The sequence below is a fragment of the Vibrio sp. V30_P3S12P165 genome (genome assembly GCF_009904905.1).
Lineage (GTDB): Bacteria > Pseudomonadota > Gammaproteobacteria > Enterobacterales > Vibrionaceae > Vibrio > Vibrio fujianensis.
Genome location: NZ_WXWH01000005.1, coordinates 1 through 57,671, shown reverse-complemented (window position 1 = coordinate 57,671; position 57,671 = coordinate 1). Strand labels below are relative to the sequence as shown.

Here is a 57,671-nt window from a genome sequence, read left to right as displayed (position 1 = left end):
ATGAGCTGGCCATCTTCACGATGACCAACACCAGAGCTGAGATCTGAGAAATATTCAATATCACTTACCCGAGAGTAGTCGAGATCGAACTTCCATGCTTGTTGATAAATACCGCTATGTTTGTATTGGAAAGCCCAGCGATCGCCTTTTTCTGGGTAAAGGTTATCATCCGGTAAATACTCAGCTTTAATATCACCTTGTCCAAATGTGGTGAGATAACGAAATAGTGCATTCAATTGGGGGCCACGATTCTCCATATAGCGTACTGACGTTTCTAAGTCATAATCGGGCGCTAAGTTCCAATAAAAAGGAACATTGATCTCAAAGCCATCACGCGATCCGTATGAAAAACTCGGATAGAGGAAGCCGGTTTTTCGTGTGTCACCAATAGGAACGGTTAGGTAGGGTAAATAAAAAATAGGAATATTTTGCACTTCCAAGCGTGGATTATAAAAAGTCGCTCGCTCTTCATTTTGATCCACATCGATGCTCGATGCCCGCAGTCGCCAAGCATTATCGCCTTCAGGACACGAAGTAATCGAACCGTCATCAATTTCGTATATCGCTTTGCCTGTTTTGGCAATATAGGCAGCATGCCCTCTACCGGGCTGACATAAAAATTGATATTGGGTATTTTCCAATGTCATCTGATCGGTATTTAAATTATTGGTTGCACGATCAGAGGTCGCTTTGACTTGGCCATCACTAAATTTAACCTCACCTTCAGCAATCACAATATTGTCTTGCTGGTGTAAAGTTACGCTGTTGGCATGAATCTGCTTTTGCCCCTGAATCACCACGACGTTACCTGAATAGGTCGCTCGTTCACCATGAATTGCTTCTAGCTTATCCGCTTCGACATTGATAGGCTGTGCGCTCGGATTTTCCGATTCAGGTTGGTCAACTAAGCATTGATCGATAGTGAGCAGTTCCTGCACACTCTCATCCACCGTAGTGTCTGCTTGAGTTTGTGGCGCAAAGAGCGCGGCGCTAATGGAAGCGGCTAAAAATGTGCGGGAAAAACGTGACATCGAGTTGTACTATCCTGTTGAGCTTGTTTGATTCCGACTTTAGGAGTGATAAGTCAATAAAATGTTCCTTATCATAAAGGAATTTAACGCTCCCGGCACTATCAGACCACAGCACACCTAAAAAATTCATAGATTGAGAGCACATAAATGCATATTTTTGGCAAAATACTTGGCGCTTTCTTCGGCTTCCTGTTTGGAGGACCGTTTGGCGCAATCTTTGGCCTTTTTCTTGGCCATCAGTTTGATAAAGCTCGTCAGCGTAGCCAGAACCCATTTGGTGGTGGAAGCTTTAATACTTCAGGGCCCAGCCAATCGGAACGGCAAGAGGAGTTTTTTAAAGCTGCTTTTGCTGTTATGGGGCATGTCGCAAAAGCCAAAGGGCAGGTGACTCAACAAGAAATTCACCTTGCCAGTGTGATGATGGAGCGTATGAACTTGTATGGTGAACAGCGTCGCGCTGCACAAGAGGCGTTTCGTGAGGGGAAAAGTGCTGATTTCCCGCTGCAAGAAACCCTAGAGAATGTGCGATTTTTTACCGGGGGGCGTTTTGACTTATTACAATTCTTCCTTGAGCTTCAGATTTCAGCTGCCTTTGCTGATGGCTCATTACATCCTAGTGAGCGGCAGGTTCTGCACAAGGTTGCCCAAGGGCTTGGTTTTTCTTCAGATCAACTAGAGCGTCGTCTGCGTATGCAAGAAGCGGCTTTTCGTTTTCAATCTGGTGGTGGCTTTGGCGGTTTCGGTCGTGAACAAAACCATCATTCTGGCTCTCATCAATGGCAGCAAGCAACAAATCAAGATCGATTAGCTGATGCTTTTTCTGTTTTGGGTGTGAGTGAGGACGCGGATGCCAAAGAAATTAAGCGGGCTTATCGTAAGTTGATGAATGAACATCACCCTGACAAGTTGATGGCAAAAGGGTTACCGCCTGAAATGATGAATATGGCAAAAGAAAAATCACAAGAAATCCAACATGCTTATGATCTGATAAAAAAAGAGAAGGGGATCAAATAAGGTTTGATACTCTATTTTAGTGATAGGTTCAATTCTCGGTAGCCGGTGACCGAGAATTGATTATCGTCGATATTTAGCCGAAAACAAAAAAAGCCCAGTCATTGACTGGGCTTTAAAATTTGGCTCCTCCTGCTGGGCTCGAACCAGCGACCTGCGGATTAACAGTCCGTCGCTCTACCAACTGAGCTAAGGAGGAATAAATTTTAATGGTGCCGACTACCGGAATCGAACTGGTGACCTACTGATTACAAGTCAGTTGCTCTACCTACTGAGCTAAGTCGGCTTAATTAAACAAGGTAGTTACCCTATTTAATAAGATTTGGCTCCTCCTGCTGGGCTCGAACCAGCGACCTGCGGATTAACAGTCCGTCGCTCTACCAACTGAGCTAAGGAGGAACAAACTTTTAGATAAATGGTGCCGGCTGCCGGAGTCGAACTGGCGACCTACTGATTACAAGTCAGTTGCTCTACCAACTGAGCTAAGCCGGCGCATATTTATCTTTTCATGATATCGGTATTGCACCCATATTCATTTGAATAATGGTGCCTCGAGGCGGAATCGAACCACCGACACGAGGATTTTCAATCCTCTGCTCTACCGACTGAGCTATCGAGGCAACGGGGTGTATTAAACGAGTTTTCCGATTCTTCGTCAACAGTAAAATGCAAAAAAAAACTCGTTTGGTGATTTTCTATACTCAGTGGGCTGTTTTTATCCATTTTTAATCGGAATCGTTAGGGAAACGGGCCACTAAAGATAAGCAGAATGAAGCAAGAGGCAGCAAAATTTACCCAGCAAATAGAGAAAAGTCACCTAACGAGGCTTTTCTTTTTATCAGAAAGCTTAGTTTCTCTAACGTCATTATTGATGTTGATTTATTGAGCAAGCAGGAAAGTACATTAAGGCGATGATGGAAGCGTTGAGCAACGAAGGAATAAGCGATTGAGCGGGCGTCATAAAGAATAAAAAAAACAAAAGCCCAGTCAGTGACTGGGCTTTGAATAGTGGCTCCTCCTGCTGGGCTCGAACCAGCGACCTGCGGATTAACAGTCCGTCGCTCTACCAACTGAGCTAAGGAGGAACAGCTTTAATATGGTGCCTCGAGGCGGAATCGAACCACCGACACGAGGATTTTCAATCCTCTGCTCTACCGACTGAGCTATCGAGGCAATAAATGGTGCCGACTACCGGAATCGAACTGGTGACCTACTGATTACAAGTCAGTTGCTCTACCTACTGAGCTAAGTCGGCGCACTTAATTTATTGCTTGTTGCTACTGAAAACAGCACCAACAATAAAATTTGTGGTGCCCGGAGGCGGAATCGAACCACCGACACGAGGATTTTCAATCCTCTGCTCTACCGACTGAGCTATCCGGGCAACGGAGCGCTATTAAACGGATTTTCCTCTGCCACGTCAACTGGTTTTTAGAAAAAAACTGAAAAACCGCTTCAAGCGTCGCTATTTTAGGCAATTTTGTGGTTTTTCTTATTTCTTATGAAAATCTTGTTTATAGCGAGTGACTTTTTCAAGGTAGCGTCTTGCTTCTGCATTGGGATGTTTTTTAGTTAATGCCCAATAAACTTGATTGGGTTGTAAACGATTTAAATCATTCATTGCTCGTTGTCGATCTCGATGGAATGTTCGGAGTACCCCGCCAGCGCCTCCGTTGTAAGCAGAAATCATGCTGTATTCAAGAGAAAGGGGATGACGAACATCTTTCAAATAACGATTTTTAAGTAGGTAGAAGTAGGCTGTGCCGGTGTCAATATTATTTTCAGGGTTAAACAGATATTCTGGTGAAGGTTCTCCAGCACGATTTTTGACTAAATTAAATACGTCACGTCCTGCGGTTTTAGGTACAACCTGCATCAAACCATAGGCATTGGCCCAGCTGACCGCGTAAGGGTTAAAACTACTTTCGGTTTTAATGATCGCGTAGATCAAATCTTCTGGGATGTCGTATTTACGTGAAGCGCGACGAACAATATCGGCATATTGATAGCTGCGGATCTGCATTTGGTCTTCAACCATCGGAATTTCTACGTAATAGGATTTTTTAAAGTCGACTTGCTTGACTTTGAGATGATGCGCTATCAAGTAATCAGCAAAGCGGTTTGCGCGCCAGCGCCATTGGATCGGTTTTTTATCTTGATCGAGCACTTGTTGATATAAAAAAGGCTGGCCCTTTAATTCAATATTTTTGGAAGAAAAAAGATCGACACTGGCTGGATCGTCGGGTGTTAGTAGTGTGGTGATGATCGCTTGTTTTAAATGTTCTTTTGGATCAGTCGGTGAGATGGTTTCGACTAAAATTTTACCGTCACTAAAATTCACTTCGGTACGACTGAGGTAGTTATCTATGTATTTAACATAGTTGCTTTTTCCCGCAATCTTGATTGCGTTGTGTCCCCAACGTTTTTCGATATTACCAGAAAAGGAATGAATCAGTGCATCCAGTGCTGCGGTGTCTTTTTCAAATTGACCGGGTAATTGGGCAAGATTTTTCGCAAATCGATTGGTTGGTTCATAATTAATATCATAAATACGTTCGATAAACTCTCGGCTACAACCGACCAATACCAATAGCGTGGCCAGACAATAAAGACACTTTTTCATGCATTTCTCAGGTAAATATAGCGAGGAAATTAGGGCGATAGCCCAAATTTCCAACGGTGATCAATGAAGATTATGCTTCGCTTGGTGGGGTATAGCCTTCGATATGGACTTCTTTTCCTTCAAAGAGAAAGTTGACCATCTCTTGCTCAAGCAGTTTGCGATGTTCAGCATCCATCATATTTAATTTTTTTTCGTTGATGAGCATGGTTTGTTTGGTTTGCCATTGGGCCCAAGCTTCTTTAGAGATGTTATCGAAGATGCGTTTGCCCAATTCTCCTGGATAAAGCTGAAAATCCAGACCGTCAGCTTCTTTTTGTAAACGAGCACAAAATACCGTGCGACTCATAATTATTTCCTCTTGATGAATTATGAATGAATTTCAAACGGCAGGCCGCTGATTAACTGCTTAACGGGGGCAGCTAAACCGACTTCTTCCGGACGAGTTAAGTTATACCAAAGACCTTTGTTTCCTTCCATGATGATGTTGGGTTTATCGGTCAATTCTAATAGAACAGGGGTGATATCCAAATGGTAATGACTAAAAGTGTGTCGAAAGGCAATTAAGGTTTTTTGATGCTGGATTTGAGTATTGCTGATTCCACGCATTGCTAGAGTGTGTTTTATATCCATATCACTGTGTTGTGGAAAGCAAAATAATCCGCCCCAAATACCGATTTGTGGGCGTTGTTCAAGCCATACATCCCCTTGATGATAAAGAATAATGAAGCAAGTTTGTTTGGTCGGTTTGTCCGTTTTTGGTTTTTTCGCTGGGTAATCTAGTGGGTTACCTTGCTGTTTGGCGATACAGAATGACGCGACAGGACATAGTGTGCACTTAGGTTTGCTGCGAGTACAAATCATTGCCCCCATATCCATCATTGCTTGGTTATATTTATCAACATCCGTAGTTGGTGTATGTTGTTCTGCGTATTGCCATAGCTGATTTTCTACGTTTTTTTTACCTGGCCAGCCTTCAACAGCAAAGCAACGAGCTAAGGTTCGTTTTACATTACCATCTAAAATCGCGTGGGGTTTGTTAAAGACAGAGGAAAGTACCGCTGCTGCGGTGGAACGACCCACTCCCGGTAACGCATTCATCTGTTCAAGTTGGGTTGGGAAATGTCCATTATATTCTTCCACCACGATTTTAGCGGTTTTGTGCAGATTACGAGCTCTAGCGTAATAACCAAGCCCTGTCCAATAATGAAGCACTTCATCTTGTTCAGCCCGTGCTAATTCTTCTACGCTGGGGAAGCGAGTGATAAACTTTTGATAATAAGGAATTACGGTTGTTACTTGCGTCTGTTGAAGCATGATTTCCGATATCCAGACACTATAAGCGCTTTTGTTCTGTTGCCAGGGAAGGTCTTTACGACCGTAAGCGTTGTACCAAGTAATAATAGCCTTAGCAAATGGAGTCACAACTTACTCAATGATAATAAAATAATGGGACAAAATTGCACCATAGAATGGTATCAAAGTACAACCGATAAATTATAGGGTTATCAATTTGGCGATTAAGGATAGTGATTACTCCCCTCTTATTTTTATGAACTATGGTTATTCACGAACCATGGTTATTCAGGAACCATGGTTATTCACGAGTGAAGAATAACACTTGCACGACACGCAATTCTTTGGATAATCACACTCCCTTTCAGTCAAGATTAAAAAATAGACAGGCAATATCAATGAGTGAAGTCACCACGAACGAACGGAATGAAGACGGTAAAGTAATGCGTAGAATTCGCAGTTTTGTCCGTCGTGAAGGTCGGTTAACCAAAGGTCAAGAAGCCGCAATGAAAGCGTGTTGGCCAACCATGGGTATTGATTATCAGGATCAGCGGCTCGATTGGGTTGAGGTTTTTGGTAATGATCATCCTGTTGTATTGGAAATCGGTTTTGGGATGGGCGCTTCTTTGGTTGAAATGGCCAAAAATGCGCCAGAGAAAAACTTTATTGGTATTGAAGTACATAGCCCAGGTGTAGGGGCTTGTTTAGCGTCGGCTCGTGATGCCGGTGTAACTAATCTCCGTGTCATGTGTCATGATGCAGTAGAAGTTTTTGCTCATATGATTCCAGATAACAGTTTGGCGACCTTGCAGCTATTTTTCCCTGACCCTTGGCATAAAAAACGCCACCATAAACGTCGTATTGTTCAACTGGAATTTGCCGAGATGGTTCGTCAGAAATTATTGGTTGGTCAAGGCGTTTTCCATATGGCAACCGATTGGGAAAACTACGCAGAGCACATGATTGAAGTGATGAATCAGGCTCCGGGTTTTATTAACCTTGCTGAGAATGGTGATTATATCCCTCGTCCAGAAAGTCGTCCTTTAACCAAGTTTGAACAGCGTGGCCATCGATTGGGGCATGGCGTTTGGGACATTCAATACCAACGCATCAGTTAAGGCTGGACAAACTAGCAAGGTGCGAAAGATACTAGTTTCAGCACACAAGAACAGTAAAGCCAACATTGTGCTCATCATGGTGTTGGCTTTTTTAATCGCTCGATTCGACAATAATAATCAGTAAAGCTCAGATCATGAAACCGACAAAAGATATTTTGACGAATATTCTGGATGAAGTTCGTCCATTAATTGGTCAAGGAAAGGTGGCCAGTTATATACCTGCCCTAGCGCGGGTTGCGAGCCATAAATTAGCCATTGCGGTTTATACCAACCGAGGTGAAGTGATAAGCGCCGGGGATGCCGATGAAGGTTTTTCAATTCAATCGATTTCTAAAGTGTTGAGTCTCACCTTAGCGATGGGGCTTTATAAACCAGAAGAACTTTGGCTTCGCGTTGGTAAAGAGCCCTCAGGGCAAGCATTTAACTCTTTAATTCAGCTCGAAATGGAGCAGGGCATTCCGCGTAATCCTTTTATCAATGCCGGCGCGATTGTGATTGCAGATATGCTGCATAGTCGCTTATCGGCTCCTCGGCAACGGTTACTCGAATTTGTACGCCAACTCAGTGGTGAGCCACAAATTGTGTATGACAAAGTGGTGGCTGCATCAGAAATGCAACACAGCGATCGTAATGCGGCGATTGCCTACTTAATGCGTTCATTTGGTAATTTTGACAATGATGTTATTCCCGTACTGAACAATTATTTTCACGCTTGTGCACTGAAAATGAGTTGTATTGAACTGGCGAAAACGTTTAGTTATTTAGCGAATAAGGGCGTTTCTGTACAAACAGGGCAGCGTGTGATCAGCGCTACGCAAAGTAAACAATTAAATGCGTTACTGGCGACCTGTGGCCTTTATGATGAGGCGGGAGAATTTGCTTATCGAGTCGGCATGCCTGGCAAATCAGGCGTTGGTGGTGGAATTATTGCGATAGTCCCGGGAGAAATGACTATTGCGGTTTGGTCACCTGAACTTAATTCATCGGGGAACTCACTGACAGGCACTAAAGCGTTGGAATTATTGTCTGAGCGGATAGGGCGATCAATTTTCTAAGATCCTCACCAATAGTGAGGATCGAATGAGCGTTAATCATCGGTCATGAAGGCGGCGAGTAGATCGTTGAGGAAAAGTTTTCCTCGTTCAGTGATTTGCCAACCCAACGGGTTATCCTGCACATAGCCCATCTCGACCGCCCAGTGCATGGGTTTTGCAATTGCATCCAGAGCTAGCCCTGTACTATCAATAAAGGCTTGTTTTGGGCAGGCTTCAAGCAGACGAAAGCGATTCATAAAAAACTCAAAGGGTCTATCAACCATTTCAACCTCATGTTCGCTATCTAAATACGGTTTTACCATGTTTTGATAAGCGGCTAAATACCCTCGTGGGTGTTTAATTTTGGTGGTACGAATGATTCGTCCGTCGGCAAAGCTCACTTTGCCATGAGCACCGCAACCAATCCCTAAGTAATCACCAAACCGCCAGTAATTGAGGTTGTGTTGGCATTGATAATCTGGCTTGCTGTAGCCAGAGATTTCATACTGCACATAGCCGGCTTGGGTTAATTTTTGATGGCCAAGTTCAAAAATATCCCACAGTGCATCATCATCAGGTAACACGGGAGGCTGATAATGAAAAACGGTATTTGGCTCAATGGTGAGTTGATACCAAGAAAGGTGTGGCGGATCGAGTGCGATGGCTTGATCGAGATCCGCTAGCGCTTGTGCTAAGGTTTGATCCGGCAAACCATGCATCAAATCCAGATTAAAACTGGTTAAGCCAATCTTGTGTGCCAACTGAGCAGCGTTGATCGCTTCCTGCTTGCCATGAATTCGTCCAAGCCGCTTCAGCTTTTCTTCGGCAAAACTTTGTACACCAATGGAGATCCGAGTCACTCCCGCTTTCTTATACCCCGCAAAACGCTCGGCTTCTACCGTTCCCGGGTTGGCTTCCATGGTGATTTCAATGTCAGGTTGAAAGGGTAGGCGTTGCGCTATTCCTTTCAGCAATTGCGCAATTCCTTGTGCTGAAATTAAGCTGGGTGTGCCACCACCAATGAAAATGGAGTGTAGGAGACGTGGCGCATCATTAAGGCGATATTTTTCAATGTCAGTATCAAGATCTTCCAATAACGCTTGTAGATATTCCTGTTCAGGAATCTCTGCTTTTAAGGCATGAGAGTTAAAATCACAATAAGGGCATTTTTGGACGCACCAAGGAATGTGGACATAGAGGCTAAGAGCGGGAGGAGTAAGCATTATGTTCTCTTATTGGAGCGGATGTTCAGTGAGCAAGGTAAACAGTTGTTTGAGTGCTTGACCACGGTGAGAGAGTTGTTTTTTACGCATTGGCTCCAGTTGCGCTGAGGAGCACTGTTCTTCTGGCACCCAAAACAGAGGATCGTAGCCAAAGCCGTTACTACCTTGAGTTTGGGACAAGATAAGGCCTTCCCACTGACCATGGCAAACGATCGGTGTCGGATCATTAGCATGGCGCATCAAAACTAATACGCAATGGAAGCGAGCCGTTCTTTGCGCTGGTGGTACCGCTTTGAGAGCCTCAAGTAGTTTGGCGATGTTCTCTGCATCACTGGCATGCTCTCCGGCGTAGCGGGCAGAATAAATCCCTGGTGCTCCATTGAGATAGTCCACTTCTAAACCTGAGTCATCAGCAATGGCTGCAAGCCCGGTCTCTTTCGCGGCATGGCGAGCTTTGATGATCGCATTTTCAATAAAAGTGGTGCCTGTTTCGGCGACGTCTGAGACATTGAATTCACTTTGTGCGACAACGTCAAAGCCAAAATCGGCCAGTAAACCGGCCATTTCTCTAACTTTACCTTGGTTTCCCGTGGCTAATACTATTTTCTTCATACTTTTCTCGTGGAGAGGGTTGAGTTATGGCTGTACGTAAAACTTTTGCGTAAAACGCAGTTTTCCAGCGCCTTTATTTCCTGCTGAAACATCAATATCAAAGGTAAGATTTTCTTCATGGCTGATAGCAAACTCAGCAAGGTAGTAAATCGCTTGTCCTTCTTTGATGGTTCGAAATTGGAGTGGGCGCGTTTGACCGAGGAGGTTGCGAGCGTGTCCGGAAATTTGTGCCTCTACAGCAGGCTTTCCTAACGAGGCGTTGTCCAATACGCTGATATTTAAAATGGCTGAATAACCATTGCGCGTGAGCTGATAACTTTGTGCTACCTGTGGGGTTAAAAATGTCGAATTAAAGGCAGAGTAATGAACCTCAATATCTTTCATTCGGATCGATTGCTCTGCACTACTTGGTAGGGCAAAACAAGCGAGTAGTAGCGCATATAACCATTGACGCATGGGATCTCCTGATAAAAATGCCCCCCAAACGAGGGGTCAGAGTAACGCTTGGATCTCGACTGGAATGATACAAGGAGAGTGGATGCGTACCTGTTTATGGCGTCCCAATTCTCCTTTTTCTATCTCAATGGCTCCTTTGGCCACTTTGCACTGTTTGGCTAAATATTTGATTAAATGAGCATTGGCTTTACCATCGACCGGTGGTGCGGTGATGGCGAGTTTGAACTCATCGCCATGTAACCCGACCAGAGCATCTCGGCTTGCTTTTGGTTGAATATAGAGTTTCAAGCAGAGATCGGCTCCTTCACACCAAACGGCCTTCATTATAGTTGATACCAAAGAGGGCCGATAATATCGCCCATCAAAAAGTTAGCAAATTGTAATACAATAAACAGCACTAAGACGCTGAGGTCAAAACCACCCATCACCGGAATGATGCGACGAATCGGTGCCAGCATGGGTTCGGTTAATTGATGGAAAACATATTCGATAGGGCTGCGGCCTTGGCTGACCCAACTGAGGATCGCGCGAATCAATAGTACCCAAAACAGTAAGCCGCCAGCCGCTTTAATTAACGAAAGCAGTCCTAAGAATAAAAAGTAGGCATTAAAGCTGGCAGAAGAACCGTTTGAAGCGATAAAAATCAAGGCGAAAAATTTTACGACACATAGCACATAAGCAAACAGTATAGTAGCAAGATCAACGCTACCAATAGAAGGAATCAAACGTCGTAGTGGGCCGACAACCGGCTGTGTCGCTTTCACAATAAATTGTGAAAATGGATTATAGAAATCAGCCCGTGCAGCCTGTAACCAAATTCGCAAAATAACCACCATGATATAAATATCAAACAGGGTGGAGACTAAAAAACTCATTGCATTCATAAGATGCCCTTATTACAAATTTATCGATAGAGTACTGAAACCGTCATTCATTTAAAATAGTTTTTCCATCTCTTGTGCTCGTGTTACTGCGGCACGCATCGCTTTAGCCACAATGTCAGACAATTGATGCTCATTAAAAGTGCGGATCGCTTCCGCGGTGGTGCCACCTTTTGAGGTGACTTGCTCACGTAAAGTGGCAAGCTCAATCTCTGGGTTGGCCTGCACCATTTCCGCTGCCCCGAGTGCGGATTGTTGCACGAGCAGACGAGCCGTTTCTTGATCAAACCCTTGTGCGATTGCTTCCGCTTGCATCGCTTCCATAAAGAGGAAAAAGTAGGCAGGAGCACTGCCTGCAGCAGCAATCACATTATTAATTTCCCCTTCGTGTTTGACCCAACAGGTTTTTCCAACCGCCGACATCAGTTGACGGGTGAATAGTTTGTCCTGCTCTTGAGTGCCTTCCGCGGCAAATAAGCCAGCCATCCCGCGATTAACCAAAGAAGGCGTATTAGGCATCACTCGTACTAAAGCGGGCTGGCAAGCCAATAGTTGATTTAGCCGTGCCACCGATACCCCAGCAGCAATGGAGATCACCAACTTGTTTGAAAAGTCGATAGCTTGGAGCGGTTGACACACTTCTGCCATCAACTGAGGTTTGACCGCTAATACCACAACATCAGCTTGTTTAGCGGCAGCAAGATTATCACTGGTAGTCTGTACGGCATATTTTTCTTTCAGTGAGGTTAAATGTTCTTGCGAAGGGGCACTGGCAATGATGCGCTGTGGATTATAGCCGCTGGCGATTAAACCGGCGATAATCGCGTGTGCCATATTGCCAGCTCCGATAAAAGCGATGGTTCTCTGTTCCATGATTAATCTGTACCCTAATGTTTTATGCTGTGCGGTAATCTCGTTGGCCAAAAATAGCGGTTCCGATACGAACAATCGTACTGCCTGCCGCGATAGCGGCATCCATATCGCCGCTCATTCCCATTGATAATGTGTCAAGATGCGGATAGGTTTTGCCCAGTTGTGTTTTTAATTGCGCTAAACGCTGAAATGCGGCCAGTTGAGCGGAATAGTCTGCCACATTCTCCGGTATCGACATCAACCCTCTTAACGTGAGGTTAGGAAGATGAGAAATCAACTCCGCCAACGGGAGAAGTTCATTTTCAGAAATGCCTGATTTCGACATTTCACCGCTGGTATTCACTTGAATTAACACTTGTAGCGGGGGCTTATTGGCTGGGCGCTGCTCACTTAACCTTTGGGCTATTTTGGCCCGATCGATGGTGTGCATCCAATCGAAATGCTCAGCAATGAGCCGTGTTTTATTTGACTGTAGTGGGCCAATAAAGTGCCACTCCAATTTGAGTTCAGGGTGATGTTCGGCAAAATACTGGATCTTATTAACTCCTTCTTGCACATAGTTTTCACCAAATGCGATTTGCCCGGCTTGAGCCGCTTCGAGAATTGCCTCGACTGGTTTTGTTTTACTGACCGCTAAAAGTTGCACAGAGCTTGGAGAGCGTCCACACTTTTGTTGTGCGCTGTTAATCTGTGAGGTGATCAGTTGAAGATTTTGTTGAATACTACTCATAGCTCGACTTAACTTAAGGAAAATAAATGGATATTTCAGAGTTACTGGATTTTAGTGTAAAGCATAATGCTTCGGATCTACACCTTTCTGCAGGCGTTCCACCGATGGTTCGCATTGATGGGGAAGTAAGAAAGCTCGGTGTGCCTGCTTTGAACCACTCTGATGTGCATCGATTAATTTTTGAAATCATGAACGATGCTCAGCGTAGTGAATACGAAGAACGATTGGAAGTGGATTTTTCTTTTGAACTTCCTAATGTTGGTCGTTTTCGTGTCAATGCTTTTCATCAAGCTCGTGGCTGCTCTGCTGTTTTTCGAACCATTCCGACGGCGATTCCAACCCTGGATCAGCTCGATGCTCCTGAAATCTTCAAAAAAATTGCCAATTATGAAAAAGGGCTGGTCCTCGTCACCGGGCCAACCGGGTCAGGTAAATCAACCACGCTAGCGGCTATGGTTGATTATATCAATACTCATCACAATAAGCATATTTTAACAATTGAAGATCCGATTGAATTTGTCCACAGTAACCACAAATGTTTGGTGAACCAGCGTGAAGTGCATCGGGATACGCACAGTTTTAAAAATGCGCTGCGCAGTGCGTTACGTGAAGATCCTGATGTGATTTTGGTCGGTGAGTTACGTGATCAAGAGACCATTAGCTTAGCCTTAACCGCCGCAGAAACTGGCCATTTAGTTTTTGGCACGCTACACACCAGCTCAGCGGCAAAAACCATTGATCGAATCATCGATGTGTTCCCCGGTAGTGATAAAGATATGGTGCGCTCCATGCTATCAGAATCGATGCGAGCGGTGATTGCTCAGAAATTATTAAAGCGATTTGGTGGTGGACGTGTCGCTTGTCATGAAATTATGTTAGCGACGCCGGCTATCCGCAACTTGATCCGTGAAGATAAAGTGGCACAGATGTACTCCATTATTCAAACTGGCGCAGCACATGGGATGCAAACGATGGAGCAACATGCGAAGCAATTAATGGCTCAGGGCGTGGTTGAGCCTCAAGAAGTACAAAAAAAGATCGAATTAGAAATATCGACTTTTTAAGAGAGGCGAATGATGCAACTGGATACGATATTACAAGGCATGTTGACGCATAAGGCGTCCGATTTATACATCACGGTGGCCGCACCCATCATCTACCGAGTGAATGGTCAACTGCAAGCTGAGGGAGAACCATTAACCGAGTCACAAGTGAAAGCTCTGCTGGCTCGGATGATGGATCTGGATAAACAAAATGAATTGAGTGAAACGCGTGAAGCTAATTTTGCCATTGTACGCGACGATGGACGCTTTCGCGTGAGTGCTTTTTATCAACGAGAATTACCGGGTGCGGTGATTCGACGTATTGAAACCCATATCCCGACGTTTGATGAACTTAAATTGCCAGAGGTATTAAAAGATCTTGCGCTGGCGAAACGGGGGCTTGTCTTAGTTGTTGGGGCTACGGGGTCGGGTAAATCGACAACGATGGCTGCAATGACAGGGTATCGTAATGCACAAAGTAGTGGGCATATTTTGACCGTGGAAGATCCGATTGAATTTGTCCATCCCCATCAAGGTTGTATTGTTACCCAACGAGAAGTGGGCCTTGATACCCAAAGCTATGAAGTGGCACTGAAGAATTCACTTCGTCAAGCTCCAGATATGATTTTGATTGGTGAAATACGCACTCGTGAAACAATGGAATACGCGATGACATTCGCCGAAACAGGGCATTTATGCATGGCAACTTTACATGCGAATAATGCGAACCAAGCGTTAGAGCGAATTTTACATCTGGTGCCAAAAGAGCAAAAAGAGCAGTTTTTATTCGATTTATCGATGAATCTAAAAGGGGTGATTGGTCAGCAACTGATTCGAGATAAACAAGGGCAAGGGCGACACGGGGTATTTGAAGTGCTGCTCAATAGCCCGAGGGTGGCCGACATCATTCGCCGTGGTGAGTTGCATGAACTGAAACCTACCATGGCAAAATCAACAGAAATAGGAATGCAAACCTTTGACCAAGCGCTTTATCGTTTGGTGATGGATGAGCAAATCAGCGAACAAGATGCGCTACATAGTGCCGACTCAGGTAATGATTTAAGATTGATGCTCAAAACCCAGCGAGGGGAGAGTTATGCCTCTGGAGCACTGGATGATATTAAAATCGATATGGATTAAGTTTGTTTGCCGTCCCCAACCAATATTGGGGATGGCGCTTTTCTACGCTGACCACTGCCTCTCAAACCAACTTTCCAGAATAACCACAGCGGATTGGCAGTCGATATTGCCTTTACTTAATGCTTTGTAGCCGCCCCTAGAAAAGAGTTCAGAACGAGCTTCTTTGGTCGATAAGCGTTCATCATGCAGTTCTACCGGCAAACCAAAGCGCCCATGTAGGCGATTGGCAAATTTTTTTGCACGTGGGGTAATCGTTTCTAGTGCATTTCCTTGTAAGTCGGTGGGGAGCCCAACCACTAATAAATTGGGCTGCCACTCTTTGATTTGTTTGGCTATTTCATCCCAATTCGGAATGCCGTCGGTGGCTTTAAACGCTTTGAGTGGCGAAGCGGTTCCAGTAATTTCTTGACCAATAGCGCTGCCAATACTTTGGGTTCCATAGTCAAAGGCCATGATGGTGCGTGACATAATTAAATTCTCATAACAATATCGCCTTTAATTGTCATTAAAGGCGATACAAGGTTAGGCATGTCCAGATTGAGGAGACAATTGAATAGGGTCGATCCCCAGTTTTTTTATCGCCTTATGCCATTTTTCATGCACAGGCGTATCAAAAATCAAGTCGGCATCGGCTTCTATGGTCAGCCATGAATTTTCGGTCAACTCCTTCTCCAATTGGCCGGGAGACCAACCGGCATAACCAAGCGCAACGATATAACCATTTGGTTCAGCATCAGTACCTAACACGCTGAGGATATCTTTTGAGGTTGTTACCGAGATATCATCGGTCATTTGAATGGTCGATTCATAATGATCTTTGGGTTTATGTAACACAAAACCGCGATCTTCTGAGATAGGCCCACCGTTAAATACCGGTTTGTTGAGACTTTGATCCCGAGACTGGGGGTAAGCAGGTTCAATTTCCACCTGCTTTAACATACCGCTGACGGTAATATCGATAGGTGCGTTGATCATGAGCCCCATCGCGCCCTCTTCATTATGTTCGCAGAGATAAATGACACTGCGTTTGAAGTAAGGATCCTGCATGTTTGGCATAGCAACGAGAAAATGATTAGTTAGGTTCATCTAATCTTCAATCCTTTAGCGTTCAGGAGCCATGGGCTCCTACATGGATAAAGCTTTAATACGACGTTCGATGGCATCCATTAGTTTTCCGGTAATTGAAATGTCAAATGCGGTTTCAATTTCACGGATACAAGTTGGACTGGTGACGTTTATTTCAGTCAGTTTATCACCAATGACATCCAGACCGACAAAGATCAGCCCTTTTTCTTTCAAGATGGGAGCGACCGCTAAAGCGATGGCTTTATCGGTTTCACTTAATGGGCGAGCTTGACCTGTTCCTCCAGCGGCTAAGTTACCGCGAGTTTCACCTTTTGCGGGAATGCGTGCTAAGCAGTAAGGCATTGGTTCACCATCCACAACTAAGATTCGCTTATCGCCATTGCTAATATCGGGGACGAAGGTCTGTGCCATACAATAGTTTTGCCCGTGATTGGTCAGCGTTTCAATGATTACTGAGACGTTTGGATCGCCTTCTTTTACTCGAAAGATAGACGAACCGCCCATACCATCTAATGGTTTTAATATCACATCGCCATGTTGCTGGCGAAAGGCTTTAATCTTTTCTGCTTTACGGGTCACTATTGTGGTTGGTGTTAATTCTGGGAACCAAGCGGTAAAGAGTTTTTCATTACAGTCGCGCAGGCTTTGCGGCTTATTGACAATCAAGGTGCCTTCATCTTCTGCGCGTTCAAGAATATAGGTCGCATAAATATATTCTGTATCAAAAGGGGGATCTTTACGCATTAAAATCACATCAAGTTCAGCCAAGGCTAGGGGTTGTTGAGATTTAAACTCATACCAACCATTAGGATCTTGTTTGACTTCAACAATTTTGGTATCGGCCATAGCGACACCTTGATCTAAGTGTAAATCAGCCATTTCCATGTAGTGGATTTGATAACCACGGCGCTGGGCTTCTAACAGCATGGCAAAGCTGGAATCTTTTTTGATATTGATGGACGAAATCGGGTCCATGACGATACCGAGTTTAATCATTGGGAACTCCTTTAGCCAAGATCGCCGAAGCGAACTTGTAGGGCGGTAATAGCGGTGAGTGCTGCGGTTTCTGTTCTGAGCACTCGAGGTCCAAGCAGCGTTTCTGAAAAGTGATATTGTTCGGTCATGGTTATTTCTTGGGCCGATAAACCACCTTCTGGGCCAATCAACAAACGCACTTTATTGACGGGTGCTGGCAGGGTGTTAATTGAATATTGCGCTCTTGGATGTAAATTGAGTTTGAGGGCATCGCTTGGTTCTGCGCACCATGCTTCCAATGCCATAATGGGACGAATCACCGGAACACGATTTCGGCCGCACTGCTCACAGGCAGCAATGGCGATTTTTTGCCACTGTTGCAGTTTTTTCTCGAAACGTTTTTCGTCAAGTTTGACGCCACAGCGTTCAGATAACAGCGGCGTAATGGTATTGACTCCCAGCTCAACAGATTTTTGAATGGTAAATTCCATTTTATCCCCACGAGACACAACTTGCCCTAAGTGTAAGTTAAGCGGGGATTCCATGCTGTTTTCAAAGCGCTCAATGACGTCCACTAGCAGTTGCTTTTTGCCTACCTCTTGGATAACCGCTGGGAATTCAGCATCAGAGCCATCAAACAAACAGACCGCTTGACCGGGCTGCATACGCAACACACGACCAATGTGGTTGGCGGCATCATCACTTAGTGCAAGGGAGCCTAATTGAGTGATCGGAGAAGGATGATAGATTCGTGGAATACGCATGCCGAGTTCCTAGTGATTGATGATATACCCAAGCGGTGTTTAACTCGCGATTGGGGGGGGCTGTGATTCGCTGTTCGGGTGTATAACATGGATGCTGATACGATAAAAAACAAGGGGTAAAGTTCAAGATACCCTCGCAAGGGATCATAGCTCACCTAGCGATAACTGCAACGATTTTGCTAAACGTCAAGAAGCAGAGCGGTGATACGCTCTGCTGTCTCATTGGTCGTTAAGGGTGATTGATAGGGCACTGATTGTAGACAAAGGGGTTATGGTTGCCTTGAATTTTAGCAATTCGTCGATCACGTTCACATTCCCATTCGTCAACTGGATATTGGCTATCCCATACCTGCATCAATTGGGCTTGCTGTTTCGATAAACGAAAACCGTATTGCTGGCTCATATACCAATAAGTTCGGGCAATGGCTCCGCGTGCGCGTGCCGGTGGCATGGCCTTTCGTTGAGCAAAATTGACTTGCATTTCACACTGCCCATAAGTGACGCCATCAATACCATTCCATTGACTAAAATTAAAGTTAGAGCGATCACCGTTAACCTCACCAATTGCCGGAGTCAGGTTGTGTAAATCGGCTTCCATTTGGCGAAAATGTTGGTCATGGTGCGTGCAATTTTTTCGACCGCCTTCTTGCCAGCATTGCAATTGATGGCCAAATTGCCAAGCGGGGACCACATGTTCCCACTCTATACGATTGGCTCGTACGGCTTGTTTACGTATTTGGTAGCCACAAGACTCAAGCTCAGGAAGCCCTTTTTTTCCTTTCCAAGTAATGTTACATCCGCAGTAAAAACTGATCGGATGCTGTTGATAAATCGTGATTGCCGCTTTTTTGGCTTGAGAAAAAGAGGTGGGTGCAGAAGCAAATAGCCCACGACTAAAGAGCAGTAGGCATATAGTGGATAGCAAACGAAAATGAAACATAATTTAGACTGGTTTTAGTATGATTTTTCTCAGTCTAACACTCAAAAAATGGCCTGCCTATCCATTAGGGAAGCGAACGATTAACGAGTTAGCTGTTGGCCGGTAAAATGTAGTGGCTGTTGACAGCGTCGGCAGCGATAAGTGGCTTGTTGACGTAATACTTTATTATGGCGGCGTATCGACAGCGGATAGCTTTGGCATGAACACCGATATTCGAATGTTTTACCTTGGACAGAATGGACATTAAACGAGTGAGTGGTGCGCGGAACACACTGAAACACCTGTGACATTATCTGTTGCCATTCTGCACCATGAGGACGAACTCGACCATATTGATGATAAGTGATGAGGTGGGCAATTTCATGGGGGATGACTTCGGAGAGAAACGCATGTGTGTTTTCTATAAATAAAATAGGATTTAAACGAATTTCCCATAGCTGAAGATAGGCTTTTCCTGCCGTTTTGCCTCGCAGTTTAAAGTTGAGACTCGGCAGAGGGAATGGATAAGCAAAATAGTCACTAGCCAGTTTGATGCAGTGTTCTATTTGCCGGTGAGCGCGATAGTGTAATTCAAAGTCAAGCAAGGGGAACTCCCAATAAAAAACCCCAGCCGAGGCTGAGGTTCTATTATATCAATAAGTATTGATTTACTTAATACCAGCAAAATCACGCAATTGGGCCGCTTTATCGGTTGCTTCCCATGGGAATTCCTCTCGACCAAAGTGGCCATAGGCTGCGGTTTTCTTATAAATTGGTTGCAGTAAGTTCAGCATCTCTTGTAACCCATAAGGGCGGAGATCAAATAATTGGCGTACCGCCTCAATGATAATATCATGTGAGACTTTTTCTGTGCCAAAAGTCTCCACCATAATAGACGTTGGATCAGCTACGCCAATCGCGTAGGAAAGCTGAATTTCACAACGATCAGCCATACCCGCGGCCACAATGTTTTTCGCCACATAACGAGCAGCATAAGCAGCGCTACGGTCAACTTTGGATGGATCTTTACCTGAGAATGCTCCACCACCGTGGCGAGCTGCGCCGCCATAGGTATCAACGATAATTTTACGTCCGGTTAAGCCACAGTCGCCCATTGGGCCACCAATCACGAAACGACCCGTTGGGTTGATAAAGAATTTGGTCTCTTTGCTTAACCATTCGGCTGGTAAAACGGGTTTGATGATTTCCTCCATGACGCCTTCACGTAGATCGGCGGTGGAAACCGAATCACTGTGTTGCGTTGACAGAACGACAGCGTCGATGCCGACGATGTTTCCTTGATCATATTGGAAGGTAACTTGCGATTTCGCATCAGGGCGTAGCCATTCAAGCGTACCGTTTTTACGAACTTCAGCTTGGCGTTGCATTAAGCGATGAGCATAAGTAATGGGGGCCGGCATGAGTACGTCAGTTTCATTACACGCATAACCAAACATGATGCCCTGGTCGCCCGCGCCTTGTTCTTTCGGATCAGCTTTGTCAACCCCTTGATTTATATCTGGAGATTGTTTGCCAATCGTATTGAGTACTGCACATGAATTGGCATCAAATCCCATATCCGAGTGAGTGTAACCAATCTCACGTACAGTGTGACGAGTGAGTTCTTCAATGTCGACCCAAGCTGAAGTGGTGATTTCGCCGCCAACCATCACCATGCCAGTTTTGACATAAGTCTCACAGGCGACGCGTGCTTTCGGATCTTGTTCTAAAATGGCATCAAGTACCGCGTCAGAGATTTGGTCGGCAATTTTATCTGGATGACCTTCTGATACGGATTCAGAAGTAAACAAGTGTTTAGCCATGATAGCTCCAAAAAGTTATATCAGTAACGAGCAGTCAACGAGAATGACTGAACGATGAAATTGTTCAATATGTAGGCGTTTCTACATCTAGACGTCTATTCTAGTTTTCAGCGCTTAAATTACAAGCTCTTTTTTAGTTTATCTTATAGCCAAACGTTTGCTCAAAATTATAAGATTTTTATCGTTATACCGAAATATGTGGTAACACCTTGCAAAAATAGAATAAATCACCAGCAAAAGGTTTGCAGAGCCCGAGGGGCTTTGCGACAATACTGACCTCGATTTTTACTCATCTCGCTTACTTCCCATTTAGGAGTTGACATGTCTTCTCGCAAACAACTTGCCAATGCGATCCGTGCTCTGAGCATGGACGGCGTTCAAAAAGCTAATTCTGGCCACCCGGGTGCCCCGATGGGGATGGCGGATATCGCTGAAGTGCTGTGGCGTTCACATTTAAACCACAATCCACAAAACCCACACTGGGCTGATCGCGACCGTTTTGTCTTGTCTAATGGTCACGGTTCTATGCTAATTTACTCACTGTTACACCTAACAGGATACGAGCTTTCGATTGACGATCTAAAAAATTTCCGTCAGTTACACTCGAAAACGCCAGGCCACCCAGAATATGGTTATGCGCCAGGTATTGAAACAACAACTGGCCCACTCGGGCAAGGCATTACTAATGCCGTGGGGATGGCGATTGCAGAAAAAGCATTAGCCGCTCAATTTAATAAACCAGGCCACGATATTGTCGATCACTTTACTTATGTGTTTATGGGTGATGGCTGCTTAATGGAAGGCATTTCTCATGAAGCGTGTTCACTTGCTGGTACGCTTGGCCTTGGCAAACTGATTGCTTTTTGGGATGACAACGGCATCTCTATTGATGGTCATGTAGAAGGATGGTTCTCTGACGATACACCAAAACGCTTTGAAGCTTACGGTTGGCATGTGATCCCAGCGGTTGACGGCCATGATGCGGATGCGATTCATGCCGCGATCGAAGCGGCAAAAGCGGAAACGTCTCGCCCAACCCTCATTTGTACCAAAACCATTATCGGGTTTGGCTCTCCTAATAAAGCCGGCTCACACGATTGCCATGGTGCGCCACTAGGCAACGATGAAATCAAAGCGGCTCGTGAATTCTTAGGTTGGGAACACGCACCATTTGAAATTCCTGCGGATATTTATGCACAGTGGGATGCTAAACAAGTCGGTGCAAGCAAAGAAGCGGCTTGGAATGAGAAATTTGCTGCTTACGCGAAAGCTTACCCAGCAGAAGCCGCAGAATACAAACGCCGCGTAGCGGGTGAATTGCCAGCTAATTGGGAAGCTGCCACCAGCGAGATTATCGCTAACCTGCAAGCCAACCCTGCCAATATTGCTTCACGTAAAGCGTCTCAAAACGCGCTCGAAGCGTTTGGTAAGTTATTGCCAGAATTTATGGGCGGCTCGGCGGACTTAGCGCCATCAAACCTCACTATGTGGTCAGGATCTCAATCTCTGACGGCAGAAGATTTTTCCGGTAATTATATCCATTATGGCGTGCGTGAATTTGGCATGACGGCGATCATCAATGGTATCGCTCTGCATGGCGGCTTCGTTCCTTACGGTGCGACCTTCCTGATGTTTATGGAATACGCCCGTAACGCGATGCGTATGGCTGCGTTGATGAAAGTACAAAACATCCAAGTGTATACCCATGACTCGATTGGTCTCGGTGAAGATGGCCCAACTCACCAACCGGTGGAGCAAATGGCTTCCCTGCGTTTAACACCAAACATGAGCACATGGCGTCCTTGTGACCAAGTGGAATCAGCCGTTGCTTGGAAACTGGCGATTGAGCGTAAAGATGCGCCTTCCGCGTTGATCTTCTCGCGTCAAAATCTCGCTCAGCAACCTCGCACTGAAGCGCAAGTGGCTGATATTACCAAAGGGGGTTACATCCTTAACGATTGCGCTGGCAAACCAGAGCTTATTTTGATTGCGACCGGCTCTGAAGTTGAGCTAGCGATTAATGCAGCGGCAGAGCTGACTGCGCAAGGTAAACAGGTGCGTGTGGTCTCAATGCCTTCTACCGATACCTTTGATAAGCAAGATGCCGCGTATCGTGAAGCGGTATTACCCGCAGACGTGACCAAACGTATCGCGATTGAAGCAGGCATTGCTGATTTCTGGTATAAGTACGTTGGTTTTGGCGGCAAGATCATCGGCATGACGACTTTTGGTGAATCAGCGCCCGCGGATCAGTTGTTCAAAATGTTTGGTTTTACGACAGAAAATGTCGTGAAAACAGCCAACGAATTACTGGCATAATCAACCGCTAAACGCAGCAGATAAACGAAGCCTTAGTATTGAAACTAAGGCTTTTTCTTTTTTACCGCTTATCCCCTTCTTACTTGAAGTTGCTGGGGTGTTGGCTACGTTCGTTGACCGAATCACATCGCCTCCAAGTTGTTTGGGTATATGATGTTTAATCTTGTTGCCATTCTACTGGTATCGCTTGACGTACGGCTTCAATTAGTAATCTTAATCGTAATGGATGTCGACCAATCGGGTAAAAGGCGTGTACGTCAATCGGAGATGACTTCCAACCCTTAAGGCAGGCAGATAAGCTGTTTGGATGCGCTCGTTCAAAGCCATTAGCGATCCAGGTCGGAAGTAGCCCGACGCCCCGTCCTTTTGCAATCGCATCAGCTTGCATGGCTAGATTATCGCTTTGTAGGCGACTTTCCATAACCGGTAAGGTGTAGTGACCTAACGTATTATGGTGTAATTCCAATGCCTTATGATCAACAGTGATAAAGTCAATCCATGGATGATGAAGCAATTCTTGTGGGTGCTGTAACGGCGCATGGGTAGCAAGGTAATCAGGAGAAGCATACACCGTATGGTGCCATTGTCCTAATGGCTCACGGTGGTAACCTGTCGGAGAGATAGGCCCAACCCATATTATTAAATCTGGGTCTAATAGATGCTCGGCCAACTGAAATTGGCTATGCAGCTTGATCTTGATATGCTGATGTTCTTGCATGAATGCATCTAAAATTTTACTCATCCATCCTCTGATTAAGCTGGGATGAATAACCAAGGTCAGCTCGCCACTCACTTGGTTATTCAGTTCGTGAATGGCTTCTTGACCTTTTACCGCCAGATCGAGCAATTGTTCAGCGTAAACTGAAAAAATCTCACCCGCCTTAGTGAGTGATAGTTTATTTCCCTGCCGAGTCACTAAAGTTTGTGCTAAATCGGTTTCCAATTGGGTAATGCGTCGACTTAGGGTGGACTTCGGTTGGGATAACGCTTTGGCTGCAGCGGTAAGGCTTTTGTATTGACAGAGTGCATAAAACGCGCGTATTGCACTGAGATCCTGCATGATGGGGATACCTTTGTTAGTGAAAACTCACTGGTTGTTCCAAAAGTGGTCTGAACTATTCCATATCTGCCTCTTTTATATTAAGCGAAAATGTGAATAATTCCTTTTTCTAATTAATAATAATTATCATTTATGGAGTGGTAAATGTCTAGACCTAACCTGACTCAAGTTTCTATTGCCGTTTCTCTAGGGATATTGGCCTGTGCTCATGTCAATGCTCAACCGGTTGTTCAAGCGGATGAAACTCTTGTCGTGACAGCCGCAGGATTTGAACAGAGTGTCCAAAACGCCCCCGCAAGTATTAGTGTGATCTCCCGTGATGAACTGGAGTCTCGTTATTATCGTGATGTGACCGATGCGTTACGTAGTGTCCCCGGTGTCGTAGTTACAGAAGGTGGAGATAAAACCGACATCAGTATTCGTGGTATGGGCTCTAGCTATACATTAATCCTTGTTGATGGTCGTCGTCAGTCTTCGCGCCAAACTCGGCCAAATAGTGATGGCCCAGGAATTGAGCAAGGGTGGTTGCCACCGTTGCAATCGATAGAGCGTATCGAAGTCATTCGTGGCCCGATGTCTACCTTATATGGATCAGATGCTATCGGTGGCGTTATCAACATCATTACTCGAAAAGATCAGAAAAACTGGTCAGGTAATGTCCAGCTTAGCAGTGTCATTCAAGAAAATCGTCAATCCGGAGACGAGCAGAGTGCCAATTTTTTTGTAACGGGCCCTTTAAGTGATGCGCTGTCATTGCAGCTCTACGGCCAAACCACTCAGCGTGATGAAGATGACATTGAGTACGGTTATGGTGATAAGTCGCTACGTAATTTGACCTCAAAATTAACCTATCAATGGAATGAACGTCACCGCCTTCAATTTGAGGCGGGCGTTTCCGCTCAAGATCGGACGAACCATGTGGGTAAATCGGCTCAGGCAACTGGATGTCGAGGCGTCTGTAGTGATAATGAAAATGAATATCGTCGTACTCACTTTGCATTAGGTCACCAAGCTGATTGGAGCAACCTTGGCCAGTCAGATAGTTATCTTCAGTATGAGGAAAATAAAAATAATAGCCGTAAAATGACGATTGAAAATACGGTATTTAAAACCAGTTTAGTCATGCCGATGGAGAACCACACGACAACGTTGGGTTTTGAAGGCAGCCATGGAAAATTGGAAGACTTCACTTCGAATACGATATCTGATCGGACAAGTATTTCTAACTCTCAATGGGCCGCATTTGTCGAAGATGAATGGGCGTTACTAGACAATCTCTCTTTAACGTTTGGTGGTCGATTTGACTATGACCAACAATATGGCTCGCACTTTAGTCCTCGAGCTTATGGGGTATGGAACCTTGATCCGAATTGGACCATTAAAGGTGGGGTTTCGACAGGCTTTAGAGCACCACAGTTACGAGAAATTACCGCAAACTGGGGGCAGGTGAGTCGTGGCGGTAATATCTACGGTAACCCAGATCTAGAACCAGAGAAATCAGTTAATAAAGAGCTGAGCTTGCTGTATTTTGCTCCGTCGGGCTTAAATACTTCGTTAACCGTATTCCATAATGATTTTAAAGATAAAATTACTCGTGTTGCCTGCCCAGCAGACATTTGTACCGATGGTCCAAACCAGTGGGGAAATGTGCCTACTTACCGAGTGAATGTGGATAAAGCGGAAACTTACGGCTCCGAGGCGACACTCGAGTTACCAGTCACACAAAATATCGACTTTAAGGTGAGTTATACTTATACCCATTCAGAGCAAAAATCTGGCGCATTTAAAGGTAACCCCCTGTTACAGTTGCCAAAACATTTAGCTAGTGCCGATCTCTCCTGGCAAGCTACCGAGTTACTCAATAGTTGGGCTAAAGTTACCTATCGTGGTAAAGAGATGAAACCGGAAGGTGGCGCTTCAAATGATGATTTGATTGCCCCTGATTATACCTTTGTCGACATGGGCGTTAGTTATTCACTTACCCCAACAGCGACCGTGAAAGCGGCTGTGTATAATCTGTTTGATAAAGATGTCGGCTATGACGAGTATGGCTATGTGGAAGATGGTCGCCGCTATTGGCTAGGGCTGGATGTGGCATTTTAAACCTCTAAATCTAAATATTGACAAGCCTCCTTGCAAGGGGGCTTGCTTTTATCGAGTGAATCATAGCTAGAAAGAAAGCTGAAAATAGAAGATGAATCCTCCGGTATTAATCGTTAACATCGGGATGACGAATAGTTAGGATCTTCTCTCATGTTAAAAGTAGCCATTAACGGGTTTGGGCGGATTGGCCGAAATGTTTTACGGGCAATCTATGAAAGTGGTAAATATCAACAGATCAGGGTTGTGGCCGTTAATGAGTTGGCAAAACCCGAAGCGATGGCTCATCTACTGCAATATGATAGTACCCATGGCCGTTTTGCTAAAAAAGTTTCTCACGATCAAGAACATATCTATATCCACCATGAACATAGTGAAGTGGATCGAATTCGAATTTTGCACCTACAAGACATTCCACTACTGCCTTGGCGAGATCTTAATGTGGATATTGTACTTGATTGTACCGGTATGTTTGGTTCGCAAGCTGACGGTTTACTACATATTGAGGCCGGAGCAAAAAAAGTCCTTTTTTCTCATCCCGGAGCCGCTGATTTAGACAATACCATCATTTATGGTGTCAATCACGAAACCCTGACTGCAGGACATCGCATTGTATCGAATGGGTCTTGTACCACGAACTGCATTGTACCGATTATTAAAGTGCTGGATGATGCCTTTGGGATTGATTCAGGAACGATAACGACCATTCACTCTTCAATGAACGATCAACAAGTCATTGATGCTTATCATGGCGATCTCCGCCGCACTCGGGCGGCTAGCCAGTCCATTATTCCTGTGGATACCAAGTTGCATAAAGGGATTGAAAGAATATTTCCGAAATTTTCTAACAAATTTGAGGCGATTTCGGTCAGGGTACCCACAGTCAATGTGACTGCAATGGATTTAAGTGTCACATTGAATACAAATGTGAAAGTTAATGACGTAAATCAAACCATTATTCACGCATCTCGGTGTACATTAGACGGCATTGTTGACTATACTGAAGCACCGTTAGTTTCCATCGATTTCAACCACGATCCTCACAGTGCGATTGTGGATGGGAGCCAAACGCGAGTAAGCAATGGGCAACTAGTAAAAATGCTTGTCTGGTGCGATAACGAATGGGGGTTTGCTAACCGTATGTTGGATACGGCACTGGCAATGGAGGCCGCACAATAAGGCTTAAATGCTTAGGGATATTTTTATTTTTTGCATTGAAATAAATAGATCTCTTCCCCATATCAGTAAGTAGCTTGAGAATTTACAGGCTCGGCAGGATCGCCGAGTTGATGAAAAACTTCAATTTCTTTAAATATTTGAGAGGACAAACCATGTCTGTAATCAAGATGACTGACCTGGACTTAGCAGGTAAACGTGTCTTTATCCGTGCTGATCTAAACGTGCCAGTAAAAGAGGGTAAAGTAACTTCTGATGCTCGTATCCTAGCATCACTACCAACCATCAAACACTGTTTAGCCGCGGGTGCAAAAGTAATGGTGACCTCTCACCTTGGCCGCCCTACAGAAGGTGAATACGCAGAAGAGTTCTCGCTACAACCTGTTGTGAATTACCTAAATGATGCTCTTGATTGCGAAGTCAAATTAGCGAAAGATTACCTTGATGGTATCGAGCTAAATGCTGGCGAATTGGTTGTACTAGAAAACGTTCGCTTCAACAAAGGCGAGAAGAAAAACGAAGAAGAATTATCTAAAAAATACGCTGCATTGTGTGACGTATTTGTCATGGATGCATTTGGTACTGCTCACCGTGCACAAGCTTCAACTCACGGCGTTGGTATGTTTGCTCCAATCGCTTGTGCTGGCCCTCTATTGGCTAACGAACTTGAAGCATTAGGCAAAGCGATGGACAAACCAGCTCGCCCAATGGTTGCTATCGTTGGTGGTTCTAAAGTTTCAACGAAGCTTACCGTGCTTGAATCATTGTCGAAAATTGCTGACCAATTGGTTGTTGGTGGTGGTATCGCCAATACCTTTATTGCCGCTGCAGGCCATAATGTCGGTAAGTCTCTGTACGAAGCTGATCTTGTTGATACAGCGAAGAAACTGATGGAAGAGTGTGCGATTCCTGTCGCTACTGACGTGGCTTGCGCCAAAGCATTTGATGAAAATGCAGAAGCAGAAATTAAACACGTTTCTGAAGTTCAAGACGACGACATGATCTTCGACCTTGGCCCTGAATCAACCGCTGCTCTTGCTGAAATTCTAAAAGGCGCAAAAACCATTTTATGGAATGGCCCTGTTGGGGTATTTGAATTCAAAAACTTCGAAGCTGGTACTCGCGGTATTTCTGAAGCGATTGCAGCTTCTGAAGGCTTCTCGGTTGCAGGTGGTGGTGATACGTTGGCGGCCATCGATAAGTTCGGTATTAAAGCGGATGTATCGTACATCTCGACTGGTGGTGGTGCATTCCTTGAGTTTGTAGAAGGTAAAGTATTACCAGCCGTAGAAATGCTTGAAACACGCGCTAAAGCATAATCATCGAATAATAAGCGGGAGCCATCTCCCGCTTTGTTGTTTGCTGCACTGCCGGTTTTTATCTGTTAGAATACCTCCAGTTGTGAGCAAACGTTTGCAAGAATTTAAACTTACCGTTTTTATTTTTAAAACGACAGAAAATAGGATCAAATCCATGTCTAAGATCTTCGATTTCGTAAAACCTGGTGTAATTTCTGGCGACGACGTTCAGAAAGTATTTGCTGTAGCAAAAGAAAATAATTTTGCTCTTCCAGCAGTTAACGTAGTAAACACTGACTCTATCAACGCGGTTCTTGAAGCGGCAGCGAAAGTAAAATCGCCAGTTGTTGTTCAGTTCTCGAACGGTGGCGCAGCTTTCTTTGCAGGTAAAGGCATTAAACTTGAAGGCCAAGGTGCACAAATTCTTGGTGCGGTTGCCGGTGCAAAATACGTACACGCGGTTGCTGAAACTTACGGCGTGCCAGTTATTCTGCATACTGACCACGCAGCGAAGAAATTACTTCCTTGGATCGATGGATTGCTTGACGCTGGCGAAAAATACTTCGCTGAAACAGGTAAGCCTCTTTTCTCTTCTCATATGATCGACCTTTCTGAAGAGTCACTAGAAGAAAATATCGAAATTTGTGCGAAATACCTAGAACGTATGGCAAAAATGGGTATGACTCTAGAATTTGAACTCGGTTGTACCGGTGGCGAAGAAGATGGTGTTGATAATTCAGATATGGATTCTTCTGAGCTATACACTTCTCCAGAAGACGTTGCTTATGCTTATGAGAAACTTATCTCAATTAGCCATCGTTTCACTATCGCTGCATCGTTCGGTAACGTACACGGTGTTTACCAAGCAGGTAACGTGGTACTAACTCCAACAATTCTACGTGATTCACAAGCGTATGTTTCTGAGAAATTTGGGCTTCCAGCGAATTCTCTAAACTTCGTATTCCACGGTGGTTCAGGTTCTTCTGAAGCAGAAATCAAAGAGTCAATCAGCTACGGTGTTATCAAAATGAACATTGATACTGATACTCAATGGGCAACATGGGATGGCGTTCGTAAATACGAAGCTGAAAATCATGATTATCTACAAGGCCAAATTGGTAACCCAACTGGCGAAGCGGCACCAAACAAAAAATACTATGATCCACGCGTATGGCTACGTGCAGGTCAAGCATCAATGGTGGCACGTTTAGCAAAAGCATTCGCAGATCTTAATGCAATCGACGTATTATAATTAACGTCGTTATTTATTGATTAAGCCCGCTCAGCATTGAGCGGGCTTTTTTTATGAGGGGTGGAGAAAGCATCGCTTTTTGCTTAAAAAATTACGTATTATTTGGTGGATTTATACCCAAACGATGTGATTGGGATGAACGAACGTAGCCAACACTTGCAGCTTCAAGTAGGAAGAGCATATCAATGATTACATACGCTAAGAAGTTGAGCCGTTTTTTCAAAGAATCATTTTGGTAAGATCAGCATGATCGAGGCGAGTATTTAGTTTATTGTATCGTTAACCGTGCTAATGTCTTAATCATATGAATATTTTAATGATGAGAAGGGAAGTTTAATATGGCTAGTGAATCTCTAAGTATAGACGTACCAGTCGTTGAAAGTTTTAATCAGGTGAATACTTGGTTGCAAAGTCATTCTGATCTATTGATTCAGTATGGCGTCAATATCATTTCAGCGATTCTTATTTTATTTATTGGTAATATTGTCGTTAAAATGATTGCCGGAAGTGTTAGTAAGGTACTGAAAAGTAAACAGATGGATAAAGCCGTGGTCGACTTTATTCATGCTTTAGTCCGTTACACCTTATTTATTGTGGTGCTGATCGCCGCACTGGGTCGTCTTGGGGTACAAACAGCTTCTGTGGTTGCGATTATTGGTGCGGCAGGTTTAGCGGTTGGCTTAGCTCTACAAGGATCGTTATCTAATTTTGCCGCTGGTGTTTTAATTGTGGCTTTCCGCCCATTTAAATCGGGTGATTATGTCGAGATGGCGGGAACCGCTGGTTCTGTGGATTCTATCCAGATTTTTCAAACCATCTTAAAAACACCGGATAACAAAATGATCGTCTTGCCGAATTCAGCGGTGATTGGCGGTGCTATTGTAAACTACTCTCGTCATGATACCCGTCGTGTCGATTTACTGATTGGCGTGTCTTATTCATCTGATTTAAATAAAACGAAACAAGTATTGCGTGAAGTCGTTGAGCGAGATCCCCGTGTTTTAAAAGAGCCAAAAGTAACGGTTGAAGTACATCAACTCGCCGACTCTTCAATTAATTTTATTGTTCGTCCCTGGGTAAAAAGTACCGATTATTGGCCAGTTTATTGGGAGCTATTGCATAAAATCAAAGAAGCTTTAGACGAAAATGGTATCGACATTCCATTCCCACAAATGGATGTACATTTAAACAAATTGAACTGATCTTAGTCAGCATGACAGAAAAAATAACGAAGGCTAGCCTTCGTTATTTTTTAGGTTTATATACCCCGCATACATCAATGTCTTGTGTGACGTTGGAGCTAGAACTAGAACTAGAACTAGAACAGGGAGCACTGCTGTTCCAAGAGCAAGGATTAAGCGTCGGGAAAGTGAAAATCGAGTTAGGGCAACTTACCAATAACTCACAGAAAATTCACATCCAGTTCGTTATGATCAGGCAAGATGACACTCTGCCTAGCCAGAGTGACAGAGAGTAAGACTCGGCGAGAAGAACATTATTTATCCAGATAAGGTGAGTTATATGAAATGGTTTCCTCAGTTTGTGATTGCTTTGTGTAGCTTGATTGCTGTAAGTGCTCAGGCTCAACAGTTTAGTTTTCCCCACATTGTAACTACTGGCTATGGGGAGGTGACAGCTGTTCCCGATCGTGCTCAATTCTCCGTCAAAGTCGTTGAAACGAATATGAATGCTGAACAAGCCAAAGTGAGAGTTGATAACGTTGTGGCTGAATTTACTTCACAATTGAAGCAATCAGGAGTTGAGGCCGAAGCTATTTCTAGCTCTAACCTCTATTTAACACCGCAATACCATTACCCTAAATCGGGTCAGCCTGAGCTACTTGGCTACCGCGCTCAACGTAGTATTACGGTAGAAGTGACCAAGGTGAGCCAGCTTAATCAATATTTAGATTTAGCCTTGGCGCAAGGTATTAATCAAATTGATAACGTGCAGTTGAAAGTCAGTGAACAAGAAAAATACCAAGCACAAGCAAGAATGGCCGCCATCACGGACGCAAAAATAAAAGCGCAATCTTTAGCCTCGGGGTTTAACGCTAAGCTTGGTAGTGTATGGCGGATTGAATACCATGCAATCTCGGCACAACCCGTGTTAATGCGTAGCGCAAATATGAGTGAGCAAGCATTAGTGAATGATACGTATCAAGATTCTACGTTGGTAATACGAGATCGAGTGGATGTGATCTATAAATTAATACCGTAACCTTGGTCATTATCTGGTTTTAATCCATTCGGTCTTGGCAGCAATAGCCGTTACCTCCTTCCCATTTGAAATTGCAGTGCTGCTCGTTTTGATGGGGCAGCCTAAGCACAAGGTTTATCCAGCGGTATCGGGTTTATTTACTTGCTGATGACCTGCAATTTCAAGCTGTTTGGGTATTTGTAACTTCATTTCGTCTATTCAGGCTGGTAGTTTTATATTCAATGGTCAATAAATGCTGCTATAATAACCAACTTGATTGAATTCATCATGTTTGAATAGGGTTATGAGACTTTCTAGAATTGTTATTTTTCTTCTCATTACCACGATTCTCATTACCTCTTCTATTATTGCCTACTATTCGCAGCGTTATCAGCTGGTTACCGAAAAAAGCTTGTTGAATACTGCTCAGCAAGCGCTCATTCAGTTAAATTATAATGTACGTGAATATAACAATATTGAAGATCAGCTTTTCTCTGTTATAAATTTATTGAGTCACGGACAAGCAACTCATCACTATGCCCTTTCTGAAAGTAAATTGAATCAGTCGAGTCTGGAAGCCATTTTTATCTCAGTGGCTGAAAACCAAAAATGGTATAACTCGATTTTTTTTCTTAATAACAGTGGGGGCGTGAGTTTAAAAGTCGATTATTCATCGGTGACTCAACGAGCCACGCCAGTAGCTGAACCATTTATTTATCCACAACCGGATCTACTGCTCTACGCAAATCAATTAAGTAAAGAGCAAGTCGGTATTTGGGTAGTCAGTGGCGATAACAGTAATATTCCTTCATTACAACTAATTACACCGATCATTATACAGAACCAGCGTTATGGTTACGTCGTTGTTGATGTTGATCTTTGGCGATTATCTTATCGGCTCAATTATTCACTTGAAGAAGATTTACACCCTCAAATAGTTACCGAGCAAGGGCTCTATCTTACTCAAAAGTTAGCGCATCATAGTTTAATGAAACCGGGCGTTATTTTTGACCAATTGGTCAGTCAGTTTCCTGACACTTGGCACGCTATGCGCACAGAAAACAGCGGTTATCGAGTAGAGAATGGACATCTTATTGTGTTTCATCAAGTTGCTCTTTCAGATCAGCGTAAATTTTATTTAGTGATCGATTTAACGCCCAATCAGCTATCTCAACGCGCTGCCCGCGATTTGAATGATTTAGTTAAAGAAGGCATCTTTGTTTTTTTACTGGTGCTTATCTTTGTTTTACCGACTATTTCGATGTTGTTACATTACCATCGAAGAAATATGGAAAGTAAGTTAGCGAGAGCCGCGCTCAGTGGTACATCTGCGGTGATGATTTCTGATCGATCACATCAAGTTATGGCGGTGAATGATGAATTTGAAAAAATTACAGGTCTATCAAGAAGTTGGGCTTTAGGGCGTAATGCACTTAAGGTTCTTCTGTCTCATCATGGCCTTCAGTTTGTGATGGAAGTGTTGGAGGCGGTTACTAGCGACTATTTATGGGAAGGAGAAGTTGAATTCACGTCTCCCCAAGGGCAGATGTTGACAACGATTATCCGCATTCAGGCCATTTTAGAGGGCGGAAAAGTCAGCTACTACATTACTTCTATTATTGATATCAGTGAGCGAAAAGCTTTAGAGAACAAACTACGGGAACTGAGTGAGAAAGATGGTTTAACGCATATATGGAACCGTCGTAAATTTGAACAAGAGTTACGTATTCAAAGCCAGTTGATTGGACGTGATGATGGACATCATACCTGCTTAGCTCTACTTGATATTGATTTTTTTAAACGCATTAATGACGAGCAAGGTCATGATCAAGGCGATCGAGTAATTAAGGGGATTGCGCATCAAATGCTGATCCAATTAAGAACTAGCGATTTTATTGCTCGAATCGGCGGAGAAGAATTTGCCGTAATCATGCCCCATACTCAGCTCGAAGATGGTTATTTAATCATTGAAGAGTTGAGAAAATCAATCGCATCGCAAGAGAGTCTTTCTGTTTCGATCAGTGCCGGAGTCACTGACTTGAGCAAGGATATTACCCGTTCGTATAAATGTGCTGATATTGCGCTGTATGAAGCAAAAACATCGGGACGTAATCAAGTTGCGATTTGTCGTAGCAACGACGATATTGCTTAGTTTGTATTTTGCTGATTAGGATAAAATGCGGTATTACTGCTGAATAGTTAGTGGCCAACAGCGGGCGAGTGGCCGCTTCGAGTCGCAAGGAAGTTGTATCAAGCGTTTGTTGGCTGGTGATCAAAGTTAAATAATAAAAAAATCGGGGCGTTAGCCCCGATTTGATCACTTTTGACACTCAATAAATTACAAATTACAGCACATGTACCGAAGCGGTATTTGTGGTACCTGAAGCAACCAATGCACCAGAAACCATGACAGCGATGTCACCTTTCTTACCTAAGCCTGATGTTAACGCAATTTCTTTACCTAAGTGGTAGAAATCATCAGTACTTTCAATCGAATCAACTACAACAGGAACGATACCTTTGCTAAGCACGAGCTGAGCAGCCGTTTTTTTGTTGGTTGTTACCGCAATGATGTTTGCCGTTGGGAAGTACTTACGTACTGAACGAGCTGATTTACCCGCTTCTGTTGCAACGACAATTAATGGTGCTGCTAGTTTTTCAGCCGTATCTACCGCGCCTTTACAAACGGCTTCAGTAATACGTAGGCGAGGGCTGTCTAAGCGTGAACCGAGTTCAGCCTTAAGAGCGGCATCGGTACGAGCAGCGATCTGTGCCATAATCGTCACCGCTTCAACGGGGTATTTACCTTTAGCTGTTTCACCCGATAGCATAACAGCATCAGTACCATCCATGATCGCATTCGCAACGTCACCCGCTTCTGCACGAGTTGGACGAGGATTTTTGATCATTGAATCTAGCATTTGAGTGGCTGTAATCACCACTTTACGTGCGCGGTTACATTTTTCGATCATCATTTTCTGAGCAAAAATAACTTCTTCTGCTGGGATCTCAACACCTAGATCACCACGAGCAACCATGATGCCGTCAGACAGCTCAAGAATTTCATCAAAGTTATCGACACCTTCTTGGTTTTCGATTTTAGAGATGATTTGGATGTTTTCGCCACCGTTAGCTGTGAGTACTTCACGGATTTCTTTCACATCAGACGCTTTACGAATGAAAGATGCAGCAACGAAATCAACACCTTGTTCACAACCAAATTTCAGATCATTTTTGTCTTTTTCTGACAGTGCTGGAAGGTTAACGGATACTCCTGGTAGGTTGACACCTTTATTTTCACCTAATGCACCGTTGTTGAGTACTTTACATTTTACTTCAGTTGCGGTGGTTGAGATGACTTCCATTTCAATCAAACCGTCATCCACTAAAATTGTGTTACCGGCTGTCAAGTCTTGAGCAAAGCCTGGATAAGTGACCGCAACAATATCTTTGTTACCCACAACCGATGTGTCGGTTGTAAAAGTGAACTCTTGGCCTGCCACCAGATCAACATCTTCACCATTTTCAAGTTTGATGGTACGGATTTCAGGGCCTTTAGTATCTAACAGAATCGCGAGTTGCTGACCGGTGGCTTCCATGACTTTACGGAAGTTTGCGATACGAGTGCCGTGTTCAACGTAGTCGCCATGAGAGAAGTTTAAACGCATAACGTTCATACCTGCGTTAACCAGTTCAGTTAACTTCTCTACAGATTCAGTTTTAGGGCCAATCGTACAAACGATTTTGGTCTTTTTCATGGAAAGGTATCTCCGGTAAATAAATTAGGATGAATTTAAAGTTTAATTTAGTGTAATGCTGAGCTTTAAAATGATCTCGGAGGGCAAGTTTTTCGTCTCAATTGCCAAGTTTTATTCACGAATATGTCATCTTAAAGCTGAAAGTCTTTCAGCAGATTTAGTCATTTTATGACTATTTGTCTGATGTTAAATTTCAAAAAGTGCCAACTTATCGCCTTAAAGTCGCGATTGTTGACACAATGTTTTACTAATTTCTGTAATTTATTTTCTTTTCGGGTGTGAATTCTATCATCTAATGAAGCGAATATCACGATTTAAGATTTGTCTTAGAACAAGGTTTTAGCGCTAAATATTAATTTTTTAGATCGAAATAAATAGACGTTTATGTTTCGAAGTGATTATAATTGGTTTCGAATCGAAATTTTATTTATCTAAAAACATGTCTAAACGAAATACTCAAGTAAGACGACACGCCATTGCCTGCTTAGTTAGCGAGCAAGGAGAGGTGAGTGTCGAAGCATTGTCTACTCAATTTAAAACATCAGAAGTCACCATTAGAAAGGATCTTGCGTCTTTAGAGATGAATGGTTTACTCCTACGTCGCTATGGTGGTGCTATTGCTCTTCCTAAAGAGGTGATGGCAGATGAACTTAATGAAAAAGTTTCGGTTCGAAAGGTTTCGTTAGCGAAAGCGGCAGCAAAATTAATTAAAGATCATCATCGGATAGTCATTGATAGCGGCAGCACAACGGCGGCGCTTATTCAGCAATTAAATGACAAACGAGGTCTCGTGGTGATGACTAACTCATTGCATGTCGCCAACGCGCTCAACGACTTGGAAAGTGAACCGACGTTACTTATGACCGGTGGAACCTGGGATACCCATTCTGAATCTTTTCAAGGCAAAGTGGCTGAATCTGTCCTGCGCTCTTACGATTTTGATCAACTTTTTATCGGTGCGGATGGTATTGATCTTGAGCGTGGCACCACGACCTTTAATGAATTAACCGGCTTAAGCCAAGTGATGGCGGATGTTTCCCGAGAAGTGATCGTGATGGTTGAGTCCGATAAAGTGGCAAGGAAAATCCCAAATTTGGAACTGGCTTGGCAACGTATTGATGTATTGGTCACTGATCGTGATCTCAGTGATGAATACACCAAAAAGATTGAATCTCATCAAGTTCGAGTGATTCGAGCTTAAATCAAGCCTTATTACCTTGACGTTAGCCTGCTAAATGGCCTTTGCTTGCAGCCTGGGGCTAGCGATCAAAAATTAATAACAATTATGGAGTTTTTATGTGTGGAATTGTGGGTGCGGTAGCGCAGCGAGATGTAGCAGAGATTCTAGTCGAAGGTTTACGTCGGTTGGAGTATCGAGGTTATGACTCAGCAGGAGTCGTTGTAGTTGATGAACACAATCAACTGACTCGAATTCGTCGCCTAGGTAAAGTACAAGAGTTAGCCGATGCTGTAGAAGCGGCGCATGTTTCTGGCGGAACGGGAATCGCCCATACTCGCTGGGCAACCCATGGAGAGCCATCTGAGATTAATGCTCATCCTCACATGTCTGGTGATATTGCGGTCGTTCATAATGGCATTATTGAGAATCACCAAGTGCTACGCGATTGCTTACGTGAGCGAGGATATGTTTTTGAATCACAAACGGATACAGAAGTGATCGCCCATTTAGTTGATTGGGAGCGTCGCACATCAAAGACGTTAATTGAGGCATTACAGAAAGCGGTTAAACAATTAGAAGGCGCTTACGGCACCGTGGTGTTGGATCGTAACGATCCTAGTCGAGTCGCGGTCGCTCGTTCCGGTAGCCCGATTGTGATCGGTTTTGGTGTTGGGGAAAACTTCCTCGCCTCCGATCAATTGGCACTGCTGAGCGTGACTCGTCGTTTTATGTTTCTTGAAGAGGGGGACGTCGCTGAAGTTACCCGCCGAGAAGTGAATGTTTTTGCTGCTAATGGCGAACCCGTGGTACGCGAGATTATTGAATCTAATGCCGAGCACGACGCTGGAGATAAAGGCAAATATCGCCATTTTATGCAGAAAGAGATCTTCGAACAGCCGACCGCTTTACTCAATACAATGGAAGGGCGGATCAGTCACGATACCGTAATCACCGAAAGTATTGGAGTACATGCAGCAGAGATCTTAAGTCAAGTTGAACACGTTCAAATTGTGGCGTGCGGTACCTCTTACAACGCAGGGATGACGGCCCGCTATTGGTTTGAGGCGCTTGCTGGAGTTAGTTGCGATGTTGAGATTGCCTCTGAATTTCGTTACCGCAAATTTGTCACGCGTCCGAAGAGTCTATTGATTACCCTGTCTCAGTCTGGTGAAACGGCAGATACTTTGGCAGCGTTACGTCTCGCCAAAGAAAAAGGTTACATGGCCGCAATGACCATTTGTAATGTTGCAGGCTCTTCACTGGTACGAGAATCTGATTTTGCCTTTATGACTCGGGCGGGCATCGAAATTGGCGTCGCCTCAACCAAAGCTTTTACCACGCAACTGTCTGCTTTACTTATGCTGGTCACGGCACTTGGCAAGCAAAAAAAGGTGATTGATAGCGAACAAGAATCAGAGATTGTGCAGGCTTTACATGCCTTACCAAAACAAATAGAACAAGCGCTTGCCTGCGAAAAACAAATAGAAGCGATTGCAGAAGATTTTGCGGATAAGCACCATACGCTCTTTTTAGGGCGCGGTGAATTTTATCCGATAGCCTTGGAAGCTTCATTGAAGCTCAAAGAAATCTCTTATATTCATGCGGAAGCTTATGCTGCTGGTGAGTTAAAACATGGGCCATTAGCTTTGATAGATGCGGACATGCCCGTTGTGGTGGTCGCGCCCAGCAATGATCTGTTAGAAAAACTGAAGTCTAATATTGAAGAAGTACGAGCGCGTGGTGGGCTGTTATATGTTTTTGCTGATCAAGATGCTGGTTTTGAAGCTGATGAGACAATGAAGATCATTACCATGCCATCGGTCAGCGCAATTACCGCTCCGATCTACTATACCTTACCAATGCAATTACTCTCTTATCATGTTGCGTTGATCAAAGGAACTGACGTTGATCAACCTCGTAATCTAGCCAAAGCGGTTACGGTTGAGTAACCGCTTATATTGATTTCAAAAATGGTGGTAAACCTCAGTGTTCCGCCATTTTTTTACGGCAGTTTTTGACTGTTGCATTCATGTCTCATACCCAGAGTATCCATCCCAATCATTCCCTTAGTCAGTAACCATCTGAATGATGTCTTTAGCCTCCAATTGCTGCTAATAACCTTGTTAATGATATGGTTTATTGATTTTGATTAATTTTTCTTCAATCAAATCACGCTAGTTACCATAACGGGCTTGATTTCCAATATCACTAAAAGTTAATATTAATGATAATAATTATCATAAACTTTGATGTGTGACTGGGGGTACCCCAATTCACTGATCTTTCTATATTTTGAATTAAAGCAGTAGGATTTATGAATGTTTATCATCGGCTATCTCCGATCGGGATGGCTATCTTTGTATCTTTATATGGCAGTTCATTTTCGGCATATGCTGAAGATGAAGCGCCTCCCGCTCAAGAAGTGATGGTTGTAGTGGGTTCAGGGGTAACGTTAGAGCACATTGAGCTTGAGCAATTACCGAAGACAAACCCGACATTGTCAGAATTATTAAAACATCAGCCTCGTATCGGTATTAATGATGCTCAAACGTCGATGCAAGGGGGAACACTAAGGCCGGATGAAATATCCTTATCAGGAGCTAGACCTCACGAGACAAAATATACCATTGGTGGCGTTGGGGTTAATAATATTACGACGTTTGCTAATCAATCGGATCTTCCTACTGAATTATCTTCAGGACACTCGTCAGGTTATTTTGTTGATACCACGTTAATTGACAGTGTTGAAGTTTTTGACCATGACATTAGTGCCGAACATGGTGGATTTACCGGCGGTGTCATTAATGTTGAACTGCGTCAACCAAAAGAGAAATTCACCGTCGATTATAGCTACCGTATGAATGATAGTGCTTGGAATGCAGCACAAAAGGTAGGCAAAAACTTTCAAGATTCGTATGGAACGCCTATTGATGGTTCGGGGAAATACCAGCCTAACTTTCAAAAGCGCATGCATGCATTGCATATGAGTGGTGCGATTAGTGAGACCCAGCAACTCGCGCTTAATATCAGCCGCCAAGAGTCAGATATTCCACTTGCGAATAGTAAAGATGTCGATCAAAGCATGAATAATTTATTCATCACTCATATTTGGCAACGGGCTAATTGGAAAGCAACCACTGATTTTCGTTATGCGTATCATCAAAGTAATCATTTTATAAATGATGCACTAAATGATAAAGCTGCGCAGGAAAATAGTGAATCGACCAATAAGCATCAAGGCATAGGGGGATCGTTTAAGTTAGAGCATGCGTCAGAGTTTGGGGTATGGAAAAACGCATTTGCCTATGATCGATTGGTTGATGAGCGTGCATCTGATGCCAACTACTTTAAATCGGTTTTTAAGCGAGAAAATGGTGAGCTTATTGCTTATAACCAAGGGGGGTATGGTGATCTGACCCAAGAGCAAGACAGCTATCAATTAAAATCGACCTTCTATGCGACGCCTATCTATTTTGGCGAAACAGAACACCTCTTTACATTTGGTGCTGAATTAAACCAGCAAAAAGGTCAAGTCGTACGGCCTAATGAGCATACGGTGTATCAATATCAAGAAATGGTACCTGGTAATCCTAAAATTACCAAACTGACGCGCTACTCTGCGGCTGACTACCATGTTTCGGAAGCACACTACGGCTTATTCGCCGAGAATAATATGCAGTGGCACCGTTGGGGCATGAAGCTTGGCGGACGTGTTGATCGTATTGGTGGTTTTGATCGTACGGTGTTTTCACCACGTATCACAACTCGCTGGGATTTTGATCTTGAACAAACGAACCGGATTACGCTTGGAGCAAATCGTTACTACAGTACTAATCTGCTCGGCTGGGCTTTAAAAGCCGAACAAAATAAATATCAATCGGCTCACAAAAATTGTACGCCACTAGATGGTAACTACAACCATGTTGGGAGTGACAATCTGACTTGTCTTTCTTCCAGCTCTGGGGATGCTTTGTCTCTTCGCCATGCTGATGTGCCTTACGCGGACGAAATAAGTGCCTCTTGGGCGATAGATGTCAGCAACGTTATGATGAAAACTGTTTACGTTTATCGTAAGCAACGAGATGGCATCACCTATTCAAAAAATGCCAATGATGGGATGGCCACGTTACACAATAATCTAAAAAGTGATGATCAAATCATCAGCTTAGAAATCAGTACCATTCGTCCTTATGCCTTTATTGGGGGAGAGTTTAATGCTCATTGGCAGATCGCCCATAATCGAAGAAGAGGTTATGGTGATGTAAAAGTTAATTATGATCAAAGTAATGATTTAGGCGGGGGTTTTCAGGATGAATGGGTACTCTTGGATGGTGAGCTAATTCGTTACAGTACGATGGATGTGAGTGGTTACCAATCACCAATTAAAAGTAGTCTTGATTTAATGATGCATTGGAGAAATTTAGGCGTTGTATGGAATAACCGCATTAACTACCAACAAGGCAAAAAAACAACGGCTCATGAGGGAACGAAAACGGTTGAGATCAACGGTCAATCAGAAACGGTTAACTCGTTAGTTAGCCAATCGCTCGATGACTTAATGACCTGGGATATGTCAGTCAATTGGACACCGACACAGTTAAATAACCATCTTGTGTTGGGATTGAGTGCGACAAACTTACTCAACACACAAAAAGTAATTTCTTCCTCCGGGATACAGCTTGGCAATGTGGTTCCCAACGAATACTACAACCAAGGAAGACAAGTCTGGTTCAATATCAGCTTACGTAATTAGTGCCCCCCTTAGCGATGAACAAGGAATCGGCGCGGTAACGCGCCGTTATAAATATGCGACAATTATTGATTGTTATTACAACGTGCTTATTTTTTTTGGGGTGTCAACAAGCACCTCAACCAATCGATACTCCTTTAAAAGAACGCAGTGATCTTATTCGAGGTCAGCTACCAAATGGCTTGCAATACATTCTGGTTAAAAATGCACGACCAGAAAATAGAGTGTCGCTACAGCTGGTCGTTCATGCCGGATCATTAGATGAAGAGGATGATCAAAAAGGCATCGCTCATTTAGTTGAACATATGGCATTTAATGGCACACAACATTATCCCGCCAATACGCTGATAGAACATCAAGAAAAACTAGGCATGGTCTTTGGGCGAGATGTTAATGCCATGACCGAATATTACACCACATCTTATTTTCTTCATCTTCCGGATAATACCGAATCAATGATGAATGAAGGTTTCCACATGTTGGCACAACAAGCGAGTGCATTGGTGTTTGATCCTGATGAACTGGAGAAAGAACGCCCTGTTGTGGTGGAAGAGTGGCGCAGTGGCCTATCCATGATGTCACGTTTAGGTAAAGCGAATCGACAAATTTTACTTAACCACAGCCGATTTGGTGATCGTGAACCGATTGGCGATATGGATCTTGTACGACATGTCGATGCCAGTCGAATTAAAGCATTTTGGCAGGATTGGTATCATCCCAATAACATGACTTTAATTGTCGTGGGAGCGACAGAACAGGCTCAAGTCGAGGCCATGCTGGCTCGTCACTTTGCTAAATTGGCCCCACAAACACTACCTAAACGGCCTGATCTTCGTGTGCCATTAGATAACCAACTAAAACTTGAGACTATCACCGACAGTGAAATTACCACGGAAGTGTTATCACTCAACTTTAGGCAACAAGCCAAAGAACCTCGGACAGAAAGTGAGTTACGTGCACAATTACTGAATGAATTAACGATGCAGGCGCTTAATAAACGCCTGAGTGAGCAGTATCAAATCGAGAGCCAACATATCAGTAAAATGATGGCTATGGCTCGCCCACTCGCCACCGGATATCGTAATAACCGTCTGATGGCCCTGTTGACTACCGATGACTACCAGTCCAGCGTGCAAGAAATGTTTGGTCAATTAAGCCGTTTTGCCGAACATGGGATCAGTCAAAGTGATTTAGATACGGTGCGTTATAGTTTGATTAGCCGCTATCAACAAATGGCAGACTCGTTACGCGATACGACGAATCGACGCGTGATGATGTCAGTGTTTAATCGTCTTCGAACGCAATCACCTTTAGTAGATAATCATCAATACGCTGAGCAGGTTGAGTTATTGGCTAACAGCATTCTTGTCTCTGAAATTAATCAGCATTTAGCGCAAATGGTACACACTCAACAGCCGATTGTGATTGCTCAAATTCATCCGGATAGTTTAGATAAACTGCCTTCAGAACAGCGCTTAAATCAAGCTTGGACAGTTGCCAAAGCGAATCCACCAGCAGCAACAGAAGTCGTGACTGTCCGGTCGCAATTGATGGCTTCTCCGCCTAAGCCTGCGAAAATTATCTCACACCGAGAAGAGAGCGGCGTTCACGTGTGGGAACTCGACAATGGCAGCCAAGTATGGTTTGAAGCAAGCGAAGAAACCGCGAACCAGTTGCTCATCGAATATCGAGGTTGGGGAGGAACGGCGCATCTACCCAATGCATTACGTCGTCCTGCTATGCAACTGCGCCAAATGGGCCGGTTCGGCTATGCCGGATTAAACAGTCAACAGTTGAAGATGCTTAATGCTCCTTACGCAAATAAAATCATGACATTTGTTAACCAAGACAGTCATGGATTTATCGGCTCTTCTGATGTGAACTCATTAGAGAATTGGTTACAAAATATTCATCTGCAAATCACACAACCACAGGTTGATGAAGCGTTGTGGCAATCGAGCAAATTATTGATTGAACGAGGTATCGAAAACCGTTTAACCAGTGCTCACGGGCAATTTAATTCAGCGATTGATGCGATTCGTTATCAACATAACCCTGAATTACAAGCATTGAGTTTGGATGAATTGCACCAAATCAGTACCGATGATCTTTTAACCGCTTGGCAGCAGTTGTTTGCCAGTGCTGCAGGTCATCAACTGGTGATTGTTGGTAACGCAGAACCAGAACAAGTCATTGAACTGGCTAGGCGTTATATCGGTTCGTTACCTTCTTCAACACGTCGTTACTTTCCAGTTCCATTACCACCATTGGCGGAGGGGCGTCATCAAATCAGGATTGCCGCTGGTGAAGAGCCAATGGCTGTCACGAGTTTATTGTTCAATCAGCCGATGAAATACCGTCTTGAGCAAGCCGATCAAGCCTATTTATTAAGTCGTATCATCAGTAATCGTCTCCGAGAGTCGTTACGCGAAGATGCGGGAGGGGTTTATTCGGTACGTTTTGCCATTCGATTTGATCGTCATCGAAATCAAGCTTTTGGCATGATTAGTTATAGCCATGAACCTCAACGAAGTCAGGAGTTAAAAGATCAAGTTTTGGCAGAGATTGAAAGCCTAAAAACGCACGGCGTGACCAAGCAAGAGCTTCAGCGAGTGATCCATCAAACCAAACAAGCCTTGGTTGCTGATAATTTAAGTGATCGACAACGGATTGCTTATCTTAAGTCGGCAGCTCGTTACGGGGAGAGTTTAACCGCAGTAGAAGACTATTTATCTTGGATTGATGGTGTGGAGCCGGAGAGCTTAACGGCTTTAGCTCAAACGATATTTTCTACCTCAAACTGGATCGATGCCTTGTTAGTGCCTGCTAATGATAGCGATATTGAATCATCGATTTAGCCATTCGGTCGAGCGCTCGCTGTTGGCCAGCGCTCGTTAATTCTGGTGAATTTATGCTAATTTTTAAACAGTTTTTAATGATTGCAAAACCGTATTGGTTGAGCCGAGCCAGTGTACTTAGCTGGCTACTTTTTCTGATCACGATCGCTTTATCTTTGCTGTTGGTTCAGGTGATGGTACAGCTCAATAGCTGGAATAAAGCATTTTTTGACGCTTTAGCAGCCTTGGATGGGCCACTTATTTATGATCTATTGTTGAAGTTTATCGGCATTGTTGCCTTAGTCGTTGTGATGACAGTATACGCTAAATGGCTGCAACAATGGGTAGAGCTGCGTTGGCGAACTTGGTTAACGGAACGGTTTGTCGGTCGTTGGCTCAGCCAACAAAATATTTACCACCTTACCCTAAGGGATGAACCCGATAATCCAGATCAACGCATCGCAGAAGATATCAAATTATTAACGACTGACACGCTTTCTTTAATCATTGGATTGGTTAAAAGCGTGGCGACCTTGAGTGCTTTTAGCGTTATTTTATGGCGTTTATCGGGCGACTTTCTCTTACCGTTATTTGATGGTGTGCAACTATCAGGGTATTTATTATGGTTAGCCTTACTTTATTCTGTGATTGGTGCGGGAGTGACCCATTTTTTTGGGCATAAGTTACATCGTCTGTTCTATCAACAACAAAAACGAGAAGCCAATTTTCGTGCTAATTTATTGCGTAGTCGAGACAGTGCTGAACAAATCGCACTAATGAAAGGACAGCAGCGAGAAAAAGCCCAGCTTGATTCACGATTCAGCGACATTGCACTCAACTGGAAAGCATTAATGGCGCGTGAAAAGAAACTCGGATTAGTGGTGAATACTTACCATCAAATAGCGGCAATGGTACCTTATTTTGCGGCTATACCGGCATTGATGGCAAATGTGATTACTGTCGGTGGGCTCTTTCAGGTAAAAATGGCTTTCATGAAGGTTTATGCCTCTTTGAGTTGGTTTATTTTTCGTTATGATGATCTCACGCGTTGGAGTGCGACGGTGACTCGCTTAGGGCAGTTTGTTGAAGCGATGGAGCGATGTGAACATTTAGCCACTGATGCTTCCCGGCCTGCATTGCATCAACAGCCAGGTCAAGGTATTCGTTGCCAAGCACTTTCGATCTTACGCCCTGACGGCTCAGCGCTGCTTTCTGAGTTAGATTTACAACTGGCGGCGGGGGAATCAATGATGATCCAAGGGCCGAGTGGGTTAGGTAAATCGACACTGTTACGCACCTTAGCGGGAATATGGCCATTTTACCAAGGAGAATACCAAGTTCAGCCAGCAGGCGTATTGCTCTTGCCACAAAAACCGTACTTACCCACTTCAACCTTGAGAAGCTGTTTAAGTTATCCACATCCAGAGTTAGCGGATAATCAGCCTTATATAAAGGCATTAGAAGCCGTTGGGTTGGAATTTTTATCATCAAAATTAGATGAAGAAGCAGAGTGGCAAGCACGATTGTCTGGGGGCGAGCAACAAAAATTAGCCTTAGCGCGAGCCTTTGTGGTGCAGCCAGAAACGTTGATTTTAGATGAAGCAACCAGCAATTTGGATGAGCCAACCGCTTATTTACTGATTAAAAAGTTACGTGACACGTTACCCAATAGCGTCATTCTGATGGTCAGCCATCAGCGCCATTTAGCCCCTCTTTTTCAGAAGACCCTCGATTTAACCCCTCAGTTTGAAGAGCCGGTTAGGCCAACAAGGCAAACCGTGGACACCCCTGTATTCGCTTGATTGAACGAGGTGATGATAATTAACAATTACACACATTAATGACACGGATTGATGCTGTGGCTCTGATGGGCTTAACGACAGATGATGTCGTTAAGCCCTATTTTTAACATCAGATCCATCAATCTGCATCACCCAATTTGCTAAATCTGGTAGAGCCATCGAGAGCGCTTTGAGCTGTAAACGTCAGTGAGTTCCATTTTTGTATGTCGGCAGTTGCACTCTTTTTCGAACGTTTGTTATAGAATGAGCACGTTGCGCATCGTCAGTTATGCCGATTAAATTCATCCTAGCGTGAATGCGTGACGTTAATTAAATGTTCAACGAGGATGATCATGAATAAAACAATATTCGAACGTGCAGTACTCGATCGTTTGTTAGTCGAGAAGAATTTTTCCTTGTTGATCGATGCCGATCAGCATGACTTGGATCTGCCCAATGAAGAGGATTGGCAGCGTCGCCTCGAGCAAAGTGAACCGGATAGCTGGGAGGCGAATTTTTTGGCCTATCTTCATGAGCGAGAACAGCATCTTGAAAGTCTTCCTATTGTGGGTGGCGAGTTAACGCAGTCAGTGATTCAGCGTGGGGAAGCGATCATTTGGTCACCGGATAAAATCGCTATTCCAGCATTGCGAGAACTACAGCAATACGCTAAACGTATATTGGTCAAAATTGACGGATTAAACACCCAAATTATACTAATCACCGACGCGAATTATCCACGGCCCAATAAAGCATTACTGATCCAGTATGCGAACGCCGTAAGACAAAAAGTCGTCGCAAGTTTTGAGTTAGGTAAAAACAACTTGCACAGTGTGAGCATCACCGTACTTATGCTCGGTGAAATCGATAATGATGTGCGCCATTTTGCTAAACAAAACACTAAGCGTATGGGTATGGATAGGAATTTCATTCATTACGTCTGCGTTGACGCTCTGCATGAGCATATCTGGACTCCGACTCCTATTCGAAGTGGCAGTATAAAGCAGGTTATTAAAGCGACATTTTCTTCACTCGATCATCGCTTAGAAACATTATTTAATCACTATAATGCTGTGACGGTGAGTTGGCCAAGAATCGTATTGTCCGGTCTTGGTGCATTTATTATCACTACTGCGATGAATGTCATGGTGGCGAGTTTCGATATTGGATTTCTCTCGATGTTGAGCCGCATTTTAGTTCCGACATTGGTGTTCGTTATTGCTTTTGCTACGATGAAGAATCGCACTCAAGCTTACAAGCAGATTATGTTTTCCTTGTTAATCTACCTCACTTTGTTGCTTGCAATGCTGTTCTATTTCAGTCCACCTGGCAATTTTGGCGAATGGTTAAATTTGGCACAGTTGCTATTCTTGACCAGTATGCCAGCGTTAATCATCGGGCGGGTGTTGGAGATCACTCGCTAAGAGGGTCATATACCGTCGCAACAGTGCTGCAACGCCAAGTTGTTTCGGTATATATGCCGGTTTTCTAGTCTAACAGCGAAGTTAGAGACAGCTTACTTAGAAACAGTTTACATAGTTACGCGCAATACACTGATTGGCTAACGTTTTTGCCTGGTTTAATTGTGATGGAGTTAAAACCGTATCAGGAATTATTAAGTGGTTGAACCGATCTAATCCAGACGAACCCTGATGTGACCGATGATGGTCAGAAACGAGCTGCAACATTTTTCCCGTAACCCAATTTTTTTCGACGTTTTCGCCCCGAGCATAATGGAACGACAGATTCCACATTGCGGGGCCAAAGCCTTGTTGGGCGGCTTTGGTGTACCACTCGAATGATAGCTCTGGATCACTGGAAGTATAATGCAAACCGAGTAGATTTTGAGCCGGTGCATAACCTTGAAGTGCCGATTTTTCATACCACGTAAAAGGCTGAAAGATATCTGGCACGGTTTGGCCATTACGGGTTCGTTGTCGAAAGGTTTTGTTAAGTTGCTGGCCATAATAGAATTGATTTTCCGCGTCTCCTTGCTCAGCAAGTAGCTGCACTAGATAATTTTTAGCTGTCTGATGCCCCAAACGCGTACCTTCTCGCAGATGAAATTCCGCTTGTTTGATGTCTTTATCGATACCGACTCCATTAAAATAGATAAAGCCAAGTTTTGCATGTGCGGACGCAAATTGTTGTTCCGCTGACCTTTGGTAGTAGTTTATCGCCTCTTGTATTTGTCCCGACTGCTCAGCGTAAGACCCAAGAACGAACTCCGCATGGGCATGTTTTTGCTGCGCTGCTTTTTGCATCCATTCCAAGGCGTTGTCGTGATTTTTCCCGACCCCCTTGCCTTCAAAGTACAACCGCCCAAGCTGATATTGTGCATCGGCATTGCCCGCTTCGGCCGGTTGTCGATAGAGATCAGCCAGTTTGTCACCCTTTTGAACTAGGTTAGGATTCGCTTCTAGCAAACGTGCCAGTTCATAACGTGCATCGTTATTGTCTTGCTCAATGGCTTGTCGAAATAGTTGTTCCGCGGCTTCAACATCAACCCATACAATCCAATCTTCTGTATATAGGCCATTGACATACCAGCGCCCCAATTCTGTTTGTGCTGCGCTACTGCCACCATTCGCTGCCTTTTTGAGCCATTGTAAGGCCTGCTTAGCGTCCGCCACCATCTGAGTAGACTCATACTCGCGTTGGAATTGTCGTGCTATCTGATATTGTGCTTGCGGATCTCCCTGCTGTGCAGCCTGATGAAACCAGTCCAATGCTTTGGTTGGATCGGCTTCAACGCTTTGTCCCTCAAGCAACATGAGACCTAGTTGATATTGCGCGTTGCGATCGCCTTGTTCTGCGTGACTTTTGACTTGCTGATAGTCTAAAGGCGTCTCCTCTGAGGGAGCGCGCTGTAAGTCAATAAGAAAAAAGAGACTAAATACGATGGCAATAAGAGGTAAAATTCGTGTTCGCATCATAATATTTAAAATAAGAGGTTATCATTTGGATGCTATCTAAGTTAAATAGGTATGACAAGATCATTAGATGTTTGCCATTATTTTAGCTCATTGGTTTTCCATGCAAACAGGAACACTCCTCTTGATGAGCGGTACGGTTTATACCCTTCCTACCTGTAACGCCAAGTTGTTTGGGTATATAGGGATATACCCTTCCTACTTGAAGCTGCAGGGGTGTTGGCTACGTTCTTTCATCCCAATCACATAGCCAGTCTATGCTCATGGGGATTCACTCACTTGCCGCCTACCTGCAACTCCAAGTTGTTTGGGTATAGATAAAAATTAGGTTGAATGGTTAAGTTAATGATAAATTAGCGACAACAGCCAAGCTGTTTGGGTACAGATCGTCAATTGCCATGAGTATCATGAGATAAAGTGAATCGATGAACATCACGAGTAAAAGCCATTTAAATCTTCAGAAGCTGATTTTATTACTTTGCGTGTTAGGGGTGGCGATTACTTTTGTCAATTTATTTTATTCTACTTACCATGTTCAAAAAGAACTACTGATTAACCAAACCATTGAATCAAATCGAGTGTATGCCAAGAAAATGTCTGATATTGCAGACAGCTTTCTTGCAGATACACTCAAGCAGTTAGAGTATAGTAGCTTGATTTTAAAAGATAAAATGGCTACAGATTCCGACCTCATGGTTGAGGTTAAGCGAGTAAAAGAGCAATCTGACTTATTTAATTCAGTTGTCGTGGTGAGTGCCGACGGTGTGATAGCTGCTATTGCGCCAGAAACGATAAGAATTAAAGGGGTTAAATTAAGTCAAGAGCGAGAGTTACAATCACTCAATGCCCGAGTTCCACTCATTACCGATCCATTCATTTCTCCTGCCGGTAACTATCTGATCAGCATTTCATTGCCTATCTTTGATGATCAACAGCACTATCTTGGTTATATCGCTGGCAATATTTACTTGGAAAAAATGAACTTTTTAACCCGTTTATTGGGTGATCATGCCTATCGAGATGGCTCATACCTGTATATTGTCGATAAAAACCGAACATTGATTTCTCATCCTGAGAAAGCTCGGATTGGAGAAGTCATTGAGAATAATGCCGCGATAAATTTGGTGTCACAAGGTATTAGCGGCGGAAGGTTAGTGACGAATAGTCAAAATATCGAGATGTTGACTGGATACGCTCCAGTTAATTTGAGCGGTTGGGGGGTGATTGTACAACGCCCGAAAGTACGAACGTTGGAAAGTTTGAACCAACAAATGTGGAATGTTGTTCTCACTTCTCTTCCTATTGGTATCGCTACATTAGCCAGTATTTGGTTTGCAGCCACTTATATTGCTAAGCCACTGTGGCAATTATCTCGCCTAGTAAACCACTTTGAGGACAAAGAGGATGCGGCTTTAGAATTGAAAAAAATAAGCCCGTGGTATTTTGAGGCTCAGCAGCTAACCGCGACGTTTATCCGAACCTTTAGTTTAATGTCCGATACGATAATGCAACTGCACTCAGACAGTTTAACCGATCCCATGACGCAACTGTTTAATCGGCGAAGATTAGAAAAAGAACTCGCCTCTATTGCGTTGGCTCCTTACCCTTTATCTTTTGTGTTTCTTGATATCGATTTCTTTAAAAAAGTCAATGATCGCTATGGGCATGATGCAGGCGATCAGGTTTTGATAGAAATCGCCGAGCTTATGAAAGCTTACTGGCCAGATGAAGCGAGTATTTATCGATTAGGTGGCGAAGAATTTCTCATCATACTTCCTCACCGTTCTTTGGTTGATAGCCAAGACAGCGCGGAGCGTTTACGCAGAACGATTGCGACTCATCGATTTACCCAAGTGGGGTACTTGACGGTCTCTATGGGGATTTCTTTTTGGCAAGAACAATCAGAAAATTCGATTGAAGAAACCATCAAAAGAGCGGATATCGCACTTTATCAAGCCAAAAAAAATGGCCGTAATCGAGTCGAAGCTATATAGCCGCCTTATTGATTAAGTGGCTCGATCTGTTATTTGAGCTAAGCGAGCAGTGAAAGGTGTATTTTGCTTTGCTTTTTTTCAAGCTATTATGAAGGTGTTGTTTGCACTTAAGACCGTTTATTATGAGTGATGCTCCCCGTAATGTTAGTCGACGTGATCTTTTTCGTAATATGCTGGCTCGTGGTAAGTCAGCCTACCAAGAAGCTGATCACTTACCAAAACGTACCATTCCTCGTCCCCCTGGTGCACTTGCCGAAGGGCTGTTTCGTGAAGTATGTGATGGTTGTGGTTTGTGTGCTGAGGCTTGCCCTAATTCTGTGATTCAATGCCACGATCAATGGCCAGAGTTATGTGTGGATTATCACCATTGCCAGCTCTGTGGTGAGTGTGCCAAGGCGTGTCCGACAGGCGCTTTGCAGCCTGCGACTCAAACCGAATTATTACCGACCTTTTCTCATGCGTGCCAGAGTCGTTTATTTGGCTATTGTGAACTTTGTGTCGAGCAATGCCCGAGCCAAGCGATTCAATGCTTACCAGACCAAAAACCAACAGTAGACTCTGCCTTGTGCAATGGTTGTGGGCAGTGTCGAGCGGCTTGTCCTGCCAGTGCTATAAGCTGGAACATCAGAGTGTGAAATGGGTAACAATAATGATTTTTATTAGTGATTAATTCGGTTTTTTGGCCAATGTTACCGGTAATCTCTCTTTAATTGATGGGGATCATAGGAGAAAATAGCCACTGTTATTGATAATAGACTCACATACTGGAGGGTCTATGTCCACATCAATAATAAAAAAACTATTTACACGCCGCGAGTTTATTCAAAGCTCAGCCGCGGCTTCTGGCGTTGCGGTGGCCGCCAGTTCAATTAGCTTGCCATTTAATGCACTCGCAGCGAAAAGTGAATCATCCCCAAGCGAAGAGCAGATCCGCTATAGCGCGTGTTTAGTGAACTGTGGCAGTCGTTGTCCGTTTAAAGTTCATGTCCGTGATGGTGTGGCGGTAAAAATATCACCTGAAGATGGTGTTAATGAAGCCATTTTTGGACAGCATCAAATTCGTCCTTGTCTACGTGGCCGTTCGGCTCGTTTTCGCACCTATAACCCCGATCGCTTAAAATACCCCATGAAGCGCATTGGCGCGCGTGGTGAAGGAAAATTTAAACGGATCAGTTGGGATGAAGCAACCACTATTGTGGCAAATGAGTTAAAACGGGTCATTAGCACGTATGGTAATGAAGCGATTTATTATCAATATGGCAGTGGTACAACCGGTGCGAACTTACAAGGTCGTAATACCTGTAAACGGCTGCTAAATTTAGCCGGGGGCTTTTTGGATATGCATAACACATATTCTGAAGCGCAATTAAACCGAATTCAGCCGTTCGTTTTTGGTCAAGCCGGTAATATTTATGGCACTGAGCAACAAACGTTATTTTCTGAAATCAGACACTCTGATTTAGTGGTGATGTTTGGCCAAAACTTGGCGGAAACTCGCATGTCGGGTGGTGGGCAAATTGCCGAAATTTATCATGCGCTAGAGCAAAGTGGTGCCCGGGTTATTTTGATTGATCCTCGCCGTACCGACAGTGTTACCGCCTTTAATGCCGAATGGCTACCTATCCGTCCGGGAACCGATGCGGCGTTAGTGGCTGCGATTGGACATACGTTGATCAAAGAAAATTTGCTTGATGAAGCAATGCTTAATCAATATACGGTCGGTTGGAGTGAAGAAACGTTGCCAGCGAGTGCCCCGGCGAATGCTTCTTATAAATCGTATATTTTAGGTTTGGGTGAAGATAAAACAGAAAAAACACCCGAGTGGGCTGAAGCATTAACGGAAATTCCAGCACAGCGTATTCGTGAGCTGGCGCGTGAAATTGCTGGCGCGAAAGCAGCGTGGATTTCTCAAGGCTGGGGTGTGCAACGGACTCAAAATGGTGAACATGCCTCTCGTGCCATTATGATGCTACCGATTATGACCGGACAGTTTGGCCGCCCTGGTACTAACATTGGGACTTGGGGAGGGAGTGTTAATTATCCATTAGCTGGCCTTGCCATTGCTAACCCAGTAAAAGTTTCCATTCCTTGTTTTAGCTGGTTAGATGCGATTACCCGTGGCACAGAAATGACAGCGAAAAAAGATTACGTCAAAGGTCGTGATCGATTAGCCACTAACGTTAAGTTTCTCTGGAACTATGCCTCGAATATGACCGGAAATCAGCACTCGAACCTAAACCAAGTGGATAAAGTGCTGCGCGATGAATCCTTGTGCGAGTTTATTCTGGTATGGGATAACCACATGACGGCGACAGCGAAGTATGCCGATTTATTATTGCCAGATGTTTCGACACTAGAATCAGATGAGTTGATCAACAACTCATACCAATCGGGCTCCTATCATTATTTGGTTCGTTTACAAAAAGCGATTGAACCTATGTGGGAAAATCGTCCGACTTATGATGTATTGGCTGAAATTGCAGAAAAAATGGGCATCAAAGAGGCCTTTACGGAAGGACGCACCTACCAAGAATGGATTGAGTTTGCGTATAACCAAGTACGTAAACAAGAGCCCCATCTTCCACCATTTTCCGAAACCGATGGTATGGGAGTGATTGATCGCCGCGTCGCTGATAGCAGTAAACATATTGCTTTAAAAGAGTTTCGCGATAATCCGCAGTTACACCCACTAAAAACGCCATCAGGTAAAATTGAAATTTACTCAGAATCGCTCGCTGAGCTCGCGACACAGTGGGAGCTATTACCAGGCGATAAAATTTCACCGATCCCAGAGTACTGGCCAGCGGTAGAAGGTATTGAAGACAAAGCGCAGTTAAGTAAATACCCATTGCAGATGACGGGTTTTCATACTAAAGGGCATTGTCATTCAACGTATTCGTCTGTGGCGCAATTGAAAGAAGCGGCTCCTGATGTGCTTTGGATGAACCCCATTGATGCGCAGGCCCGAGGGATTAAGACAGATGATTTTGTCGAAGTCTTTAATGATCGAGGCCGACTAAGAATTAAAGCCAAGGTTTCACCGCGGATCATGCCTGGAGTTACGGCTATGCCAGAAGGCGCATGGGCGAAGACCAATAAAGAAGGCGTTGATGTTGGTGGTTGTATCAACCGGCTTACCTCATTACGGCCAACAGCATTGGCTAAAGGTAACCCACAACACACAAATTTGGTCGACGTTAAGCGCATCTGAGGAGATTTTAAATGAAACAATACGGCTTTTTTGTCGACTCATCAAAGTGTACTGGCTGTAAAACTTGCCAAATCAGTTGTAAAGATGAGAAGGCGCTAGAAGTGGGCCCAAAATATCGCCGCGTTTATGAATATGGTGGCGGTGATTGGCAAAAAGTAGGCAATGCGTGGAAGCAAGATACCTTTAATTACTATTTGTCGATTTCTTGCAACCACTGTGCAGATCCTGCCTGCGTCAAAGGTTGTCCAACCGGAGCGATGCATAAGCGCTCAGAAGATGGCTTAGTGGTGGTCGATCAAGATGTATGTATCGGTTGTCGCTATTGTGAAATGCGCTGTCCTTACGGTGCCCCTCAGTTCGATGAACAGAAGAAAGTGATGTCGAAGTGTGATGGTTGTTATGAGCGGGTAGCGCAAGGATTAAAACCCGTTTGTGTCGAATCGTGTCCTCAACGAGCACTTGATTTTGATGAAATTGAGATCTTGCGGGCCAAATATGGCAATACCAATGCCGTTGCACCACTGCCAGATCCACGCTTAACCAAGCCCAGCTTAGTGATTAAAGCTCATGCCGATGCACGAATGTCGGGTGATACCACGGGCGCTATTCAAAATCCATCAGAGGTCTAAACGATGCATGAATTACCTTTAGTCTTTTTTACCGTCTTAGGCCAGACAGCGGTTGGTATGATGTTACTGGCTTTTATCGCCGGTCTTATGGGGCAAATCACTGCCACTCAACAGCATAGAATTAATTTCATCGGGTTAATTCTATTTGCGATAGGTATGGCAATTGGCGGCTTACACATGGGCCAGCCACAACGGGCGTTTAACTTATTGTTTGGCCTGCTACGTTCGCCCATGAGCAATGAAATTGTGCTCAGTGGTCTCTATTTTGGTAGTGCATTGTTAACGGTAGCACTGGGTATTCCTCGTGTTCGTACATGGCTGAAAACCCGTTTTCAATTCACCATGACCAACACCCAACATCAATGGATTAACGGTGTGGCGGTGTTACTTGGCTTGGCATTTGCTTGGTCGATTACCCAAGTGTATCAATTGGAAACCGTCCCAGCGTGGAACACCCATTACACTGCGCTACATTTGTGGTTAACCGTGCTCATTTCTGGCGGAATGGCGGCTTTAGCGCTCGGGGTTTATCGGTTAGGCAGCATTGTGGTGATGGTTGGGGCGCTCCTTTCCTTAGTGACCCGCTCTGGTTATATGACATTTCTCAATGAAACGGTTCCTCACCTTGTGCAAGGGCAAATGATATTTTGGTATATTTATCTTGCTGGGGTGGTGATTGCGCTTATCTTCGCTGGGCTTGGTGGGCTAAAAAAACAGCAAGTGACGCCGCTATTGCTCAGTGGCGCAGTGCTGGTGTTGCTCGGTGAGCTTGCTGAACGCATCACGTTTTATAATTTATGGTGGATAACCATGTGATCGTCACGGTCGATTAACCGAGGGTCAACAGACCCTAATATTTCCTTGGTATCGGCAACGCTAAGTTGTTTAGATATACCGGTTATCGGCAGAGTGAGTTAATCGAAAATCAGTCTACTGCTTCGTCGTGAATGTGAACAAGCGGTAGGCTGGTTATTTTTAGTGAATAAGGAAAACTTATGCTAGCTGTGGTCCCTCGTGTTTTAGGTAGCTTATTTTATTATCCACCTCATAGTGAACCGGCTCAATATGCCCAACAAGATCTACCCAATCTAGCGGCTTATTTTTCTTGGCAAAAGCCGGAAGAGATTAACGCCTTGTGCCAAGCATTACCCGCACCAGATTCAGATCAATTTAGCCTCTTATTTGAAGGGGTCGGTGATATGCCAGCGCCGCCGTGGGGCTCGGTCTATTTAGATCCCGAGCACATCGTCATGGGCGAGAGCACATTAGCGTATCGTCGCTTTTTGCACCAAAACGGTATAGAAGTGCAATTGACGAGCCATGAACCAGAAGATCATTTTGGGTTGATGTTATTAGCGTTGGCACATTTTATTGAACAAGATCAAGAGAATGCGGCGTTAGTGTTATTCGTTGATCATTTGTTGCCGTGGGCTGAGCAATATTTACAGCAGTTAAAATCAGCTTGCTCAGCGGGGGATTTTTATTATGGCTTGGCAACCCTAGCTGAGTGTTTTTTAAACGAGTTGGCAAATAGCATCACGCCCTCACAAACAGTGATGATGACGTCATGCTAAACGTGGTTAATATTGGTCACTTTGCATCGTGATGAAAGGTTTGTATTGCCTTTCATCAGCAAACATTAAGCGGTGAGCGCCAATCTTAAAGCAAAGAGCACAAACAGCGAGCCAATGAAGGTATTGGACAATTTCGCTAGTTTTTGATTTTGTTTCACTCTATTGGTGATACCAAACCCCGCAAAAATCAACAGGGAAAGATAGAGCATGCTGCACAGCTCGAGTATTGAACCCAAAACCAAAAAAGAGAGCCCAGTACTTTCAGCATTAAAATCGATGAACTGAATAAAGAAAGAAACATAGAAAATAATCATTTTCGGATTCAATACACTCAGCCCTAAAGCTTTTAGATAAATACCTTGATTCTTTTTCCCAACTTGATTTTGTGCTGTCGCTTGATCACATTGACGAAAACTACGGATGATGGTTTTGGCACCCAAATAGAAAAGATACCCAGCCCCCATGTATTGAATCACATGAAAGAGAATGGGCGAGTTTTTAACCAGTGTTGCAACACCTAAAAAAGCGAGGAAAATCAATAAAGCATCGCCACTAAATACGCCAAGCGCCGCTTTATAGCCACCTTTTACTCCATGTTTTGCACTGGCCGTTAAGACAAAAATAGAGTTAGGGCCGGGGACGATCACAATGAGAAAGACACCAACCAAATAGGCCCAAAGGTTCACAATTCCGATATTTTCCAACATACCACTCTCGCAAAAATAACATCGATAAAGTCAATGCACACCACTGTGCGATGAGCTCATGTTTTCCATTGTTCGATGATCAATGATGTGAACAACATCGGTCATTCATCCTGTATCGGCGATCAAAAAAATAGGCCAATACATTCATGTTATATATCCGATTGGTTGGCATTCAAACTGAATGTCGTCTTAATGGAGTGAGCTTGGGTGTATAATAAAGGGTTTTATGTTTTGTGAAATATATGTTTGTGTATTTTTGTAATTATAGGGGATAAAAA

48 protein-coding genes and 9 tRNA genes (1 of these 57 running past the window's edge) are annotated in these 57,671 nt (G+C 43.9%); 26 read left to right on the top strand and 31 right to left on the bottom strand.

All coding sequences use genetic code 11. The features are described 5' to 3' along the window. Window positions 1–1,031, bottom strand: partial view of an LPS assembly protein LptD gene (gene lptD / locus CAG57_RS01065; RefSeq protein ID WP_099611718.1) — the start only. The gene continues 1,321 nt to the left of window position 1, outside the view; only the first 1,031 of its 2,352 coding nucleotides appear in the window; the start codon lies at window positions 1,029–1,031; the stop codon falls past the left edge of the window. 147 nt (window positions 1,032–1,178) lie between these two features. Between lptD and djlA the strand changes: the two genes are divergently transcribed. Beyond that, window positions 1,179–2,045 carry a co-chaperone DjlA gene (gene djlA / locus CAG57_RS01060; RefSeq protein WP_161427214.1) on the top strand — a complete coding sequence of 289 codons (867 nt, stop codon included), beginning with the start codon at window positions 1,179–1,181 and terminating at the stop codon, window positions 2,043–2,045. A gap of 120 nt (window positions 2,046–2,165) precedes the next feature. Here djlA and CAG57_RS01055 read toward each other — a convergent pair. The 12 genes from CAG57_RS01055 to mutY all read right to left on the bottom strand — a co-directional run bounded on the left by CAG57_RS01055 (window position 2,166) and on the right by mutY (window position 6,087). Then, window positions 2,166–2,241, bottom strand: a tRNA-Asn gene (locus tag CAG57_RS01055). Between the two features lie 11 nt (window positions 2,242–2,252). After that, a tRNA-Thr gene (locus tag CAG57_RS01050) sits at window positions 2,253–2,328 on the bottom strand. A gap of 37 nt (window positions 2,329–2,365) precedes the next feature. Beyond that, window positions 2,366–2,441, bottom strand: a tRNA-Asn gene (locus tag CAG57_RS01045). A 17-nt stretch (window positions 2,442–2,458) separates the two neighbouring features. After that, window positions 2,459–2,534: transfer RNA gene (locus CAG57_RS01040), tRNA-Thr, on the bottom strand. 52 nt (window positions 2,535–2,586) lie between these two features. Beyond that, window positions 2,587–2,662, bottom strand: a tRNA-Phe gene (locus CAG57_RS01035). Window positions 2,663–3,051: 389 nt separating this feature from the next. Beyond that, window positions 3,052–3,127 (bottom strand) — tRNA-Asn (locus tag CAG57_RS01030). A 12-nt stretch (window positions 3,128–3,139) separates the two neighbouring features. Beyond that, window positions 3,140–3,215: transfer RNA gene (locus CAG57_RS01025), tRNA-Phe, on the bottom strand. A 6-nt stretch (window positions 3,216–3,221) separates the two neighbouring features. Further along, a tRNA-Thr gene (locus tag CAG57_RS01020) sits at window positions 3,222–3,297 on the bottom strand. 53 nt (window positions 3,298–3,350) lie between these two features. Then, window positions 3,351–3,426: transfer RNA gene (locus tag CAG57_RS01015), tRNA-Phe, on the bottom strand. 108 nt (window positions 3,427–3,534) lie between these two features. Beyond that, a complete protein-coding gene (gene mltC / locus CAG57_RS01010) occupies window positions 3,535–4,665 on the bottom strand; it encodes a membrane-bound lytic murein transglycosylase MltC (RefSeq protein ID WP_161430818.1) in 1,131 nt (376 codons plus the stop codon). A 70-nt stretch (window positions 4,666–4,735) separates the two neighbouring features. Next, window positions 4,736–5,011, bottom strand: coding sequence for an oxidative damage protection protein (locus CAG57_RS01005; RefSeq protein WP_099611721.1), 276 nt, complete (start codon window positions 5,009–5,011; stop codon window positions 4,736–4,738). Between the two features lie 20 nt (window positions 5,012–5,031). Further along, a complete protein-coding gene (gene mutY, locus CAG57_RS01000; RefSeq protein ID WP_099611722.1) occupies window positions 5,032–6,087 on the bottom strand; it encodes an A/G-specific adenine glycosylase in 1,056 nt (351 codons plus the stop codon). Window positions 6,088–6,356: 269 nt separating this feature from the next. On the opposite strand from mutY, the gene trmB reads away from it, so the two are divergent. Both trmB and glsB read left to right on the top strand, forming a co-directional pair. Further along, window positions 6,357–7,076, top strand: a complete 720-nt coding sequence (gene trmB, locus CAG57_RS00995; RefSeq protein ID WP_161427759.1) for a tRNA (guanosine(46)-N7)-methyltransferase TrmB — start codon at window positions 6,357–6,359, stop codon at window positions 7,074–7,076. A gap of 134 nt (window positions 7,077–7,210) precedes the next feature. After that, window positions 7,211–8,131 (top strand): glutaminase B, encoded by a 921-nt coding sequence (gene glsB, locus CAG57_RS00990; RefSeq protein WP_161427758.1) that lies wholly within the window; start codon window positions 7,211–7,213, stop codon window positions 8,129–8,131. Window positions 8,132–8,163: 32 nt separating this feature from the next. Here the strand turns inward: glsB and hemW are convergent, their stop codons facing one another. The 7 genes from hemW to CAG57_RS00955 are packed head-to-tail and all read right to left on the bottom strand — an operon-like array spanning window position 8,164 to window position 12,885. Continuing rightward, window positions 8,164–9,333 (bottom strand): radical SAM family heme chaperone HemW, encoded by a 1,170-nt coding sequence (hemW, locus tag CAG57_RS00985; protein ID WP_161427757.1) that lies wholly within the window; start codon window positions 9,331–9,333, stop codon window positions 8,164–8,166. A gap of 9 nt (window positions 9,334–9,342) precedes the next feature. Continuing rightward, window positions 9,343–9,945, bottom strand: coding sequence for an XTP/dITP diphosphatase (locus CAG57_RS00980; RefSeq protein ID WP_161427756.1), 603 nt, complete (start codon window positions 9,943–9,945; stop codon window positions 9,343–9,345). A 24-nt stretch (window positions 9,946–9,969) separates the two neighbouring features. Beyond that, on the bottom strand, window positions 9,970–10,401 hold the full coding sequence (locus CAG57_RS00975) for a DUF4426 domain-containing protein (protein ID WP_161427755.1): 432 nt from the start codon (window positions 10,399–10,401) through the stop codon (window positions 9,970–9,972). A 36-nt stretch (window positions 10,402–10,437) separates the two neighbouring features. After that, on the bottom strand, window positions 10,438–10,725 hold the full coding sequence (gene yggU / locus CAG57_RS00970) for a DUF167 family protein YggU (protein ID WP_099611725.1): 288 nt from the start codon (window positions 10,723–10,725) through the stop codon (window positions 10,438–10,440). Continuing rightward, on the bottom strand, window positions 10,725–11,285 hold the full coding sequence (locus tag CAG57_RS00965) for a YggT family protein (protein WP_161427754.1): 561 nt from the start codon (window positions 11,283–11,285) through the stop codon (window positions 10,725–10,727). The genes yggU and CAG57_RS00965 overlap by 1 nt, the downstream gene beginning before the upstream one ends. A 51-nt stretch (window positions 11,286–11,336) precedes the next feature. Beyond that, complete coding sequence (gene proC, locus CAG57_RS00960; RefSeq protein ID WP_161427753.1) at window positions 11,337–12,155, bottom strand: pyrroline-5-carboxylate reductase; 819 nt, start codon at window positions 12,153–12,155, stop codon at window positions 11,337–11,339. 22 nt (window positions 12,156–12,177) lie between these two features. Further along, complete coding sequence (locus CAG57_RS00955; RefSeq protein ID WP_099611728.1) at window positions 12,178–12,885, bottom strand: YggS family pyridoxal phosphate-dependent enzyme; 708 nt, start codon at window positions 12,883–12,885, stop codon at window positions 12,178–12,180. Between the two features lie 26 nt (window positions 12,886–12,911). Here CAG57_RS00955 and CAG57_RS00950 point away from each other — a divergent pair, with 26 nt between their 5' ends. Next, window positions 12,912–13,949, top strand: a complete 1,038-nt coding sequence (locus CAG57_RS00950) for a type IV pilus twitching motility protein PilT (protein WP_099611729.1) — start codon at window positions 12,912–12,914, stop codon at window positions 13,947–13,949. A 12-nt stretch (window positions 13,950–13,961) separates the two neighbouring features. Further along, window positions 13,962–15,068 carry a PilT/PilU family type 4a pilus ATPase gene (locus tag CAG57_RS00945; RefSeq protein WP_099612019.1) on the top strand — a complete coding sequence of 369 codons (1,107 nt, stop codon included), beginning with the start codon at window positions 13,962–13,964 and terminating at the stop codon, window positions 15,066–15,068. A 42-nt stretch (window positions 15,069–15,110) separates the two neighbouring features. Here CAG57_RS00945 and ruvX read toward each other — a convergent pair whose 3' ends face one another. The 7 genes from ruvX to metK form a co-directional block, all read right to left on the bottom strand. Then, complete coding sequence (gene ruvX / locus CAG57_RS00940) at window positions 15,111–15,536, bottom strand: Holliday junction resolvase RuvX (RefSeq protein WP_099611730.1); 426 nt, start codon at window positions 15,534–15,536, stop codon at window positions 15,111–15,113. Window positions 15,537–15,590: 54 nt separating this feature from the next. After that, window positions 15,591–16,154, bottom strand: a complete 564-nt coding sequence (locus CAG57_RS00935) for a YqgE/AlgH family protein (RefSeq protein ID WP_099611731.1) — start codon at window positions 16,152–16,154, stop codon at window positions 15,591–15,593. A 39-nt stretch (window positions 16,155–16,193) separates the two neighbouring features. Then, window positions 16,194–17,150: a glutathione synthase gene (gshB, locus tag CAG57_RS00930; protein WP_161427752.1), complete on the bottom strand. Its 957-nt coding sequence runs from the start codon at window positions 17,148–17,150 to the stop codon at window positions 16,194–16,196. An 11-nt stretch (window positions 17,151–17,161) separates the two neighbouring features. After that, window positions 17,162–17,893, bottom strand: coding sequence for a 16S rRNA (uracil(1498)-N(3))-methyltransferase (gene rsmE, locus CAG57_RS00925; protein WP_161427751.1), 732 nt, complete (start codon window positions 17,891–17,893; stop codon window positions 17,162–17,164). A 229-nt stretch (window positions 17,894–18,122) separates the two neighbouring features. After that, the gene (locus CAG57_RS00920; protein WP_161427750.1) at window positions 18,123–18,833 is read right to left on the bottom strand and encodes an endonuclease; all 711 of its coding nucleotides are present in this window, start codon (window positions 18,831–18,833) and stop codon (window positions 18,123–18,125) included. A gap of 80 nt (window positions 18,834–18,913) precedes the next feature. Beyond that, on the bottom strand, window positions 18,914–19,417 hold the full coding sequence (locus CAG57_RS00915) for a SprT family zinc-dependent metalloprotease (protein WP_161427749.1): 504 nt from the start codon (window positions 19,415–19,417) through the stop codon (window positions 18,914–18,916). A 63-nt stretch (window positions 19,418–19,480) separates the two neighbouring features. Continuing rightward, on the bottom strand, window positions 19,481–20,635 hold the full coding sequence (gene metK, locus CAG57_RS00910; protein ID WP_099611736.1) for a methionine adenosyltransferase: 1,155 nt from the start codon (window positions 20,633–20,635) through the stop codon (window positions 19,481–19,483). Window positions 20,636–20,956: 321 nt separating this feature from the next. Between metK and tkt the strand changes: the two genes are divergently transcribed. Then, window positions 20,957–22,954 carry a transketolase gene (gene tkt, locus CAG57_RS00905; RefSeq protein ID WP_161427748.1) on the top strand — a complete coding sequence of 666 codons (1,998 nt, stop codon included), beginning with the start codon at window positions 20,957–20,959 and terminating at the stop codon, window positions 22,952–22,954. A 157-nt stretch (window positions 22,955–23,111) separates the two neighbouring features. Here the strand turns inward: tkt and CAG57_RS00900 are convergent, their stop codons facing one another. Further along, window positions 23,112–24,014, bottom strand: coding sequence for a LysR family transcriptional regulator (locus CAG57_RS00900; RefSeq protein WP_099611738.1), 903 nt, complete (start codon window positions 24,012–24,014; stop codon window positions 23,112–23,114). 144 nt (window positions 24,015–24,158) lie between these two features. Here CAG57_RS00900 and CAG57_RS00895 point away from each other — a divergent pair, with 144 nt between their 5' ends. The 8 genes from CAG57_RS00895 (at window position 24,159) to CAG57_RS00860 (ending at window position 34,191) form a co-directional block, all read left to right on the top strand. Further along, window positions 24,159–26,117 (top strand): ligand-gated channel protein, encoded by a 1,959-nt coding sequence (locus CAG57_RS00895; RefSeq protein WP_161427174.1) that lies wholly within the window; start codon window positions 24,159–24,161, stop codon window positions 26,115–26,117. A gap of 150 nt (window positions 26,118–26,267) precedes the next feature. Then, a complete protein-coding gene (gene epd / locus CAG57_RS00890) occupies window positions 26,268–27,293 on the top strand; it encodes an erythrose-4-phosphate dehydrogenase (protein ID WP_161427175.1) in 1,026 nt (341 codons plus the stop codon). A gap of 152 nt (window positions 27,294–27,445) precedes the next feature. Continuing rightward, window positions 27,446–28,609 (top strand): phosphoglycerate kinase, encoded by a 1,164-nt coding sequence (locus CAG57_RS00885; protein ID WP_161431087.1) that lies wholly within the window; start codon window positions 27,446–27,448, stop codon window positions 28,607–28,609. Window positions 28,610–28,763: 154 nt separating this feature from the next. Beyond that, complete coding sequence (gene fbaA, locus CAG57_RS00880; RefSeq protein ID WP_161433845.1) at window positions 28,764–29,840, top strand: class II fructose-bisphosphate aldolase; 1,077 nt, start codon at window positions 28,764–28,766, stop codon at window positions 29,838–29,840. 338 nt (window positions 29,841–30,178) lie between these two features. Further along, window positions 30,179–31,042 (top strand): small-conductance mechanosensitive channel MscS, encoded by an 864-nt coding sequence (gene mscS, locus CAG57_RS00875; protein ID WP_161439470.1) that lies wholly within the window; start codon window positions 30,179–30,181, stop codon window positions 31,040–31,042. Window positions 31,043–31,053: 11 nt separating this feature from the next. After that, entirely contained in the window at window positions 31,054–31,317 is a 264-nt protein-coding gene (locus CAG57_RS00870) for a hypothetical protein (protein ID WP_161427440.1), read from the top strand. Window positions 31,318–31,361: 44 nt separating this feature from the next. Then, entirely contained in the window at window positions 31,362–32,060 is a 699-nt protein-coding gene (locus tag CAG57_RS00865; protein ID WP_161427441.1) for an oxidative stress defense protein, read from the top strand. 283 nt (window positions 32,061–32,343) lie between these two features. Next, window positions 32,344–34,191, top strand: coding sequence for a sensor domain-containing diguanylate cyclase (locus tag CAG57_RS00860; RefSeq protein ID WP_202597843.1), 1,848 nt, complete (start codon window positions 32,344–32,346; stop codon window positions 34,189–34,191). Window positions 34,192–34,384: 193 nt separating this feature from the next. Here the strand turns inward: CAG57_RS00860 and pykF are convergent, their stop codons facing one another. Next, window positions 34,385–35,797, bottom strand: a complete 1,413-nt coding sequence (gene pykF / locus CAG57_RS00855) for a pyruvate kinase PykF (protein ID WP_099611746.1) — start codon at window positions 35,795–35,797, stop codon at window positions 34,385–34,387. A gap of 439 nt (window positions 35,798–36,236) precedes the next feature. On the opposite strand from pykF, the gene CAG57_RS00850 reads away from it, so the two are divergent. From CAG57_RS00850 to CAG57_RS00825, 6 genes are all read left to right on the top strand, one after another. After that, complete coding sequence (locus CAG57_RS00850) at window positions 36,237–36,998, top strand: DeoR/GlpR family DNA-binding transcription regulator (RefSeq protein ID WP_099611747.1); 762 nt, start codon at window positions 36,237–36,239, stop codon at window positions 36,996–36,998. A gap of 95 nt (window positions 36,999–37,093) precedes the next feature. Continuing rightward, window positions 37,094–38,926, top strand: a complete 1,833-nt coding sequence (gene glmS, locus CAG57_RS00845) for a glutamine--fructose-6-phosphate transaminase (isomerizing) (protein WP_161426939.1) — start codon at window positions 37,094–37,096, stop codon at window positions 38,924–38,926. Between the two features lie 365 nt (window positions 38,927–39,291). After that, window positions 39,292–41,730, top strand: coding sequence for a TonB-dependent receptor (locus tag CAG57_RS00840; RefSeq protein ID WP_161427565.1), 2,439 nt, complete (start codon window positions 39,292–39,294; stop codon window positions 41,728–41,730). Window positions 41,731–41,783: 53 nt separating this feature from the next. Continuing rightward, entirely contained in the window at window positions 41,784–44,585 is a 2,802-nt protein-coding gene (locus CAG57_RS00835) for a M16 family metallopeptidase (protein WP_099611750.1), read from the top strand. 53 nt (window positions 44,586–44,638) lie between these two features. Then, on the top strand, window positions 44,639–46,366 hold the full coding sequence (locus CAG57_RS00830; RefSeq protein WP_161427566.1) for an ABC transporter ATP-binding protein/permease: 1,728 nt from the start codon (window positions 44,639–44,641) through the stop codon (window positions 46,364–46,366). Between the two features lie 332 nt (window positions 46,367–46,698). Then, window positions 46,699–47,769: a hypothetical protein gene (locus tag CAG57_RS00825; protein WP_161427567.1), complete on the top strand. Its 1,071-nt coding sequence runs from the start codon at window positions 46,699–46,701 to the stop codon at window positions 47,767–47,769. Window positions 47,770–47,865: 96 nt separating this feature from the next. On the opposite strand, the gene CAG57_RS00820 is transcribed toward CAG57_RS00825, so the two are convergent. Beyond that, window positions 47,866–49,281 carry a tetratricopeptide repeat protein gene (locus tag CAG57_RS00820; protein ID WP_099611753.1) on the bottom strand — a complete coding sequence of 472 codons (1,416 nt, stop codon included), beginning with the start codon at window positions 49,279–49,281 and terminating at the stop codon, window positions 47,866–47,868. A 422-nt stretch (window positions 49,282–49,703) separates the two neighbouring features. Here CAG57_RS00820 and CAG57_RS00815 point away from each other — a divergent pair, with 422 nt between their 5' ends. The 6 genes from CAG57_RS00815 to CAG57_RS00790 all read left to right on the top strand — a co-directional run bounded on the left by CAG57_RS00815 (window position 49,704) and on the right by CAG57_RS00790 (window position 56,686). Continuing rightward, a complete protein-coding gene (locus CAG57_RS00815) occupies window positions 49,704–51,272 on the top strand; it encodes a sensor domain-containing diguanylate cyclase (protein ID WP_161431036.1) in 1,569 nt (522 codons plus the stop codon). 122 nt (window positions 51,273–51,394) lie between these two features. Further along, complete coding sequence (gene napF / locus CAG57_RS00810; protein WP_161428059.1) at window positions 51,395–51,907, top strand: ferredoxin-type protein NapF; 513 nt, start codon at window positions 51,395–51,397, stop codon at window positions 51,905–51,907. Window positions 51,908–52,047: 140 nt separating this feature from the next. Continuing rightward, window positions 52,048–54,483, top strand: a complete 2,436-nt coding sequence (locus CAG57_RS00805) for a DMSO/selenate family reductase complex A subunit (RefSeq protein WP_161428056.1) — start codon at window positions 52,048–52,050, stop codon at window positions 54,481–54,483. A gap of 11 nt (window positions 54,484–54,494) precedes the next feature. Then, a complete protein-coding gene (locus tag CAG57_RS00800; RefSeq protein WP_099611756.1) occupies window positions 54,495–55,112 on the top strand; it encodes a DMSO/selenate family reductase complex B subunit in 618 nt (205 codons plus the stop codon). Window positions 55,113–55,115: 3 nt separating this feature from the next. Continuing rightward, the gene (locus CAG57_RS00795) at window positions 55,116–55,928 is read left to right on the top strand and encodes a dimethyl sulfoxide reductase anchor subunit family protein (RefSeq protein WP_099611757.1); all 813 of its coding nucleotides are present in this window, start codon (window positions 55,116–55,118) and stop codon (window positions 55,926–55,928) included. Window positions 55,929–56,107: 179 nt separating this feature from the next. After that, window positions 56,108–56,686, top strand: coding sequence for a TorD/DmsD family molecular chaperone (locus CAG57_RS00790; RefSeq protein ID WP_099611758.1), 579 nt, complete (start codon window positions 56,108–56,110; stop codon window positions 56,684–56,686). Between the two features lie 65 nt (window positions 56,687–56,751). Here CAG57_RS00790 and leuE read toward each other — a convergent pair whose 3' ends face one another. Then, window positions 56,752–57,393, bottom strand: a complete 642-nt coding sequence (gene leuE / locus CAG57_RS00785; RefSeq protein WP_099611759.1) for a leucine efflux protein LeuE — start codon at window positions 57,391–57,393, stop codon at window positions 56,752–56,754. Window positions 57,394–57,671: the final 278 nt, after the last annotated feature.

What these genes read in the sequence shown, in the direction of transcription:
- CAG57_RS00980 (WP_161427756.1), bottom strand. Translation starts at nt 9,945, where the DNA reads ATGAAGAAAATAGTATTAGCCACGGGAAACCAAGGTAAAGTTAGAGAA.
- CAG57_RS00950 (WP_099611729.1), top strand. Translation starts at nt 12,912, where the DNA reads ATGGATATTTCAGAGTTACTGGATTTTAGTGTAAAGCATAATGCTTCG.
- CAG57_RS00820 (WP_099611753.1), bottom strand. Translation starts at nt 49,281, where the DNA reads ATGATGCGAACACGAATTTTACCTCTTATTGCCATCGTATTTAGTCTC.
- CAG57_RS00920 (WP_161427750.1), bottom strand. Translation starts at nt 18,833, where the DNA reads ATGTTTCATTTTCGTTTGCTATCCACTATATGCCTACTGCTCTTTAGT.
- CAG57_RS00955 (WP_099611728.1), bottom strand. Translation starts at nt 12,885, where the DNA reads ATGAGTAGTATTCAACAAAATCTTCAACTGATCACCTCACAGATTAAC.
- CAG57_RS00965 (WP_161427754.1), bottom strand. Translation starts at nt 11,285, where the DNA reads ATGAATGCAATGAGTTTTTTAGTCTCCACCCTGTTTGATATTTATATC.
- leuE (WP_099611759.1), bottom strand. Translation starts at nt 57,393, where the DNA reads ATGTTGGAAAATATCGGAATTGTGAACCTTTGGGCCTATTTGGTTGGT.
- CAG57_RS00850 (WP_099611747.1), top strand. Translation starts at nt 36,237, where the DNA reads ATGTCTAAACGAAATACTCAAGTAAGACGACACGCCATTGCCTGCTTA.
- CAG57_RS00795 (WP_099611757.1), top strand. Translation starts at nt 55,116, where the DNA reads ATGCATGAATTACCTTTAGTCTTTTTTACCGTCTTAGGCCAGACAGCG.
- glsB (WP_161427758.1), top strand. Translation starts at nt 7,211, where the DNA reads ATGAAACCGACAAAAGATATTTTGACGAATATTCTGGATGAAGTTCGT.
- rsmE (WP_161427751.1), bottom strand. Translation starts at nt 17,893, where the DNA reads ATGCGTATTCCACGAATCTATCATCCTTCTCCGATCACTCAATTAGGC.
- CAG57_RS00800 (WP_099611756.1), top strand. Translation starts at nt 54,495, where the DNA reads ATGAAACAATACGGCTTTTTTGTCGACTCATCAAAGTGTACTGGCTGT.
- mscS (WP_161439470.1), top strand. Translation starts at nt 30,179, where the DNA reads ATGGCTAGTGAATCTCTAAGTATAGACGTACCAGTCGTTGAAAGTTTT.
- tkt (WP_161427748.1), top strand. Translation starts at nt 20,957, where the DNA reads ATGTCTTCTCGCAAACAACTTGCCAATGCGATCCGTGCTCTGAGCATG.
- CAG57_RS00935 (WP_099611731.1), bottom strand. Translation starts at nt 16,154, where the DNA reads ATGAACCTAACTAATCATTTTCTCGTTGCTATGCCAAACATGCAGGAT.
- CAG57_RS00835 (WP_099611750.1), top strand. Translation starts at nt 41,784, where the DNA reads ATGCGACAATTATTGATTGTTATTACAACGTGCTTATTTTTTTTGGGG.
- CAG57_RS00830 (WP_161427566.1), top strand. Translation starts at nt 44,639, where the DNA reads ATGCTAATTTTTAAACAGTTTTTAATGATTGCAAAACCGTATTGGTTG.
- CAG57_RS00870 (WP_161427440.1), top strand. Translation starts at nt 31,054, where the DNA reads ATGACAGAAAAAATAACGAAGGCTAGCCTTCGTTATTTTTTAGGTTTA.
- djlA (WP_161427214.1), top strand. Translation starts at nt 1,179, where the DNA reads ATGCATATTTTTGGCAAAATACTTGGCGCTTTCTTCGGCTTCCTGTTT.
- ruvX (WP_099611730.1), bottom strand. Translation starts at nt 15,536, where the DNA reads ATGTCACGCACCATCATGGCCTTTGACTATGGAACCCAAAGTATTGGC.
- CAG57_RS00860 (WP_202597843.1), top strand. Translation starts at nt 32,344, where the DNA reads ATGAGACTTTCTAGAATTGTTATTTTTCTTCTCATTACCACGATTCTC.
- hemW (WP_161427757.1), bottom strand. Translation starts at nt 9,333, where the DNA reads ATGCTTACTCCTCCCGCTCTTAGCCTCTATGTCCACATTCCTTGGTGC.
- metK (WP_099611736.1), bottom strand. Translation starts at nt 20,635, where the DNA reads ATGGCTAAACACTTGTTTACTTCTGAATCCGTATCAGAAGGTCATCCA.
- CAG57_RS00805 (WP_161428056.1), top strand. Translation starts at nt 52,048, where the DNA reads ATGTCCACATCAATAATAAAAAAACTATTTACACGCCGCGAGTTTATT.
- CAG57_RS00895 (WP_161427174.1), top strand. Translation starts at nt 24,159, where the DNA reads ATGTCTAGACCTAACCTGACTCAAGTTTCTATTGCCGTTTCTCTAGGG.
- CAG57_RS00900 (WP_099611738.1), bottom strand. Translation starts at nt 24,014, where the DNA reads ATGCAGGATCTCAGTGCAATACGCGCGTTTTATGCACTCTGTCAATAC.
- proC (WP_161427753.1), bottom strand. Translation starts at nt 12,155, where the DNA reads ATGGAACAGAGAACCATCGCTTTTATCGGAGCTGGCAATATGGCACAC.
- CAG57_RS00840 (WP_161427565.1), top strand. Translation starts at nt 39,292, where the DNA reads ATGAATGTTTATCATCGGCTATCTCCGATCGGGATGGCTATCTTTGTA.
- napF (WP_161428059.1), top strand. Translation starts at nt 51,395, where the DNA reads ATGAGTGATGCTCCCCGTAATGTTAGTCGACGTGATCTTTTTCGTAAT.
- CAG57_RS00975 (WP_161427755.1), bottom strand. Translation starts at nt 10,401, where the DNA reads ATGCGTCAATGGTTATATGCGCTACTACTCGCTTGTTTTGCCCTACCA.
- fbaA (WP_161433845.1), top strand. Translation starts at nt 28,764, where the DNA reads ATGTCTAAGATCTTCGATTTCGTAAAACCTGGTGTAATTTCTGGCGAC.
- yggU (WP_099611725.1), bottom strand. Translation starts at nt 10,725, where the DNA reads ATGAAGGCCGTTTGGTGTGAAGGAGCCGATCTCTGCTTGAAACTCTAT.
- glmS (WP_161426939.1), top strand. Translation starts at nt 37,094, where the DNA reads ATGTGTGGAATTGTGGGTGCGGTAGCGCAGCGAGATGTAGCAGAGATT.
- CAG57_RS00945 (WP_099612019.1), top strand. Translation starts at nt 13,962, where the DNA reads ATGCAACTGGATACGATATTACAAGGCATGTTGACGCATAAGGCGTCC.
- CAG57_RS00865 (WP_161427441.1), top strand. Translation starts at nt 31,362, where the DNA reads ATGAAATGGTTTCCTCAGTTTGTGATTGCTTTGTGTAGCTTGATTGCT.
- CAG57_RS01005 (WP_099611721.1), bottom strand. Translation starts at nt 5,011, where the DNA reads ATGAGTCGCACGGTATTTTGTGCTCGTTTACAAAAAGAAGCTGACGGT.
- gshB (WP_161427752.1), bottom strand. Translation starts at nt 17,150, where the DNA reads ATGATTAAACTCGGTATCGTCATGGACCCGATTTCGTCCATCAATATC.
- CAG57_RS00790 (WP_099611758.1), top strand. Translation starts at nt 56,108, where the DNA reads ATGCTAGCTGTGGTCCCTCGTGTTTTAGGTAGCTTATTTTATTATCCA.
- CAG57_RS00885 (WP_161431087.1), top strand. Translation starts at nt 27,446, where the DNA reads ATGTCTGTAATCAAGATGACTGACCTGGACTTAGCAGGTAAACGTGTC.
- trmB (WP_161427759.1), top strand. Translation starts at nt 6,357, where the DNA reads ATGAGTGAAGTCACCACGAACGAACGGAATGAAGACGGTAAAGTAATG.
- CAG57_RS00825 (WP_161427567.1), top strand. Translation starts at nt 46,699, where the DNA reads ATGAATAAAACAATATTCGAACGTGCAGTACTCGATCGTTTGTTAGTC.
- epd (WP_161427175.1), top strand. Translation starts at nt 26,268, where the DNA reads ATGTTAAAAGTAGCCATTAACGGGTTTGGGCGGATTGGCCGAAATGTT.
- pykF (WP_099611746.1), bottom strand. Translation starts at nt 35,797, where the DNA reads ATGAAAAAGACCAAAATCGTTTGTACGATTGGCCCTAAAACTGAATCT.
- CAG57_RS00815 (WP_161431036.1), top strand. Translation starts at nt 49,704, where the DNA reads ATGAACATCACGAGTAAAAGCCATTTAAATCTTCAGAAGCTGATTTTA.
- mltC (WP_161430818.1), bottom strand. Translation starts at nt 4,665, where the DNA reads ATGAAAAAGTGTCTTTATTGTCTGGCCACGCTATTGGTATTGGTCGGT.